This window comes from Streptomyces sp. NBC_01255, assembly GCF_036226445.1.
Classification (GTDB): Bacteria; Actinomycetota; Actinomycetes; order Streptomycetales; family Streptomycetaceae; genus Streptomyces.
On the sequence record NZ_CP108474.1, the window covers coordinates 5464855 to 5521547 of the forward strand.

The 56693-nt window shown below is 71.7% G+C and carries 50 protein-coding genes, 3 tRNA genes and 1 pseudogene (2 of these 54 only partly in view); 37 read left to right on the forward strand and 17 right to left on the reverse strand.

Features of this window, described 5'->3' with window-relative positions:
* The 3 genes in view from OG357_RS24780 to OG357_RS24790 are tightly spaced (at most 21 nt apart) and all read left to right on the forward strand, a layout consistent with a single transcriptional unit that may run on beyond the window.
* Positions 1 to 212, forward strand: partial view of an ABC transporter permease gene (locus tag OG357_RS24780; protein WP_329625687.1) — the end only. 565 nt of this gene lie to the left of the window's left edge; only the last 212 of its 777 coding nucleotides appear in the window; its start codon lies off the left edge, out of view; its stop codon occupies positions 210 to 212.
* A gap of 9 nt (positions 213 to 221) precedes the next feature.
* On the forward strand, positions 222 to 1211 hold the full coding sequence (locus OG357_RS24785) for an ABC transporter ATP-binding protein (RefSeq protein WP_329623239.1): 990 nt from the start codon (positions 222 to 224) through the stop codon (positions 1209 to 1211).
* Positions 1212 to 1232: 21 nt separating this feature from the next.
* Complete coding sequence (locus tag OG357_RS24790; protein ID WP_329623240.1) at positions 1233 to 2501, forward strand: DUF445 domain-containing protein; 1269 nt, start codon at positions 1233 to 1235, stop codon at positions 2499 to 2501.
* A 5-nt stretch (positions 2502 to 2506) separates the two neighbouring features.
* Here the strand turns inward: OG357_RS24790 and OG357_RS24795 are convergent, their stop codons facing one another.
* Entirely contained in the window at positions 2507 to 2809 is a 303-nt protein-coding gene (locus tag OG357_RS24795; protein WP_329623241.1) for a hypothetical protein, read from the reverse strand.
* 110 nt (positions 2810 to 2919) lie between these two features.
* Complete coding sequence (locus tag OG357_RS24800) at positions 2920 to 3150, reverse strand: hypothetical protein (protein ID WP_329623242.1); 231 nt, start codon at positions 3148 to 3150, stop codon at positions 2920 to 2922.
* A 785-nt stretch (positions 3151 to 3935) separates the two neighbouring features.
* Between OG357_RS24800 and OG357_RS24805 the strand changes: the two genes are divergently transcribed.
* From OG357_RS24805 to OG357_RS24820, 4 genes are all read left to right on the forward strand, one after another.
* Positions 3936 to 4625, forward strand: coding sequence for a hypothetical protein (locus OG357_RS24805; RefSeq protein WP_329623243.1), 690 nt, complete (start codon positions 3936 to 3938; stop codon positions 4623 to 4625).
* Positions 4626 to 4649: 24 nt separating this feature from the next.
* Positions 4650 to 6077 carry a hypothetical protein gene (locus OG357_RS24810; RefSeq protein ID WP_329623244.1) on the forward strand — a complete coding sequence of 476 codons (1428 nt, stop codon included), beginning with the start codon at positions 4650 to 4652 and terminating at the stop codon, positions 6075 to 6077.
* The gene (locus OG357_RS24815; RefSeq protein ID WP_329623245.1) at positions 6074 to 7900 is read left to right on the forward strand and encodes a DEAD/DEAH box helicase; all 1827 of its coding nucleotides are present in this window, start codon (positions 6074 to 6076) and stop codon (positions 7898 to 7900) included. Before OG357_RS24810 ends, OG357_RS24815 begins: the two co-directional genes overlap by 4 nt.
* 253 nt (positions 7901 to 8153) lie before the next feature.
* Complete coding sequence (locus tag OG357_RS24820; RefSeq protein WP_329623246.1) at positions 8154 to 9317, forward strand: DNA cytosine methyltransferase; 1164 nt, start codon at positions 8154 to 8156, stop codon at positions 9315 to 9317.
* On the opposite strand, the gene OG357_RS24825 is transcribed toward OG357_RS24820, so the two are convergent.
* Genes OG357_RS24825 through OG357_RS24835 form a run of 3 tightly spaced genes read right to left on the reverse strand, consistent with a single transcriptional unit; the run spans position 9314 to position 11730 of the window.
* Complete coding sequence (locus OG357_RS24825) at positions 9314 to 9766, reverse strand: very short patch repair endonuclease (protein ID WP_329623247.1); 453 nt, start codon at positions 9764 to 9766, stop codon at positions 9314 to 9316. The genes OG357_RS24820 and OG357_RS24825 overlap by 4 nt on opposite strands.
* Positions 9759 to 10679: a NaeI family type II restriction endonuclease gene (locus OG357_RS24830; protein ID WP_329623248.1), complete on the reverse strand. Its 921-nt coding sequence runs from the start codon at positions 10677 to 10679 to the stop codon at positions 9759 to 9761. The genes OG357_RS24825 and OG357_RS24830 overlap by 8 nt, the downstream gene beginning before the upstream one ends.
* A gap of 43 nt (positions 10680 to 10722) precedes the next feature.
* The gene (locus OG357_RS24835) at positions 10723 to 11730 is read right to left on the reverse strand and encodes an SEC-C metal-binding domain-containing protein (protein ID WP_329623249.1); all 1008 of its coding nucleotides are present in this window, start codon (positions 11728 to 11730) and stop codon (positions 10723 to 10725) included.
* 74 nt (positions 11731 to 11804) lie between these two features.
* Between OG357_RS24835 and OG357_RS24840 the strand changes: the two genes are divergently transcribed.
* Positions 11805 to 12653 (forward strand): class E sortase, encoded by an 849-nt coding sequence (locus OG357_RS24840; protein ID WP_329625688.1) that lies wholly within the window; start codon positions 11805 to 11807, stop codon positions 12651 to 12653.
* Positions 12654 to 12873: 220 nt separating this feature from the next.
* Positions 12874 to 14364 carry a sodium:solute symporter family protein gene (locus OG357_RS24845; protein WP_329625689.1) on the forward strand — a complete coding sequence of 497 codons (1491 nt, stop codon included), beginning with the start codon at positions 12874 to 12876 and terminating at the stop codon, positions 14362 to 14364.
* Here the strand turns inward: OG357_RS24845 and OG357_RS24850 are convergent.
* Entirely contained in the window at positions 14321 to 15700 is a 1380-nt protein-coding gene (locus OG357_RS24850; RefSeq protein WP_329623250.1) for an MFS transporter, read from the reverse strand. The genes OG357_RS24845 and OG357_RS24850 overlap by 44 nt on opposite strands.
* 122 nt (positions 15701 to 15822) lie before the next feature.
* Between OG357_RS24850 and OG357_RS24855 the strand changes: the two genes are divergently transcribed.
* From OG357_RS24855 to OG357_RS24875, 5 genes are all read left to right on the forward strand, one after another.
* Positions 15823 to 16371 (forward strand): winged helix-turn-helix transcriptional regulator, encoded by a 549-nt coding sequence (locus tag OG357_RS24855; protein ID WP_329623251.1) that lies wholly within the window; start codon positions 15823 to 15825, stop codon positions 16369 to 16371.
* An 88-nt stretch (positions 16372 to 16459) separates the two neighbouring features.
* Complete coding sequence (locus OG357_RS24860; protein ID WP_329623252.1) at positions 16460 to 16753, forward strand: DUF6412 domain-containing protein; 294 nt, start codon at positions 16460 to 16462, stop codon at positions 16751 to 16753.
* A 118-nt stretch (positions 16754 to 16871) separates the two neighbouring features.
* Positions 16872 to 17600 (forward strand): YidC/Oxa1 family membrane protein insertase, encoded by a 729-nt coding sequence (locus OG357_RS24865; protein WP_329623253.1) that lies wholly within the window; start codon positions 16872 to 16874, stop codon positions 17598 to 17600.
* A gap of 138 nt (positions 17601 to 17738) precedes the next feature.
* Complete coding sequence (locus OG357_RS24870) at positions 17739 to 18596, forward strand: fumarylacetoacetate hydrolase family protein (protein WP_329623254.1); 858 nt, start codon at positions 17739 to 17741, stop codon at positions 18594 to 18596.
* Positions 18597 to 18704: 108 nt separating this feature from the next.
* Entirely contained in the window at positions 18705 to 20228 is a 1524-nt protein-coding gene (locus OG357_RS24875) for a choice-of-anchor A family protein (RefSeq protein ID WP_329623255.1), read from the forward strand.
* Here OG357_RS24875 and OG357_RS24880 read toward each other — a convergent pair.
* Together OG357_RS24880 and OG357_RS24885 are read right to left on the reverse strand one after the other, a co-directional pair.
* Positions 20200 to 20676, reverse strand: coding sequence for a heme-degrading domain-containing protein (locus tag OG357_RS24880; RefSeq protein ID WP_329623256.1), 477 nt, complete (start codon positions 20674 to 20676; stop codon positions 20200 to 20202). The genes OG357_RS24875 and OG357_RS24880 overlap by 29 nt on opposite strands.
* Complete coding sequence (locus tag OG357_RS24885) at positions 20673 to 21773, reverse strand: Gfo/Idh/MocA family oxidoreductase (protein WP_329623257.1); 1101 nt, start codon at positions 21771 to 21773, stop codon at positions 20673 to 20675. Before OG357_RS24885 ends, OG357_RS24880 begins: the two co-directional genes overlap by 4 nt.
* Positions 21774 to 21829: 56 nt before the next feature.
* Here OG357_RS24885 and OG357_RS24890 point away from each other — a divergent pair, with 56 nt between their 5' ends.
* The 14 genes and pseudogenes from OG357_RS24890 to OG357_RS24955 all read left to right on the forward strand — a co-directional run.
* Complete coding sequence (locus tag OG357_RS24890) at positions 21830 to 22984, forward strand: ROK family transcriptional regulator (protein WP_329623258.1); 1155 nt, start codon at positions 21830 to 21832, stop codon at positions 22982 to 22984.
* 125 nt (positions 22985 to 23109) lie between these two features.
* On the forward strand, positions 23110 to 24285 hold the full coding sequence (locus OG357_RS24895; RefSeq protein WP_329623259.1) for a hypothetical protein: 1176 nt from the start codon (positions 23110 to 23112) through the stop codon (positions 24283 to 24285).
* 50 nt (positions 24286 to 24335) lie between these two features.
* Positions 24336 to 25103, forward strand: coding sequence for a GntR family transcriptional regulator (locus tag OG357_RS24900; protein WP_329623260.1), 768 nt, complete (start codon positions 24336 to 24338; stop codon positions 25101 to 25103).
* A 134-nt stretch (positions 25104 to 25237) separates the two neighbouring features.
* Entirely contained in the window at positions 25238 to 26359 is a 1122-nt protein-coding gene (locus tag OG357_RS24905; RefSeq protein WP_329623261.1) for a TIGR03364 family FAD-dependent oxidoreductase, read from the forward strand.
* Positions 26360 to 26364: 5 nt separating this feature from the next.
* Complete coding sequence (locus OG357_RS24910) at positions 26365 to 27051, forward strand: phosphonatase-like hydrolase (protein WP_329623262.1); 687 nt, start codon at positions 26365 to 26367, stop codon at positions 27049 to 27051.
* Entirely contained in the window at positions 27048 to 28100 is a 1053-nt protein-coding gene (locus tag OG357_RS24915; RefSeq protein ID WP_329623263.1) for an ABC transporter ATP-binding protein, read from the forward strand. The genes OG357_RS24910 and OG357_RS24915 overlap by 4 nt, the downstream gene beginning before the upstream one ends.
* On the forward strand, positions 28093 to 28965 hold the full coding sequence (locus OG357_RS24920; protein WP_329623264.1) for a 2-aminoethylphosphonate ABC transporter permease subunit: 873 nt from the start codon (positions 28093 to 28095) through the stop codon (positions 28963 to 28965). Before OG357_RS24915 ends, OG357_RS24920 begins: the two co-directional genes overlap by 8 nt.
* A complete protein-coding gene (locus tag OG357_RS24925) occupies positions 28952 to 29749 on the forward strand; it encodes an ABC transporter permease (protein ID WP_317595641.1) in 798 nt (265 codons plus the stop codon). Before OG357_RS24920 ends, OG357_RS24925 begins: the two co-directional genes overlap by 14 nt.
* 44 nt (positions 29750 to 29793) lie before the next feature.
* Positions 29794 to 30852 carry a 2-aminoethylphosphonate ABC transporter substrate-binding protein gene (locus tag OG357_RS24930; protein ID WP_329623265.1) on the forward strand — a complete coding sequence of 353 codons (1059 nt, stop codon included), beginning with the start codon at positions 29794 to 29796 and terminating at the stop codon, positions 30850 to 30852.
* Between the two features lie 165 nt (positions 30853 to 31017).
* The gene (locus OG357_RS24935) at positions 31018 to 32562 is read left to right on the forward strand and encodes an alkaline phosphatase family protein (protein WP_329623266.1); all 1545 of its coding nucleotides are present in this window, start codon (positions 31018 to 31020) and stop codon (positions 32560 to 32562) included.
* Positions 32563 to 32687: 125 nt separating this feature from the next.
* Complete coding sequence (locus OG357_RS24940) at positions 32688 to 33467, forward strand: HAD-IIA family hydrolase (protein ID WP_317595635.1); 780 nt, start codon at positions 32688 to 32690, stop codon at positions 33465 to 33467.
* Between the two features lie 74 nt (positions 33468 to 33541).
* Positions 33542 to 34198, forward strand: a complete 657-nt coding sequence (locus OG357_RS24945; protein WP_329623267.1) for a hypothetical protein — start codon at positions 33542 to 33544, stop codon at positions 34196 to 34198.
* A gap of 2 nt (positions 34199 to 34200) precedes the next feature.
* Positions 34201 to 34869: a class F sortase gene (locus tag OG357_RS24950; RefSeq protein ID WP_329623268.1), complete on the forward strand. Its 669-nt coding sequence runs from the start codon at positions 34201 to 34203 to the stop codon at positions 34867 to 34869.
* Between the two features lie 396 nt (positions 34870 to 35265).
* A pseudogene (locus OG357_RS24955) lies at positions 35266 to 36150 on the forward strand (glycoside hydrolase family 6 protein); the annotation flags it as partial.
* Between the two features lie 80 nt (positions 36151 to 36230).
* On the opposite strand, the gene OG357_RS24960 reads toward OG357_RS24955, so the two are convergent.
* Positions 36231 to 36304: transfer RNA gene (locus OG357_RS24960), tRNA-Lys, on the reverse strand.
* Between the two features lie 183 nt (positions 36305 to 36487).
* Between OG357_RS24960 and OG357_RS24965 the strand changes: the two genes are divergently transcribed.
* The 6 genes from OG357_RS24965 (at position 36488) to OG357_RS24990 (ending at position 44474) form a co-directional block, all read left to right on the forward strand.
* Positions 36488 to 38023, forward strand: coding sequence for a peptidoglycan-binding protein (locus tag OG357_RS24965; protein WP_329623269.1), 1536 nt, complete (start codon positions 36488 to 36490; stop codon positions 38021 to 38023).
* A 25-nt stretch (positions 38024 to 38048) separates the two neighbouring features.
* A complete protein-coding gene (locus OG357_RS24970; RefSeq protein ID WP_329623270.1) occupies positions 38049 to 40016 on the forward strand; it encodes an SPFH domain-containing protein in 1968 nt (655 codons plus the stop codon).
* Positions 40017 to 40177: 161 nt separating this feature from the next.
* The gene (locus OG357_RS24975; RefSeq protein WP_329625690.1) at positions 40178 to 40771 is read left to right on the forward strand and encodes a lytic polysaccharide monooxygenase auxiliary activity family 9 protein; all 594 of its coding nucleotides are present in this window, start codon (positions 40178 to 40180) and stop codon (positions 40769 to 40771) included.
* A 40-nt stretch (positions 40772 to 40811) separates the two neighbouring features.
* A complete protein-coding gene (locus OG357_RS24980) occupies positions 40812 to 42494 on the forward strand; it encodes an AMP-binding protein (protein WP_329623271.1) in 1683 nt (560 codons plus the stop codon).
* A 73-nt stretch (positions 42495 to 42567) separates the two neighbouring features.
* Complete coding sequence (locus OG357_RS24985; RefSeq protein WP_329623272.1) at positions 42568 to 43881, forward strand: sensor histidine kinase; 1314 nt, start codon at positions 42568 to 42570, stop codon at positions 43879 to 43881.
* Positions 43803 to 44474 (forward strand): response regulator transcription factor, encoded by a 672-nt coding sequence (locus tag OG357_RS24990; RefSeq protein ID WP_329623273.1) that lies wholly within the window; start codon positions 43803 to 43805, stop codon positions 44472 to 44474. The genes OG357_RS24985 and OG357_RS24990 overlap by 79 nt, the downstream gene beginning before the upstream one ends.
* Positions 44475 to 44564: 90 nt before the next feature.
* On the opposite strand, the gene OG357_RS24995 is transcribed toward OG357_RS24990, so the two are convergent.
* A tRNA-Lys gene (locus OG357_RS24995) sits at positions 44565 to 44638 on the reverse strand.
* 94 nt (positions 44639 to 44732) lie between these two features.
* Positions 44733 to 45491, reverse strand: coding sequence for an IclR family transcriptional regulator (locus tag OG357_RS25000; protein WP_024758909.1), 759 nt, complete (start codon positions 45489 to 45491; stop codon positions 44733 to 44735).
* Between the two features lie 359 nt (positions 45492 to 45850).
* Between OG357_RS25000 and OG357_RS25005 the strand changes: the two genes are divergently transcribed.
* Together OG357_RS25005 and OG357_RS25010 are read left to right on the forward strand one after the other, a co-directional pair.
* On the forward strand, positions 45851 to 46969 hold the full coding sequence (locus OG357_RS25005; protein ID WP_329623274.1) for an LLM class flavin-dependent oxidoreductase: 1119 nt from the start codon (positions 45851 to 45853) through the stop codon (positions 46967 to 46969).
* Between the two features lie 259 nt (positions 46970 to 47228).
* Complete coding sequence (locus tag OG357_RS25010) at positions 47229 to 48938, forward strand: glycosyl hydrolase family 18 protein (protein WP_329623275.1); 1710 nt, start codon at positions 47229 to 47231, stop codon at positions 48936 to 48938.
* Positions 48939 to 49046: 108 nt separating this feature from the next.
* Here OG357_RS25010 and OG357_RS25015 read toward each other — a convergent pair whose 3' ends face one another.
* Positions 49047 to 50966: a putative bifunctional diguanylate cyclase/phosphodiesterase gene (locus OG357_RS25015; RefSeq protein ID WP_329623276.1), complete on the reverse strand. Its 1920-nt coding sequence runs from the start codon at positions 50964 to 50966 to the stop codon at positions 49047 to 49049.
* Positions 50967 to 51321: 355 nt separating this feature from the next.
* Between OG357_RS25015 and OG357_RS25020 the strand changes: the two genes are divergently transcribed.
* The gene (locus tag OG357_RS25020) at positions 51322 to 52572 is read left to right on the forward strand and encodes a M6 family metalloprotease domain-containing protein (RefSeq protein WP_329623277.1); all 1251 of its coding nucleotides are present in this window, start codon (positions 51322 to 51324) and stop codon (positions 52570 to 52572) included.
* A 60-nt stretch (positions 52573 to 52632) separates the two neighbouring features.
* Here the strand turns inward: OG357_RS25020 and OG357_RS25025 are convergent.
* The 5 genes from OG357_RS25025 to OG357_RS25045 all read right to left on the reverse strand — a co-directional run.
* A tRNA-Lys gene (locus OG357_RS25025) sits at positions 52633 to 52706 on the reverse strand.
* Positions 52697 to 53326 carry a hypothetical protein gene (locus OG357_RS25030; protein WP_329623278.1) on the reverse strand — a complete coding sequence of 210 codons (630 nt, stop codon included), beginning with the start codon at positions 53324 to 53326 and terminating at the stop codon, positions 52697 to 52699. The genes OG357_RS25025 and OG357_RS25030 overlap by 10 nt, the downstream gene beginning before the upstream one ends.
* A 131-nt stretch (positions 53327 to 53457) precedes the next feature.
* Complete coding sequence (locus OG357_RS25035) at positions 53458 to 53814, reverse strand: hypothetical protein (protein ID WP_329623279.1); 357 nt, start codon at positions 53812 to 53814, stop codon at positions 53458 to 53460.
* A 119-nt stretch (positions 53815 to 53933) separates the two neighbouring features.
* On the reverse strand, positions 53934 to 55286 hold the full coding sequence (locus tag OG357_RS25040) for an AAA family ATPase (protein WP_329623280.1): 1353 nt from the start codon (positions 55284 to 55286) through the stop codon (positions 53934 to 53936).
* Positions 55283 to 56693: the 3' portion of a hypothetical protein gene (locus OG357_RS25045; protein ID WP_329623281.1), read on the reverse strand. Its footprint extends 182 nt past the window's final position; only the last 1411 of its 1593 coding nucleotides appear in the window; its start codon lies off the right edge, out of view; it ends in the stop codon at positions 55283 to 55285. Before OG357_RS25045 ends, OG357_RS25040 begins: the two co-directional genes overlap by 4 nt.

Genomic DNA, 56693 nt, shown 5'->3' on the forward strand with positions numbered 1-56693 from the left:
TCGCGCAGGAGCTGGTGCGGGGGGTCGTGTACGTCGTACCGCTGGCGTTCGTGAACTGGCTGCCCGCGCTGTACGTCCTCGGCCGGCCGGCCCCGGAGGGCGTGCCGGACTGGGCGGTGTTCGCGTCGCCGCTGGTGGCGGCGGTCTGCTGCGGGGTGGCGGGGCTCGCGTGGCGGGCGGGAATCCGTTCGTACCGATCGACAGGAAGCTGAGGCTCGTACATGTCCGAGGTCAAGCCGTTCATCGAACTCGACTCCCTGGAGAAGACCTTCACGGTCCGCCGCAAGGAGGGGTTGCTGCGGCGGTCGAAGCGCGAGGTCCGGGCGGTCGACGGCATCAGCTTCGGCGTCGACCGCGGGGAGATGGTCGGCTACATCGGCCCGAACGGGGCCGGGAAGTCGACCACGATCAAGATGCTCACCGGCATCCTGACCCCCAGCGGGGGCCGGCTGCGGGTCGCGGGCATCGACCCGTCGCGCGAGCGCACCCGCCTGGCGCAACGGATAGGAGTGGTATTCGGCCAGCGGACGACGCTCTGGTGGGACCTGCCGCTGAAGGACTCGTACCGGCTGATGCACCGCATGTACCGGATCCCGGACGCCCGCTTCCGGGAGAACCTCGACCGCTGCGTGGAGCTCCTGGAGCTGGGTGACCTCCTCGACGTACCCGTCCGCCAGCTCTCCCTCGGCCAGCGGATGCGCGGCGACATCGCGGCGGCTCTGCTCCACGACCCGGAGGTGCTGTATCTGGACGAGCCGACGATCGGCCTGGATGTGGTGTCGAAGGCGAGGGTGAGGGAGTTCCTGAAGGAACTCAACACGACGCAGGGCACGACGGTCCTGCTCACCACCCACGACCTGACCGACATCGAGCAGCTGTGCTCGCGGGTGATGGTGATCGACCACGGGAAGCTGATGTACGACGGGGAACTGGCCGGGCTGCACGCGGTCGGCGAGAGCGAGCGGCTCCTGGTGGTGGACCTGGAGCGGGAACTGCCCCCGATCGAGGTGCCGGGAGCCCGCTTCGTACGGAGGGAGGGCCCCCGCCAGTGGCTGGCCTTCCCGGCCTCGTCCTCGGCGGCGCCGCTGGTGGCGGAGGTGGCGGCGAGGTACCCCCTTCTCGACCTCTCGGTGCGGGAGCCCGACATCGAGGCGGTGATCGCGAAGATGTACGGGGGAACTCGCGAGGAGCGCCGGGAGTCCCTGATGTAGGGATGGAGGAGGTGCAGTCCATTGGTGAGTTTCTCGTACACAGCGGCTGACGAGGAGAAGAGCAGAGGCGTCCGGCGGATGAAAACGCTGGCGACGTCGCTGCTGGTGGCGGTGGCGGTGATCTACGCGCTGGCTACGTGGGCGCGGAGCTCGGGGGCAGGACCCTGGGCGGGTTACGTGGCCGCGGCGGCGGAGGCGGGCATGGTCGGCGCGCTGGCCGACTGGTTCGCGGTGACGGCCCTCTTCAAGCGCCCGCTGGGTCTGCCGATCCCGCACACGGCGATCATCCCGACGAAGAAGGACCAGCTGGGCGCCTCGCTGGGCTCGTTCGTAGGCGAGAACTTCCTCTCCGCGGACGTCGTACGGGGCAGGCTCCAGGCCTTCGGCATCGGACGGCGGCTGGGGACGTGGCTGGCGGACCCGGCGCACGCGGACCGGGTGACGGCGGAGGCGTCGACGGCGCTGCGGGGCGCGCTGACGGTGCTCCGCGACTCGGACGTGCAGGCGGTCGTGGGCGAGGCGATCACGCGCCGGGCGGAGGCTGCGGAGATCGCCCCAGGCCTGGGAAAGACCCTCGAAAAGATCGTCGCGGACGGCGCACACCACCGCGCGGTGGACCTGATCTGCACGCGCGCGCACGACTGGCTGGTGACACACGGCGACTCGGTCATGGACGCGGTGCAGGGCGGCGCGCCGGGCTGGACGCCCCGCTTCGTCGACAAGCGCATCGGCGAACGCGTCTACAAGGAACTGCTCCGCTTCGTGACGGAGATGCGGGACATGCCGGCCCACCCGGCGCGCGGGGCGATCGACCGCTTCCTGACGGACTTCGCGGCCGACCTCCAGGCGGACACGGACACGAGGGCCCGCGTGGAACGCCTGAAGGCGGACCTCCTGGCCCGCCCGGAGATCCAGGACATCATCGCCTCGGCCTGGTCCTCGATCCGTACGCTCATCATCGCGGCGGCCGAGGACGACCGAAGTCAACTCCGCCTGCGCGCCCGCGCCTCGCTGATGTCCCTGGGCAGCCGCCTGGCGACGGACGCCCGCCTCCAGGCGAAGGTCGAGGGCTGGGCGGAGGACGCGGCGGCGTACGTGGTCACGACGTACCGGTACGAGATCACGTCCCTGATCACGGACACGGTCGCCGGCTGGGACGCCACCCAGACCTCGAAGAAGATCGAGGCCAACATCGGCCGCGACCTCCAGTTCATCCGCATCAACGGCACGGTGGTGGGCGCGCTGGCAGGCCTCGTGATCTACACCTTCAGCCACGCACTGGGCGGCTGAGGGTCTCAGCCCTTGTCACGGGTGACGGCCCAGGAGGCAGCGGCCATACCTCCGGCCACGGAGAACACCGCAGGCCAGGCCCCGATCTTCTTCGCGAGCGGATGGGACCCGGCGAACGCGGCCACGTAGGCACCGGTCAGCCCGACGGCCGCCCTGGCCCCACCCACCTGCTGCCACTCCCGAGCGGCAAGAGCCCCGGCCCCGGCGAGCACGACCCCACCGAGCGGCCGCTTCTTGGTCCACCGGGCAACGGCATAACCCCCGACGAGCCCGGCGGCGGCTATGGCGGGGGAGGGGATACGGGGCATGGCGGGGCCTTTCGGGATCTGGTGCTTACGGGTTTGAACCTAACAAGGGGCCGAACCGTCCCGGCGCCGCAGTCGGGTGTCATCTGGCTTTTCCGATGTCCCGTTCTTTGTCAGGTCTGCGCCGGCGTCCGGGCAAGAGCGGCCCGGAGGATCGCGCCGGCATCATCCGGCAACCCCAGCGCGTGCAGCTCGACCGCGATGCGCATGACGTCCTCTTCGGCACGGCTCCGGCCGTTGATGCCGATGGCGGTTTCCGCGAGGTCATCCTGTCCTTCGCGCAGCAGCGCGATGGACGCGGCGCTCTCCAGAGGGGTCAGTGACGTCGAAGCGTCCTGAATCAAGGCGACCGCGTATCCGATTTGCCCCCTTCTGTGGAGGCTGGTGGCGCTGGTGGCGAGTTGCTGAGCCGCAGCCACATCGCGAGCTCTGCGCTGCCGGTCCCCCGCTGGAAGGGGGACCGGCAGCGGACCATGCGGTGCGGATCCGGCCGGATTGCGTCCACCAGCGCTAGCAGGTTGCGGGGATCTCGGAGTGGCCTGGTGGTCAAGAAGCCGGCTGTTCTCGCTGCGAAGGCGCTCGTTTTCGCTCCGCAGAGGGCTGCAGTTCCGGCAGAGGGTTGCCTCAGCAGCTGCATGGAGATCACGGAGTTCTGCCGTGGAGATCACAACTGTGTTGGGCGCCGCCCGCTTGACGGCGAGTCGGTGGAGCAGAAGAACGAACTCGATGGGCGGCTTCCTGCGCCCACTGCGGTAGCGGGAGATCTCGCTCGGATCCTTCTGCCATCCATCCGCCGCCAGGAGTTCTGACGCTTGGGCCAGTGTCTCTACGGCCAGGTGCCGGTAGAGAACGGCTACCGCCTGAGCGAGTGCCCTCCTGCCCGGCGGCAGATCTGTTCTCGCCGCGCCTGCCACGCTTCTTTCCGCCATCGCCACCCCCTGCGAGTGAATGCATTCCATTGTGCAGCAAGGGTTTTGACTACCTTGCGCGCAAAGCCAGCCGGGAGTAGACGGCACCTCCGTGCGCAGTACTGAATGGGTGGGTCAGCCGAAGCGCGGCAGGGCATTCCCACGAGGTGTGCGCTGTCAGGCGAAGGCTCTCCAAGGTGTTCGTTGAGCGGAGGTTGCAAGTGGCTGTGCCGTCGTGGCTCGACAAGGCGTTCGGAAGCAAGGTGCGTGCCGGCCTGTGGCTGGTGTCGGAGGTAGGGGAAGGCAACATCTTCACCAAGGGCCAGCTGAGGGCCGCGTTCCCTGAGGTGGCGCAGATCGACCGGCGGGTGCGCGACTTGCGGGATCACGACTGGCAGATCGACACCAGGCGGGAGGACGAGACCCTCCATCTCGACGAGCAGCGCTTCGTGAAGAAGGGCGCTGATGTCTGGCTTCCTGGGCAGTCCAAGTCGCCGAAGGAGAAGTCGGGACTGACGTCGGCTCAGAGGACCAAGGTCCTGGCCGCTGACAGTTTCCTCTGCCGGTCCTGCGGCATCGGTGCGGGTGAATCGTTCAGCGATGGCGGCCAGGGCGCTCAGCTGGACGTGGCGCGCCGCCAGGTTCAGCTTCCGGACGGGACGAGTGAGACCCAGCTCGTCACCGAGTGCAACAGGTGCCGTGTGGGTGGCCGTCAGCGTCAGGCCGATCTGCCTGGCATCCTGGGCCGCTTGGAGCGCCTTACTCCGCTGGAGCGGGACGTTTTCATCAGCTGGCTGAACGCCGACCGCCGTGACCCCAGCCCGCTGGAGCGGCTCTGGGGGGAGTACCGCACCCTGCCTGAGGCAGCGCGTGACGCTGTGCGGGACGCTGTGCACGGCATGGGTAAGTAGTAGACGAGGGGATGCAGTAAGCAGATGAAGCAGGAATTTCCGACGCCGCCGCGCGCTGCCGAGTTCAGCGACCAGGTCACGAAGCGGCTTCAGGACGTGAAGAGCGCCGGCGGAACCCGCGAGACGGTCACGGTGGACTGGAACGGCCAGGCGCTTCACTGCGAGGTGATCGACTGCACCATCAGCTCTGTCTTCCACAACCCCGGAACCCACCGCATCCGCGCGCAGCGCAGCCATGACCCCTCCAAGGACGCGGTCTTGGCCGCAGACCCTTGGACGGGAGGCAGCCAGGATTACCTGCAGTTTCTTCTCCAGGCTGACCCGGCTGATCCCAACCGCAGGGATCCGGACTTCGACAAGCTGAAGGAAAGCCTCGACCAGTTCGGTCAGAACGACCCCGGCCTCATCACGCACCACGGCATCCTCGTCAACGGCAACACGCGTATGGCGGCACTCCGCGAGCTGGGTCAGCAGTCGATGCGAGTGGGCGTTCTGCCGGAGTGGTTCACCTGGGACGACATCAACTCCGTTGAGCTGGCGCTCCAGCTTCGCCGGGATCACCGGCGGGACTACTCGTACATCAACCGCCTGCTCGCCATGGAGGAGCAGGCCGGCCTCGGCAGGACGCCTGACGCGATCGCGAAGGACTTCCGCATCCGGCCGTCCACCTACCACCAGGAGCGCTGGATCCTGGCCACGATCCGCGAGCAGATCTCCCGCAGCGCGAACGGCGACGTGGCTGGGCTGCGGCTCGTGGACTTCGAGGACCACCAGGAGAAGCTCAAGGAACTGCACCGCGCGTACGAGAAGCTGTTCGCGGCCGACCCAGACCGTGCGGACGTGCTGAAGGAGCTCCGCATGGCGGCCATCGTCATGGGCTTCGCCAAGACAGACGTACGGCACATCGATGAGGGCTTCCGGGACCGGTACCTGTCCCGGACGATGCCCGCGGGCTTCAGTGAGCCGGCGGGCGAGCAGGCGGCCGTGGCCGTACCGGGTCTGAGCGGTGTGACGCTTCCGGGCGCTTCCTCCGCAGTATCGGCGGCCCGCGCTCTGAACGACAAGGTGCTTCGTGCGAAGGCGATGGCCGGCGCCTCCAGCGGCATGGCCTCGGACCAGGACAGGAGGCGGGCTCAGGACGTCTTCCAGGAGGCGCGCGAAGCCTTCGACCAGGCGATTGACGCGGCGGGCCGTGACGCCAGGCTCAAGAAGAGGAAGCAGATGGCACCCGCCCGTATCGCGGACGCCTGTGCCGACATCGACCAGAGCGTCGTGGAGCTCGTGCAGGCGCGGGCGTCACGCAGCCTCGACGAGGAAGCGCTCGACGAGGCTGTACTGAAGCTGCGCGAGAGCCTGCGCAAGCTCGCTCAGCAGGCTGGGCGGGGCTCCTCGACTCCCGGTGACGGTGTGGCCTGGCTCATCGAGGCCGTGGCCCTGGAAACATCGGGATGAGCGAGCTCACCGCAGGCATGTCACTCCGTCTCGACTTCGATGAGACGCGCACGAAGGTCGTTTTCCGGACGACGCATGAGTACCGGGACGAACTCGTACAGCTGGCCGCCCAGTTCCGCTCGGGCGGCCAGCTCGGTCCCGTAGCCGCCGTAGTGGAGCTCAACGACCTGCTGGGAGGCCTGGGAGCACTCTCGACCTGGTCGGACACCTCAGGTGTCGAGTGGGCTCCAGAGCTTCAGGAACTGGTCGTCGGTGTCCTTCAGGACGCCCAGGCGGTCAAGCAGCGTCTGGACGCGCCGGACCACGCGGGAGAGGTCCAGCCCGACGAGGTTCCCTTTCTGCTGGGAGAGGAGTGGAAGGCGGACCTCAGTGACTTCCAGCGCCGCGATGTCGCCAAACTGCTCACGCTTCAGCATGGAGCCAACTTCAGCGTTCCCGGCGCAGGCAAGACGCGTGTGGGCCTGGCTGTCTACGCCAGCCAGAAGGCGCAGGGGAAGGTCAGCCGACTGCTCATCGTCTGCCCCAAGTCCGCTTACGAGGCATGGCAGTACGAGAGTGCGGTCTGCTTCCGTCATGCACTGCGGACCAACATCCTCGGGCAATCCCATGACCAGTGGGCGGAGGTGCTGATCGTGAACTACGAGCGGCTGGACCGCTCGCTCACGGCGTTGGCCGCATGGCTGAAGGCAGCCCCCTCGATGATCATTCTCGACGAGGCGCACCGGATGAAGCTTGGCGCGCGGGGCACGTATGGCGCCGCGTGTATGGCTCTCGGGCCGCTCGCCCGGCGCAGGCTGATTCTCACCGGTACGCCGGCGCCCAACGGAGCGAAGGACCTGGAGAATCTGCTCGGCTTCGTCTGGCCTGGGCATGGCCAGCGCACGGTTTCGCAGGCGGTCGCCGGCGGGGACCTGGCGTATGCGAGCACTGTCCTGCGGCCCCTGTTCACCCGCACGACCAAGCAGGAACTCGGGCTCCCGCCGATGTCTCTCCAGATGCGATACGTGGACATGCCGCCGCTGCATGAGGAGATCTACGCGTCCCTGGTCGGGGGAGAGGCGAGCGGTGCGGCGCGCGAAGATCTCAGTGTACTGGGGAAGACGGCCCTGCGGCTGCTGATGGCGGCGGTGTGCCCTGCGCTCCTTACCGAGGGAACGAACCGGTACGACCCGCTTGCCTATCAGCTTCCGCCGCTGGAAGTCCCGCAGGGAAGCTCCCTGTACGCCTTGATGCAGAACCTTCCTGATCACGAGATGTCGCCCAAGTACCAGGAAGCGGCACTTATTGTGGCGGAGAACGCGGAAAAGGGGCGTAAAACTCTGGTCTGGACGACATTTGTCCGGAGCCTCGCCACGCTTGAGAAGCTTCTCGGGAAGTTCGGTCCCGCAGTTGTATACGGTGGAACTCCCGACAGGGAGGAGCAGCTGCGGCGCTTCCGTGAAGATCCGGACTGCATGGTGCTGATCTCCAATCCGGCCACTCTGGGTGAAGGGATCAGCCTGCATCAGGTGTGCCATGATGCGGTCTACGTGGACCGCGACTTTATGGCCGGTCGTTTCCTTCAGAGCATGGACCGGATTCACCGTCTTGGACTCTCTCCGGATACCGAAACGAACGCCACGGTGCTTGTCGCCCGGAATACCGTCGATGAAGTGGTGATGACGAGGCTTGAGCAGAAGCTGGTTTTCATGGGCAGGATCCTTGATGATCCGTCGGTGCAGCAGCTCGCGGACCTCGAGGAGGAGCCCGCGGTGGCAGCGGGGCTGGCGCCGAGCGACATGGCCGCCCTGCTGAGTCACATGGGGGTTCCTGCCGTCAGGTGACGGGGCGGTGCGCGGTGGGTGCGGCGGTCACGTGCCTGCTCCTCGCTCTCTGGGCGTGCGGGAGGATCCCTGTGACCAGGGGGCGGGCGCATCGCCGCCACCGTCCCTGAGTGGTGTTTCGTGCGGGCGTGGAACCAGGGCGGGGCGTGGCACGCCGGGGCCGGCTGGCCTGGGAGACTGTAGCGACGCCGGGGGATGTCACTGGCGGATGCGACACTTGCGTGTCTGCAGTCAGTCACACCAGGAGGCTCCGATGAGTTCCAGCGGTCAGCCGCTGACGTCGATTGAGATCTGTGCGGGGGCGGGAGGCCAAGCGGTCGGTCTTCACAGGGCCGGGTTCCGGCACCTCGCGCTTGTTGAGATCGATACACACGCAGCGAAGACGCTGGAACTCAACGTCATCAAGGGTGAGCGCTGGGGTGCCGACGTTGCGGCAGAGTGCGACGTACTTGAAATGGATGTGACAAAGTTCCAGCCTGCCAGGGATCTTGAGAAGTTCAACGCGCGTATGGGGCGCTCTATCGAGAAGAGAGAACTCGGGCTTCTTGCCGGAGGCGTCCCTTGCCCTCCCTTTTCTGTCGCGGGAAAGCAGCTGGGCAGGGATGACGAGAGGGATCTCTTTCCGACGATGCTCGATCTTGTCGAGGAGCTGGAGCCCCGCGCGGTGATGATCGAGAATGTCGCGGGACTGGTCAAGCCCCGAGACAAGTTCTTTGAGTATCGCGAGGAGATCAAGCAGCGTCTTCGCAAGGCCGGATACGTCGTGTGCGGCTGGAGGCTTCTTGAGGCCGCCGACTACGGAGTACCGCAGCTACGGCCCCGGGCCATCCTCGTCGCCATTCGAGCGGATCAGTACAGGGGATTTGACTGGCCCGTGCCCAGGAGGCAGCGGGTCACGGTTGCCGCAGTCCTCGAGGATTCCATGAAGCGTCGCTTCGTTGAGGCCGGCCGCCTTGAGGGTTTTGACAAGTGGCTCGATGACGCCAGCAGCGGGGGCGTGGCTCCCACGCTCGTAGGCGGATCCAAGAAGCATGGCGGCGCCGACCTTGGCCCTACCCGGGCCAAGAGGGCTTGGGCCGCGCTCGGCGTGAACGGTATGGGTGTCGCCAACGACGAGCATGAAGTGAACCTGGACAGGGATCTCGGAAACCTGCAGAAGGGGATCGGCCCCATGCTGACCGTAGAGCAGGCGGCGATGATCCAGGGCTTTCCCGAGAAGGCCGAGTGGGAGTTCGCCGGCCGGAAGACCGCGCGGTACCGCCAGGTGGGCAATGCCTTCCCGCCGCTGGTGGCCGAGGCTGTGGGCCGTGCGATCAAGGAGGCCCTGGAGCGTGAGGGTGCCGTGCTCGTCCCCCCCACTGGAGACCTGGAACCCGACGGCACGACGTGGGAGTCGGCTCAGAGCACCCTTGTCTAAGGCGCGGGTCGCCTTCTGGCCACGGTTCGGGTGATCTCAGCCGCGCATTCCTCTGCGGCCGCGTGCTCCCAGAAGCGCAGCACCAGCCACCCCGCAGCTGTGAGCCGCTGGTCGGTATCGCGATCCCGGGCTACGTTCCCTTCGACCTTCTTCGACCAGTAGCCGGGGTTGGTTTTGGGGGGAACGTAGTGCTCGGGGCAGCCGTGCCAGTAGCAGCCGTCGATGAACACGGCTACTTTCGCGGGCCGGAACACCATGTCCGCAGTTCGGCGAAGATCTGGCAGCGGTTTGGCGGCCACGCGGTAGCGGAGCCCCTGAGCGTGGACAAGCCGACGGATGGCCTGTTCTGGCTTGGTGTCGCGGCTGCGGATGGCCTGCATGTTCCTGCGTCTGGCGGCGGAAGAGGCCCAGGACCCCTCGGGCGGGGTCCATCCCGCGTTCTCAGGCACTGAATCCGCTTCCTTGCCCGGTGAGGCTGTCACCTGGTGCTGGTGGCGCGTCCCCAGTGGCACCGTCCCGTATGGCTATCCACTCCCCAGCCTGAAGGGAGATTCCCCGGGCCGCCCCCGCATCACGTCCGCAGAGCAGCGTCAGCCCCTCTGCGGCGGCGGCTTGCTTCACGTCCCTGGCTCGGCGCATGGGGTCGTGGCTCCGTGCCACCGTAAGGAGTGTGTTGCGCGGGATGACGCGCCCTTCAAGTGCCCGGAACATGATCAGCAGCCGTTCCACCTGCCCAGGCTTGTCTGCAAGGACCTGAAGGGCCACGTCCTCGGGCAGGTACTGGAGGGGATTGACGGGCAATGGTGCCCAGTCATACAGAGGTATGCTCCAGCGTTCACGAGCCTCGGCGGCCAGGCCCCGCTTGCCGTCGTTGTTTCCTTTTCCACGGTAGAGCCAAGAGCGGTGTGTCCGCACGAGCCAGGTTTTGTGCCGGTTGTTCTTCAGTTGTATCTGGGTACAGAGGCAGAGCTGGCAGTGGGCCTCTGCAGGGATAGCCCAGTTGCTTCCCACGGTTGCTTTGATGTCTACAGGTACGCCCGCGATGTGCGTGTCCAGGGGCCTTGTCTTGGGCAGAGAGAAGCTTCGGAGGACTTCGTACTCAAGCTTCGCGCCCACGGACGCTCGCTCGCCGGGGTGTACCTCTGGCGAACGGAGGTCGAACCTACCGGTCCTGCCACCGTCGAGAACGTAGTCGATCGAATTCCTTACCGACTCCGTATAGATGTGGGCAACGGGCCATTCCCTGAGCCAGCTGAGGACGGACTGTGCCTCTGCATCGTCGGCAGGGTCCAGCAGAACGTGGTCGCCTACATCTCTGTTTGCACAGAGATCTCCAGGTTCCTGGAGGACAAGCCTAGCCATCCCAGGTATCCGTCCTTGTTGCGCGGGTTTGGAGCTGAGCCTCTCATGGCTGCTCCGTCCCGTGGCATTCCCCGTACGTCGCCTCCGAGCCGCACCAGCACGCCGCGTCGGAGGTCGGGGGCCAGGCTGTGGCGCGGCCGCGGGCCGCCAGGGTGGTGGCGTATTGGGGGAGGAGGTCCGCGTTTGACGGGCGGGTGGATTCCGAGGCTGCGAAGGCTTCGTAGGAGGGGACCGTCGCTCGGACGATGCCCAGGTTCGGGGTGCCCGCCTGGGAGAGTTCTCGGAGGGAGGCCTCGATGTCCGTCAGGTGCGCTCTGTACGTGGGGTACTCGGCTTCCAGTTCCGGGTACGCCGCCAGGAGTTCGTCGAGTTCCGCTTCTGGCCAGTGCAGGACCGCCACCGGGAAGGGGCGGGACAGGGCCGTGCGGTAGGTGCCCAGTTCCGAGCGGAGGCGGGTGATCTCGGCCTGGAGTTCCGCCGGGTCCGAGGAGCCCAGCGACCAGAGGCGCTTCGGGTCGTGGAGCTCGTCCAGGGGGACCGCCGCCGTGTGCAGTCGGTCCGCCAGGGTGTCCCAGTCGTCGTGCGGCAGCGCCAGCATCCTGCGGATCCTGTGCCGGGTGATCAGGAGGGACTGGGTGGGGTGGGGGAGCCCCTCCGGCACACCGGGGATGAGGAGTGTCGCTCCTTCCGTGAGCGTGGCCTCCGCCGCCTCCAGTTCGTCGTGGGCCTCCAGCGTCTCTGCCGTGATCTCCCACGGGGCCGCGTCCGCCGGCCTGGCGCGCCGGACGCCGTCGATGATCGCCCGCGCCTCCGCCTCGTGGCCGTACTCCCAGAGGTTCGCCGCCTTCAGCGCCCTGATCAGGAGCGGGTTCGCCGGCTCACTGGAGAGGAGCTCGTCGTAGAGGGCCGTCGCCCCCGGGCGGTCGCCCGCCAGTTCCCGGTGGGCCGCGGCCTGGAGGTACAGCGGTTCCCGGTCTCCCGGGTACTGCGCTGCCGTACGCAGCAGGCGCTCGGCTTCGGTGGTGTGGGCGGCAGGAGTGTCGGGGCGCATGCCTTCACCGTACTGCTGTACGGGCCTGGAGAGTTGGCGCCTCAGCGCTTATCGTGCCCCGCGTGCGGGACACGATGCGGGGCGGAGTGCGGGAGCGAGTGCCGGTCGTCGTCCAGGCGAGCGGGCGGCGACGTACGAGCGCCCGCGTGCTGTGGGTGTGTGCCGAGACCGTCGTCACCTGCGGCGTTCTCGTACTGCTTCTCGTCGTGCACCAGCTCTGGTGGACCAACCAACAGGCCCGCGCCGAGGCCCGCGAGCAGGTGAGCGTCCTTGAGCGGGAGTGGGAGATCTCTCCCCCCGTGGACGGCGTGGACGGCGTGGACGGGGCGGATGGTGTGGCCGATGTGAACGATGCAGCTGATGCGACGGCTGAGCCTGGGGATCTTGCCGGGGAGTCCGGGGAGCCTGAGCATGATGCCGGGGAGGACGGTGGCGCTTCGCCCTCCGCCCCCGCCTCCTCACCCCGTACCCCGCCCGCCCCCGACTCCCGCGCCTTCGCCATCCTCCGTATCCCCCGCCTCGGCGTCACCGCTCCCGTCGCCCGCGGCATCTCCAAGCGTTCCGTCCTCGACAAGGGGTACGTCGGGCACTACCCCGGCAACGCCGGGCCCGGGCTTCCCGGGAACTTCGCCCTCGCCGGGCATCGCAACACCCACGGCGAGCCCTTCCGGTACATCAATCGGCTCCGCGAGGGCGATCGCATCAGCGTCCGGACTCGGGAGCGGACCTATACCTATCGCGTCGACCAGGTTCTCCCGCAGACCGCTCCCCGTGACGTCGGGGTCATCCGGGCCGTTCCGCGGTCTCTCGTCAAGCCGTCCTACGGGTATTCCACCGCCGGGGCCTATCTCACCCTCACCACCTGCACCCCCGAGTTCAGCAGCGCCTATCGGCTCGTCGTCTGGGCGAAGCTGGTCTCCTAGCTAGGGTCGACCGGGTGATCAGACGTAGGCCCCAGTTGCTCTGGCTTCTCTTCCCGTACGTGTTGTTCGTCGCCGCGCTGCCGCTGGTGAACTCCGTTCCCTTGTTCGTCCTGTGGCTGTTCGGGGCCACGGTTCTCACGCCTTGTGCTGTCGGTCTGGCCCGAAGGGGGGACCGGTCGTGAGTTCCGCCGCCGTCGCCGTGTCCGTCTTCGGTGTGTTCATGGTGCTCACCGTTCTTCTCGGCCTTCTCGCCGTGAGGAGGGAAGCCAGTGGCGGGCTCGACGGGTGGTCCGTCGGCGGGCGGTCGCTCGGGCCGGTGTTCATCTGGGTGCTGATGGCGGGGGAGGGGTACACCAGCTTCAGTTATCTCGGTGCCGCCGGCTGGGGCTACAACTACGGCGCCCCCGTGCTGTACGTCGTCGCCTACATGTCCTGTGGGTACGCGGTGGGGTATGTCGTCGGGCCCATGCTCTGGGGGTACGCCCGCAAGCACGGGCTCGTCTCCCTCAGCGACATCACCGCCCACCGCTACCGCAGCCCCTGGCTCGGCGCGGCCGTCGCCGTCCTCGCGACCGCCTTCCTCCTGCCGTACATCCAGCTCCAGATCACCGGCATGGGCGTGGTCGTGTCCACGATCTCGTACGGCACGATCGGCCTCGGCCCCGCCTACTTCCTCGCCTTCGCCGTCACCACCGGCTTCGTCGTGGTCAGCGGGCTCCGCGGCAGCGCCTGGGTCTCCGTCCTCAAGGACGCGCTCGTGATTCTCACGCTGGGGTTTCTCGTCGTGTACGTGCCGCTGCACTACTTCGGCGGCTTCGGGGAGTTCTTCGGGCGGCTCGTCGACGAGAAGAGCGAGTGGCTCTCCCTTCCCGGGCACGGCGGCGAGCAGAGCGGGTACGGCGTCGGCTGGTTCGCCTCCACCACCGTCCTCAACTCCCTCACCGTGGTGATCTTCCCGACCACCGTCGCCGGGTATCTCGGGGCCCGTGACGCCGACACCCTCCGGCGCAACGCCGTCTGGCTCCCCGCCTACAACGTCCTTCTGTTCGTTCCCATGCTCCTCGGCACCGCCGCCCTCTTCGTCGTCCCCGGGCTCGTCGGCGCCGAGTCGAACCTCGCCCTCTTCAAGCTCGTCACCGACTCGCTCCCCGCCTGGGCCGTCGGCCTCGTCGGCGTGGCTGCCGCGCTCTCCTCGATCGTGCCCATGGCCGTGTTCATGCTCGTCATCGGCACCATGTGGGGGCGGAGCGTGCTCTCGCTCGCGCCCCGCCTGCGCCACCGCGAGAAGGGCGCCGCCCAGCTCGTGGTCGTCGTCACGGGGACCCTCGCCCTCGTCATGACGTACACCGCGCCCAACACCCTCGTCCGCCTCTCCCTCATCTCCTACGAAGGCATGGCCCAGCTCCTGCCACTGGTGCTGCTGGGGCTCGTGTGGCGGCGGATGACTCTGCGGGGCGGGGAGTGCGGGCTCGGGGTCGGCGTCGCGGTCGTCTGCGCGCTCGTCTTCTCCGGGAACGATCCGCTGTGGGGCGTCAACGCCGGGCTGCTCGCCCTCGTCGTCAATCTCGCCGTGGCCGTCTCCGTCAGCCTCCTCGGGCCGCCCGAGGTCGGTGACGACCGGGGCGACGAGGACGTCCTCGCCCTGGAGGAGTTCACCGACGCGGCCGTCAGCCCCGCCGCCTCCCCGGCCGCTTCCCCAGTACGAGGGTGATCGCGGCGCCGGTCAGGGCCAGGCCCGCCGAGACCAGGAGCGCCGTGTCCGGGCCGGCCGTCGTCAGTGCGAGCGTCAGGGCCACGCCCGCCGCGGAACCGATGTAGCGGGCGGTGTTGTTGGCCCCCGAGCCCATCGCCGCTCGCTCCGGCGGTACGGAGTCGACGGCGAGCCGGGGCAGCGCCGCGTTCAGGAGGCCGCTGCCCGCGCCCGCCACGAGGAGGCCGGGGAGGAGGCGCGGCCACGGGCCTTCCAGGCCTCCGAGGAGGGCCAGGACTCCTGCCGCCGACAAGACGAAACCCAGGGTCAGTTGGTACGCGGCGGACAGCCGGCCCGCCAGGCGGCGCGCCTGGAGGGCCGCCACGAACGCGGTGCCCGACCAGAGGACGAACAGCCAGGCCGCCCCCAGCGGCGACATCCCCGCCCCGCTCTGGAGCAGCGCGGGCACCACGCTGAACAGGCCGATCACCGCCAGACCCGTGAACAGCGCCCCCAGCGTCGACGCCAGGAACGCCGGCCGGCGCAGGAGCGCCAGGTCGAGCATGGGCGTACGGCTCCGGTGCTCGACCGCCGCGAAGATCGCGGTCAGCGCGACGGCCGTCAGGAAGAGGAGGCCTACCGGGGCCCGTAGCCAGCCGTCCCTGCCCAGCGTGAGCGCGGTGAGCAGTGCCGCCAGGGCCAGGCCGAGTGCGACCGCGCCCGGGATGTCGGGGCGGGTTCGTACCGGCCGCTGCGTGGTGTCCCGTGGGAGTCCGTAGGTCCCCGCCGCCGCGATCACCAGCGCCCCGAGGCCCAGCACCGCGTACGCCAGGCGCCAGTCCACCAGGCTCAGCGCGCCCGCGAGCAGCGGGCCGAGCGCGATGCCGCCGCTCACCGACGCCCCCCATATGGCGGTCGCCCTGATTCGGTCGCGGCCCGAGGGGTACGCGTCGGCCAGCAGGCCCAGGCTGCCCGCGAGGACCGCCGCGCTCGCCGCGCCCTGCGCGATCCGCGCCAGGGTGAAGGCGAGGGTGGAGCCCGCGAAGGCGCCGAGGCCGGTGGTGACGCCGAGGGCGAGGGTGCCGAGGAGGAAGACCCGGCGCCGTCCGTGCGCGTCGGCGAGGCTGCCCGCCACCAGGAGGAGGACGGCGAGGCCGAGCGGCGTGCCGTTGAGCAGCCAGGCGCGGGCCGATTCCGGGGTCCCGAAGGCGGCGGCCGTGTCGGGGAGCGTGAGCATCGGGGCCGTGTAGTTCATCAGCGCGACGGCCGTGGCGGCGCCGGTGACGGCGAGCGTGGCGGAGGGGCGGGCCGGTCGTGTGTGCGTATGAGCTCCGGAGGTGGTGGCTGGCTGGGGCATGGCAGGGGCCTCCACCCGTCAGTCGATCATTCGGCAGGTGATGTGACATCATCGGTTCGGTGAATGAACCTAAGCTAGCAGCTCGGTTCGTTCACTGAACCTTGAATGGGTACGATGGCGTCATGGCTCTCGGCAAGGACTACGCCCACCAGCAGTGCTCCATCGCCCGCGCCCTCGAGGTCGTCGGCGAGCGCTGGACCCTCCTCGTCGTCCGCGACGCCTTCTACGGCGTCCGCCGCTACAACGACTTCCTCGTTCACCTCGGCGTCCCCCGCGCCGTCCTCGCCGCCCGCCTGCAGACCCTCGTCGAGGCCGGCGTCCTCGACCGGCGGCGCTACCAGGAATCGCCCCCGCGCGACGAGTACGTGCTCACCGAGCGCGGCCTCGCCCTCTGGCCCGTCCTGCGCGCCCTCGGCGCCTGGGGGCGTGCCGAGGTCCCCGGAGCCGTACCGGTGCGCCACTTCCACCACGCCGCCTGCGGCACCGAGCTCGGCCCGTACGGCGAATGCCCCGCCTGCCGCGTCCCCGTGCCGCCCGCCGACGTCGAGATGCGGCCCGGCGCCGGGCTCGACCCGGACCCCGGCGACCCGGTCGGCCGTGCCCTGCTCCGGCCCCGCCGGCTGCTCCTTCCCCTTGCCCCTCTCGATTCCTCCGGGCGCGGGAACTCCTGATCGAGCCCGTGCGTCTTCTGGGTGGGAAAGATCGAGAGACGTGAACCATCGAGAGATGTGCGAGAGACGTGCGAGAGGGGGTGGCGAGATGACTGTCAGGAGCCTGCTCCTGCGCGTGCTCGCGCCGCTGTTCTCCCTCCTCGCCCTCGCCGGCCTCCTCCTCTCCGACGGCGCGGGCCTCGCCGCCGTCGTCCTCGCCGCGACCTCCGTCGTCTGCGCCCTGATCGGCGCCCCCACGGCTCCCGCCGTCCCGGCGACCCGCGTGCGTACGGCGATACGTGACCGCGAGCGGCGTACCGCCTTCCTGCCCCAGCGCGATCCTGACGCCGCCGGCCGCCGCAGACCCCGAGCTCCCGGCCGTCCCCTCCCGACGGCCGCGTAGGGAGCCACGCCGGAGCCCCGCACGAGGGGGCGCCCGCACACCGGAAGGTCCTCACGCGGATCCGTCATGCCGAGACCCGAATCTCTCCCGGCACGACGAGACCCCACGGAGGGCTCCCTTGTCCGTTTTCGCTTCCCTGGTCGAGCGGCTCGCCGACCTGCTCCAGCCGCTCTTCGCCACCACCGCCACGGCCGCCGCGATCATCCTCTTCACGATGCTCGTACGCCTCGCGGTCCACCCGCTGTCCCGGGCTGCGGCCCGCGGTCAGAAGGCCCGCACCCGGATAGCCCCGCAGCTCGCCGCCCTCCGCAAGAAGCACGCCAAGAGCCCCGAGCGCCTCAAGAAGGCGATGCTGGAGCTGCACGCCAAGGAGAAGGTCTCGCCCTTCGCCGGGATCCTGCCCAGCCTCCTCCAGGCGCCCGCGTTCCTCCTGATGTACCACCTGTTCTCCGGTGACCGGATGGCCGGGCACACGCTCTTCGCCGCCCCGCTGGGCGACCACTGGGCCGACGCGCTCTCCCACGGCGGCGTGTTCGGCCCGGCGGGGCGGGTCTACCTCGTCCTCTTCGCGGTCGTCACCGCCGTGGCCGTCTTCAGCTACCGCCGTACGAAGCGGCAGCTCGCCGCCCAGCCCCTCGACCTGGGACAGCCCACGCCCGGCGCGGGCGCGATCGCCAAGGTGATGCCGCTGCTCTCCTTCGCCACCCTGATCACCGTCGCCGTCGTCCCCCTCGCCGCCGCCCTCTACGTCGTCACCAGCACCACCTGGAGCGCCGTCGAGCGGGCCTTCCTCTTCCGGGAGGAGAGCGGAAGGAAGCCCTCCGGCGCCGTTGCTACTCGTGCGTAAGGGTCCAGTGCGTGAACGGGGTCTTGCAGAGTGACCCGATGTCTTGGAGGATCGACCAATCCTCCGATGGCCGCACTCCATCGGCCGGGGCACCCTCAGGGCCCTTCCCGGGCCCACCTCGACCACCGGGAGAAGACCATGAAGCTGCTGCGTGTAGGCCCGCCGGGAGCCGAGCGTCCCGCCCTGCTCGACGAGGACGGCACCCTTCGTGACCTGTCCGCGCTTGTCGACGACATCGACGGCAATCTGCTCGCCGACGCCTCCACGCTCGACCGGATCCGGGGCGCGGCCGGGGCCGGTGTGCTGCCCGAGCTCGACGCGACCGGGCTGCGCGTCGGCCCGCCGGTCGGCCGGATCGGCAAGGTCGTGTGCATCGGGCTGAACTACCACGGCCACGCCGCCGAGACCGGCCAGGCCACCCCGGCCGAGCCCGTCGTCTTCCTCAAAGCCGCCGACACCGTCGTCGGCCCGGACGACACCGTGCTCGTGCCGCGCGGCTCGGTCAAGACGGACTGGGAGGTGGAGCTCGCGATCGTCATCGGCCGCACCGCCCGCTACCTGGAGACCGACGAGGAGGCCCTCGCGCACGTCGCCGGCTACGCGGTCGCCCACGACGTCTCCGAGCGCGAGTGGCAGATCGAGCGCGGCGGCACCTGGGACAAGGGCAAGAACGCCGAGACGTTCAACCCGCTCGGTCCCTGGCTCGTCACCGCCGACGAGGTGCCCGACCCGCAGGCCCTCTCCCTCCGCCTCTGGGTCAACGGCGAGCTCAAGCAGGACGGTCACACCTCCGACCAGATCTTCCCGGTCGCGGAGGTCGTCCGGTACGTCAGCCGGTTCATGACCCTCTACCCGGGCGACATCATCAACACCGGCACGCCCGCCGGCGTCGCCATGGGGCAGCCGGAGCCCAAGCCGTACCTGCGCGCCGGTGACGTCGTCGAGCTGGAGGTCGAGGGGCTCGGCCGGCAGCGCCAGGAGCTCAAGAGCGCCTGAGGGCGGAGTACGGGCCGCCTGAGGGTGGCTTGAATCCTCTGGCGTGAAAACGGCGGCGTCCCGCGTGGGGCGTCGCCATTTTCGTGTGCTTTTTGCATATTGCCCGGTATGGAACAAGACACGCACGATCGGCGGCCCGCCCGGCGCCGCCTCGCCGTCATCGCCGCGGCCACGGTCGGGGCCACCGCCCTGGTCGGTGCACTGGCCGTCAACGGCTTCGCCGATCCGCTCCCCGGCGGCCTCGGCCCCTGCCTGCCGGGCAACTGCCCGCCCGACGGCTACCCGCCCATCAACAGCGGCGGCGTCGTCTTCCGCGACAACAACATCAACATCTTCGTGGGGGGCGACTTCCTCGTCCGCGAGGCCGCGGCCGAGGCCGAGGGCAAGGTCGTCGTCCTCGGCGGCTTCGACCAGAACAAGCGCGCCGGCGTATCGAGCGTGTACAACGTCGGCATCGTCGGAGCCGGCTCGCGCATCCCGCCCGACGACGGCACCGACTTCCTCACCGTCGGCAAGGACCTGACGGTGGCCTCCGGCCAGTCCCTCCTCGCCGAGGAGGCCGACGTCAAGGGCGTCGTGCGGTACGGGGGCGTGCTCTCCGGGACGGTGAACCCCGCCCCGGTCCACGACGCCGCGGCCGCAGACCAGTACACCGCCCTCCGGGGGCAGCTCACCGACGCCAGCCAGTGCTACGCGTACGTGAACGGCGGCTCCCGCACCGCCACCGGAACCGCCGTCAACAACGACACCGAGACCCTCTTCACGGGTGACGGCAGCTCGGATCTCCAGGTCTTCAACGCCGACTTCGACCTGGAGTCGGCGAGCGGCGGGCAACAGGGCATCCGCTTCGAGAACATCCCCGCCGACGCGACCGTCCTCGTCAACGTCCTCGGCGCCGACCGCACCGTCGACACGTTCATCGCCGGGCTCCCGGACGGACTGCGTGACCGCGTCCTGTGGAACTTCCCGGACGCGACGAAGGTCAAGTTCGAGGGCACGGCCCAGTTCGCGGGCAGCGTGCTCATCGGCAACCAGGCCAGCACGGCGACGGTCACGATGCCGGGCACGAACGGCCGCTTCTTCACCACCGGGAACCTGACGCACGCCTCGGAGACCGACGGCGGCGGTGGCCAGGAGATGCACGCCTACCCGTTCAACGGTGACCTCCCGTCCTGCACGGACTCCACGCCCACCCCGACGCCGACCGACCCCACGCCGACCCCGACGGACCCGACGCCGACCCCGACGGATCCCACGCCGACTCCGACGGACCCGACGCCCACCCCCACGGACCCGACCCCCACGCCGACGGACCCGACGCCGACCCCGACGGATCCCACGCCCACGCCGACGGACCCGACGCCGACTCCGACGGATCCCACGCCGACCCCGACCGATCCCACGCCGACGCCCACCGATCCCACGACCGGCGGCGGTGACTCCGGCGGTTACGGCGACGACTCCGGCGGTTACGGCGACTCCGGCGGCAACCACGGCCCGCACGGCGGCGGCCAACTGCCCGAGACCGGCGCCGGCACCGGGAAGATCGTCATGGGCGCCACCGCAGCGGGCCTCGCCCTCGGCGGCGGAATCCTCGTGACCGTCAGCCGTCGCCGGAGGCGTACGAACTGAGCAGTCGCTCCAGTGCCTCGACGACCAGCGCGTGGTCCTCGGCCTGCGGCAGACCCGAGACCGTGACCGAACCGATCACCCCCGCGCCCTCGACCGCGACCGGGAACGCACCGCCATGGGCGGCGTACAGGTCGGGGTCGAGGCGCGAGGACGCCTCGAAGGTCGTTCCCTTGGCGCGGAACCGGGCGCCGACCAGGAACGAACTCGCGCCGTACCGCTCGACGACGCGCCGCTTCCGGTCGATCCAGGCGTCGTTGTCCGCGCTGGACCCCGGCAGCGCGCAGTGGAACAACTGCTGCGCGCCCCGCCGGATGTCGATCGCGACGGGTGCCCGCCGTTCCCGGGCCAGGCCGACGAGGAGGGTGCCGAGCGTCCAGGCGTCCTCGTACGTGAATCGAGGGAGGACCAGACGGGCCTCCTGCGCCTCCAGTTCGGGGATCTCGCTCACAGGGCCACCGTGATTCCCTCGTGGGCCGACCGCTTCGCCGCCTCCAGGACGTCGAGCGCGGCGGCGGCCTCGTGCGCGGTGACCGGGTTCTCGCCGGTGCCGCGGAGGGCGGCGGCGACGGCCGCGTAGTACGCCGGGTAGGCGCCGGGCAGTGACGGGACCGGGGTGCCGCCGCCGGTCAGCGGGGACTCCCCGGAGCCGAGCCGGCCCCACAGCTCCTCCGGCTCCACGCCCCAGACCGTGCCCGGCACGGGCCGCAGGCCCTCGCGCAGGGCGGCCTCCTGCGGGTCGAGCCCGTACTTCACGAAGCCCGCGCGCTGCCCGAGCACCCGGAAACGGGGGCCGAGCTGGGCGGTGGTGGCGCTCACGTACAGATGGGAGCGGACACCGTTGGCGTGCGTGACCGCGAGGAAGGTGTCGTCGTCGGCGGCGGCGCCCGGCCGGCGTACGTCCGACTCGGCGTACACCGAGACCGCCGGGCCGAAGAGCACGAGGGCCTGGTCGACGACGTGGCTGCCCAGGTCGTACAGCAGCCCGCCGATCTCCTCGGGCGCGCCCGACTCCCGCCAGCCGCCCTTGGGCTGCGGGCGCCAGCGCTCGAACCGGGACTCGAAGCGCTGGACCTCGCCGAGCGCGTCCTCGTCGAGGAGGCGGCGGAGGGTCAGGAAGTCGTTGTCCCAGCGGCGGTTCTGGAAGACCGACAGCAGCAGGCCCCGCGCCTCGGCGAGGGCGGCGAGGCCGCGCGCCTCGGCGGCGGTCCCGGCGAGCGGCTTGTCGACGACGACCGGGATGCCGGCCTCCAGTGCGGCGGTCGCGACGGCGACGTGCGTCTTGTTGGGGGAGGCGACGACGACCAGGTCGAGCTCGTCCGCAGCCCCCCGCTCCCACAGCTCCTCCGGGGAGCCCGCGACCCGTACGCCGGGGTGCGCGGCGCGGGCCTCGGCGGCCCGCTCCGGATTGCCCGTGGTGACGGCGGCGAGGACGAGGTCCTCGGAGGCGGCGATCAGCGGGGCGTGGAAGACGGAGCCCGCGAGGCCGTAGCCGACGAGTCCGACGCGGAGTGGGGTGCGCGGGGTACGGGGGTCGGTGCCAGTCATGCCAGCCACTTAAGCAACGCTGTTGCCAAAGTGCAAGCGACCGCGACAATGGGGGCGTGAAGAGGGAGCAGAGGGACCAGGGCGGCGTGAACGTACCGGCGCTGCGCAGCCACAACGCCGCGCTCGTGCTCGACCTCCTGCGCACGGCGGGGGAGACGGGGATCAGCCGCCTGGAACTGGCCGAGAGGACCGGCCTCACCCCGCAGGCCGTCAGCAAGATCACCGCCAGGCTCCGGGCCGAGGGCCTCGCGGCGGAGGCGGGCCACCGCGCCTCGACGGGCGGCAAACCCCGCACGGTCCTGCGCCTGGCGCCCTCCGCCGGGTACGCGGTCGGCGTCCACCTCGACCGCGACGAGCTGACGACCCTCCTGGCGGACCTCGCGGGCACGGTCGTGTCCCTGCGCCGCCGCCCGGTCGACCTGGGGGAGGGGGCGGGTCCGGTCCTGGACGCGGTGACGGGGGAGGTGCGGGCGCTGCTCACGGAGGGCGCCGGTGAGCCCACCGGGGCAGGGGAGTCCGTCGGGGAGGGGGAGTCCGTCGGGGAGGGGGAGTCCGCCGGGGCGGGGGAGTCCGCCGGTCCCGTCCTCGGGGTCGGCGTCGCCATGCCCGGGCCCCTGGACCATCGCGCCGGGGTGCCCGGCCGCGTGACCGGATTCCCCGCCTGGGACGGGTATCCGGTACGGGACGAACTGGCCCGGCTCCTCGGGCTGCCCGTCGTCCTCGACAAGGACACGAACGCCGCCGCCCTCGGCCTCGCCCTGCGGCCCGCCGCCCCCGGCTCCTTCGCCTACGTCCACCTCGGTACGGGGCTGGGCGCCGGCCTCGTCCTCGGCGGTGTGCCGCTGCGCGGGGACAGGACAGGGGCGGGCGAGCTCGGGCACCAGACCGTCCAGCTCGACGGGCCCCCGTGCGACTGCGGCGGGCGCGGGTGCCTGGAGGTCCTCTGTCTCGCGGCGGTCGCGCGCGGCGAACTCGCCGAGGCCGCGCGGATCCTCGGCGCGGGCGCGGCCAACCTCGTACGGCTCCTCGACATCGATCAGGTCCTGCTGGGCGGGCGGGTGGTGCTCGGCGCGCCGGAGGTGTTCGCCGACGGGGTCCGGGAGGTCCTCGCCGGGCTCGGGCTCCCGACGTCGGTCGCCGTGGCCGCGGCCCCGCAGGCGGTGGCGGTGGGCGCGGCGTGGCTCGTCCTCGCTCCGATCTTCGGACAATAGGCTGATCGGGCGGATTGCTCGGGCCGTCCGGGGGCGCGAGCGGTGTCGCTGCCCGACCCGCCCGCCCGGGCGTGGCAGCGTCGCGGCCGACCCGTACGCCCGCCAGCAGCAAAGGCAGCCACCCCATGGCAACCGCCCCTCTGCGCCAGCGCACCGCCCTCGCCGTGACCGCGACCCTGGCCGCGTCGGCGAGAGCGACCGCGAAGACGGCGGCCGTCTCGGCGGCTGTTTCGGCGGTCACTGCGACCGCTGCCCTCGCCCTCACGGCCCCTGCCCTCGCGACCCCGGCCCCGACGACGCTCGCCGCAGCGCCCCCGGCGCTCAACGCTCCGGCCCGCAACGCCCCGGCGCTCAACGTCCCGCCCCTCGGCCCAGCCGCCCCAGCCGCCCCCGGAGCCCCCGCCCCCAGCGCCTCCGCGCCCCCCGCCCTCAACGCCCCCGCGCCCGACGCCCCGGCCCCCGTCGTGCCCGCGCCCGACCCGCCCGCCCCCTCCTGCGGCACGGCGGCCGACGGCGGGTTCCCGCTTGCGACCCGGATCCACGGCGGCCCGGCCGACTACGCCGCCGGCGGCCCCCTCCAGGCCTGGAAGCTCGACCTCACGAACACCACCGACGCGTCCTGCACCGGCGTCCACCCCGTCCTCGTCCTCGCGGACAGCGACCGGGGCCGCGCCCTCCGGCCCGCCCAGATCCGCTTCGAGTTCTACGACGCGGGGTCTGCCCGCTGGTGGCCCGTGGTCTTCGAGACGACCGAGGAGGCCGAGAACGTGGGCGTGTTCGCCGACTTCGGCGGCTTCGCGGTCCCCGCGGGCCGGACCCTCACCGTCCCCGTACGGCTCGCGTTCCGCGAGGACACCGCTCCCGACGAGGTCGTCGTGAGCGCGGCGGTCGTCCAGCGCCGGGGCGCCGACGGCGACTGGGTCGGCGCGTCCGGCGACTACCGCCTGACCGTCGGCCCAGTCGTACCCGACGCATCCGGTACGCCCGAGCCGACCGCCGAAGCGGCCGAGCCGCCGGGCCGGACCCCCGCGGAGCCGAAGGTCCCGAAGGACGCGGACGCCACCGCCCCGAGACCTGAACTCGCCCGCACCGGACGGGAGTCCGGCGAGGACGCCCTCGTCCTCGCCCCGTTCGCCGCCGCGCTCGTCCTGCTCGGCGCCGGCCTCGTCCGCACCGCCCAACGCACGGTCCGGCGGACGGCCCGCAGCGCCGCCCGCGGCACCGCCCGCAGCGCCGCCGGCGGGGCCGTCCCCCGTACCGCCCGGGCCCCCCACCACCCCCGCCACCCCCGGCACCCCTGAGCCACGTTCCGTACACCTCCCCGTTCATCACCGTCTGCGACGATCCTTCCGTGAACTACCAGACCGCCCCCGCCGACCCCGGCGCCCCCGTCCGTTCCGGCGTCCCCGAGCACGGCAGGGTCCCCAAGTACTACGCCGTGAAGGCGAAACTCTCCCTGCTCGTCGAAGAGTTGGGGGAGGGTGGGCTACTGCCCACCGAGCGTGACCTCGCCGTCCGATACGAGGTGTCCCGCGAGACCGTCCGGCAGGCGCTGCGCGAACTGCTCCTGGAGGGCCGGGTGCGCCGCCAGGGCCGCGGCACGGTCGTCGCGGGCCCCAAGCTCGAACAGCCCCTCTCGCTCGCCAGCTACACGGAGGGCGTCCGCCGGCAGGGCCGCCGCCCGGGCCGCAGCCTGATCTCCCTCGACCGCTTCCCCTGCCCGGAGGCGCTCGCGCCGGAGATCGGCGCCGAACGCGGCGAGCCCGTCTGGCACATGGAGCGCGTGCTGCTCGCCGACGACGAGCGGGTCGGCCTGGAGAGCACGTATGTCACCGAGGCCCGCGCCCCGCGCCTGGACGTCGACTTCGACCCGGACTCCTCCTTCTACGCCTACCTCCACGACCACCTCGGTGTGACCTTCGGCGACGCCGACGAGCGGATCGAGACCGTGCTCGCGACCCCGCGCGAGGCCCTGCTCATCGGCACCCCGCCCGCGCTGCCGATGCTGCTGCTCCACCGCGTCTCCCGGGACACCTCGGGGCGCCCCCTGGAGCGGGTCCGCACCCTCTACCGCGGCGACCGGTTCAGCTTCACGGCGCACCTGGGCCGCCAGGACTGACCCCGACCGCAGGTGCCCACGGCCCCTGAATATCACAGAACGATAACGGGTCTGGTCCAAGCTTGTCGGGCCGTTCACCGTCCCGTTGCCCACCGGATCCGTCCGGGCCACCCGCCGCCACGACCGTTTCGGCCATGAAGGTGATCGTCGTAGGAGCCGGCGTGGTGGGAACCATGCACGCCTGGCACGCAGTGGAACGCGGCCATGAGGTCGTACACATCGAGCGCGAGGCGGAGGCGCGCGGAGCATCCCTCCGCAACTTCGGCCAGATCTGGGTGAGCGGACGCGCGGGCGGGGAGGAGCTCGACACCGCCCTGCGCGCCCGCGACCTGTGGGAGGGCATCGGGGCCCGCGTCCCCGGGCTCGGCTTCCGGGCCATCGGCTCCCTCACCCCCGTACGCAACGACCTGGAACTGGCCGTCGCCGAGGCCGCCCTCGCGCGGCCCGACGCCGCCGCCCGCGGCTACAAGCTGCTGACGGCGGACGAGGCCCGCGCGGTCAACCCCGCCCTGCGCGGCGCATTCGAGGCCGCCCTCTGGTGCGAGCGGGACGCGGCGGTCGAGCCGCGCCTGGCCCAACTCGCCCTCCGTGAGGCGCTGCTGGCCACCGGGAAGTACACCTTCCTGCCGAACCGTGAGGTCCGGGACGTCGTCGGCAGGGGCGCCGTCCGCGACGACCGGGGCGAGACGCACACCGGCGACGCCGTCGTCCTGTGCACCGGCGCCTGGCTCTCCGGCCTCGTCCGCGAGGTCGCCGGCGAGATACCCGTCCGCCGGGTCCGGCTCCAGATGATGCAGACCGAGCCCCTCGGCGAGGCGCTCACCACCTCCGTCGCCGACGCCGACTCCTTCCGCTACTACCCGGCGTACGCCTCCGAGGCCCTCGACGCCCTCAACTCCGGTCAGCCGCAGGACCCGACCGCCGCCGCCCACAAGATGCAGCTCCTCATGGTGCAGCGGCTCGACGGCGGACTGACCATCGGCGACACCCACGAGTACGAGCACCCCTTCGCCTTCGACACCCTCGAAGACCCCTACGAGCACCTCACCCGCGTCGTCGAGTCGTTCCTCGGCCGCCCGCTGCCGAAGATCAAGCGCCGCTGGGCCGGGGTGTACGCGCAGTGCGTCGACACCAGCCGGGTCGTGCACCGCCAGCAGGTCGGCGACGGGGTGTGGCTGGTGACCGGGCCCGGCGGGCGTGGCATGACCTGCTCGCCCGCCATCGCCGAGACGACCGCGAACGAACTGGGCTGGTGACACCGATGACCAAGAACGACCCGATGAACCTCGTCGTCCTCGACATGGCCGGCACGACCGTCGCCGACGGCGGCCTCGTCGAGCGGGCCTTCTCCGCCGCCGCCGAGCGCCTCGGCGAGGACCCCGCCACGATGATCGACTACGTCCGCGCCACCATGGGCGAGTCCAAGATCTCCGTCTTCCGCCACCTCTTCGGCGGCGACGAGAACCGCGCCGAGCAGGCCAACCTCGCCTTCGAGGAGGCCTACGGAGAGCTCGTCTCCGGCGGCCTGATCGCGCCGATCCCCGGCGCGGCCGAGGCCGTCGCCACGCTGAAGGAGCAGGGCAGGACCGTCGTCCTCACCACCGGCTTCGCCCGGGTCACCCAGGACGCGATCCTCGACGCTCTCGGCTGGCGCGACCTCGTCGAGCTGACCCTCTGCCCGGCCGACGCCGGCGGCCGGGGCCGCCCCTACCCGGACATGGTCCTCGCGGCCCTCCTCCGTACGGGCGCGGTCGATGACGTCCGGCGGATCGCGGTCGCGGGCGACACCTCGTACGACATGCTCAGCGGCTCCCGCGCGGGCGCCGGGATCGTGGCGGGCGTCCTCACCGGCGCCCACGGCGAAACCGCGCTCGAAGAGCACGGCGCCACCCACGTCCTCGCCTCGATCGCCGAACTCCCCGCACTCCTCCGGGAGCTGGAGGCATGAACAGCGGTATCCGCTTCGAGGGCGTCTCCGTCGCGTACGGCGGCACCACCGTCCTGGACAGCCTCGACCTGACCGTCGAACCCGGCGAGGTCATGGCCCTCCTCGGGCCCTCGGGATCCGGCAAGACGACCGCGCTGCGGGCCGTCGCCGGGTTCGTGCGGCCGGCCTCCGGGCGGGTGTTCATCGGCGGCCAGGACGTCACCGCCCTCCCGCCGTACAAGCGGGGCATCGGCATGGTCGTCCAGCAGTACGCCCTCTTCCCGCACCTGCGCGTCGACGCCAACGTCGCCTTCGGCCTCAAGGCCCAGAAGGCGCCCAAGGCCGAGATCCCCGCCCGGGTCGCCGAGGCCCTGGAGATGACGGGCATGGCGGCGTACGCGCGCCGCTACCCCCGCGAGCTCTCCGGCGGGCAGCAGCAGCGTGTCGCCATCGCCCGCGCCCTCGCGATCCGGCCGCGCGTCCTCCTCCTCGACGAACCGCTCTCCGCCCTCGACGCCCAGCTCCGCTCCGGCATGCTCGCCGAACTGGCCCGACTGCACCGCGAGTTGCCCGACGTGTCGATCCTGTACGTCACCCACGACCAGGTCGAGGCGCTCACCCTCGCCGACCGGATCGCCGTCATGGACAAGGCCCGGCTCCAGGACTGCGGCACCCCGCAGGACCTGTACCGCCGCCCGCGTACGGAGTTCACGGCGTCGTTCGTCGGCAATGCCAACCTGCTGCCGGTGACGGTCGGTTCGGACGGCGTCGCCTTCGCCGGCACCGAGCTGAAGCTCCCCACCGACGGGGTGGCCGCCGGCGCGAGCGCCACCCTCTGCGTCCGCCCGCACCTGGTCGGCCTCGGCGAAGGACCGAACGCGCTCCGGGGCCGCGTCACCGAGGTCCAGTGGCGCGGCTCCACCCACCGGCTGTACGTCGAGGTCGGCGGCCACCGCGTGAAGGCGGACGTGCGCGAACTCCGCGAGACCCCGGCGCTCGGCACCGAGGTCACGCTCCACTTCGCCCCGCACGACGCGGTGCTGCTCGGCGCGGGGGTGACCGATGGCTAGCGCCGTGCGGATCGCCGCCCCGGCGGCGGCGGATCAGGGGCCCGGCCGGTCCACGAGGACGCCCCGCTCCCTCCCCGCCTGGGTCTGGGCACTGCCCCCCGTCGCCGTCCTCGCGCTCGTCTTCCTCTACCCCCTCGCGCTGGTCGTCCAGGAGTCCCTGGCGCCCGGCGCGTACGCCGACGTCTTCGCCTCCGAGTCCTTCCGCGACGCCCTCGTCACCACCGTGTGGCTCGCCGTCGCCTCCACGGTCGGCTGCCTCGTCCTCGGCTTCGCGCTCGCGCTCGTGATCGCCTTCGTGCCCTTCCCCGGCGGGAAGGCGGTGGCGAAGTTCATCGACGTCTTCCTCTCCTTCCCGTCGTTCCTGATCACGCTCGCCCTGCTGTTCCTCTACGGCACGGTCGGCATGGCCAACGGCGTCTGGACGGACGTCACGGGCGACACGACCGGCCCGTTCCAGTTCCTCACGACCCCCTGGGGCGTCCTCCTCGCCGAGATCACGTACTTCACGCCCTTCGTGATGCGCCCGCTCCTCGCCGCGTTCTCGCAGCTGGAGACCGCCCAGCTGGAGGTGGCGTCCTCCCTCGGCGCGAGGCCGCTCCGCATCATCCGGCAGGTGATCCTGCCCGAGGCGCTGCCCGCGCTCGCCGCCGGCGGCAGCCTCGTCCTCGTCATGTGCCTCAACGAGTTCGGGATCGTCCTCTTCACCGGCGCCAAGGGCGTCACGACCCTCCCGATGCTCGTCTACAGCAAGGCGATCCTCGAATCCGACTACGCCGCCGCCTGCGTCGTCGCCGTCGTCAACGTCGCGCTCTCCGTCGGCCTCTACGTCCTCTACCGGGGGGTGAGCCGCCGTGCTGGTGCATAGCCGGACGGGCAAGTGGACGGCCTGGGCGCTGTTCGCGGTCCTCTTCGTCCCCCTCTTCGCCCTGCCCCTGCTCGTCATCGTCGCCGCCTCGTTCTCCACGCACTGGTCTGGCGCCTTCCCCTCCGGCCCCACCACCGCCCACTACACGGCGGCCGTGCGCGGAGAATCCCTCCAGGCGCTCACCACCAGCCTGGTCACCGCCGTCACCGCGAGCCTGATCGCCCTGACCGTCGGCACCTGGGCGGCGCTCGCGTCCGCCGCGATGGGCAAGCGGGGCCGCAGGATCCTCGACGCGCTCTTCATGCTGCCGGTCGCCGTGCCGTCCGTCGTCGTCGGACTCGCCGTCCTCGTGGCGTTCTCGCAGCCGCCGGTGCTCCTCAACGGCACGCGCTGGATCGTGATCCTCGCGCACACCGTGCTCGTCACGGCCTTCGCCCACCAGTCGGTCTCGGCGGCCATCCGCCGTCTCGACCCGATGTACGAGCAGGCGGCGGCCAGCCTCGGCGCCCGCCCCTCGTACGTCCTGCTCCGCGTGCGGCTCCCGCTCCTGCTGCCGTCCCTGAACGCGGCGGCCGGGCTCTGCTTCGCCCTGTCCATGGGCGAGCTGAGCGCCACGATGATGCTCTACCCGCCGGACTGGCTGCCGCTTCCGGTCCTCATCTTCACGGCCACCGACCGGGGTTCGCTCTTCACCGGTTCGGCCCTCGCCGTGGTCCTCATGGCCGCGACCCTGCTGGCCCTGCTCGCCGTCTCCCGCATCCGTACCAGAGCTTCCTTCCGCTAGTCCGCAGCCCGCCAGTCCGCATTCCGCTAGGAGAAAACGACGTTATGCGTACGTACGCCAAGCCGATCGCCGCCGTCACCGGCGCACTCGCCCTCGCCTCCACGCTCACCGCCTGCGGCGGCTCCTCCGCCGCCTCCGACGAGAAGATCGTCACCGTCTACAGCGCCGACGGCCTCAAGGGCGAGGCGGGCGACGGCTGGTACGACAAGGTCTTCAAGGACTTCGAGAAGCAGACCGGCATCACGGTCAAGTACGTCGAGGGCGGCTCCGGCGAGATGGTGCAGCGCGCCCTCCGCGAGAAGAGCAACACCCAGGCCGACGTCATCGTGACCCTGCCGCCCTTCATCCAGCAGGCCGACTCCAAGGGCCTGCTCCAGGCGTACGAACCCAAGGGCGCCGACCAGGTCGGCGGCGGCGACAAGTCCGGCGACGGCAAGTGGACCTCGGTCGTCAACAACTACTTCGGCTTCATCCACAACAAGAAGGAGCTGCCGGCCGCGCCCAAGAGCTGGGAGGAGCTGCTCGACGCGAAGTACAAGAACAAGCTCCAGTACTCGACCCCCGGCGTCGCGGGCGACGGCACCGCCGTCCTCATCAAGGCCATGCACGACTTCGGCGGCCAGGAGCCGGCCATGGAGTACCTGAAGAAGCTCCAGGCCAACAACGTCGGCCCGTCCTCCTCCACCTCCAAGCTCGCCCCGAAGGTCGACAAGGGCGAGCTCCTCGTCGCCAACGGCGACGTCCAGATGAACTTCGCCCAGGCCCGGTCCATGCCGAACCTCGGCATCTGGTTCCCGGCGAAGGGCGCCGGCAAGCCGACCACCTTCGCCCTGCCGTACGCGGCGGGCCTGGTCGACAAGGCCCCGCACGCCGACAACGGCAAGAAGCTCCTCGACTTCATGCTGAGCGAGCAGGCCCAGCGCGAGGTCAGCGCGATCGGCGGCGGCTTCCCGGCCCGCAAGGACGTCAAGCCCACCGACGCCAACGCGATCGAACTCGCCAAGCTCCTCGAAGGCGTCGAGATCTTCGAGCCGGACTGGGCCGACATCGACAAGAACCTGAAGACGTACGTCGACGGGTGGAAGTCCGCGACCGGCAGCTGACCGGCAGCCGACCGGCAGTCGATCGGTAGCCAAGAGTTCACCGCACGCCCCTGGAAAGCCTCCGTACATCGCGGAAAGATAACGGGTACGAACCAACGCCTCTGAGAAATCAGGGGCGTTGGCGCGCGTTCGCCCCCCTATCGACCTCTGACGGAGGACTCCGACATGCCGATCACCGGCATCTCCCGCCGCACCGTGCTCGCCGCCGCAGGCGCCACCGCGGCCGTCGCCGCCACCGGCGCGCTCACCGCCCCCGCCGCCCACGCGGCCACCACCGCCGCCCCCACGCTCCCCAACGGCACCAGCAAGGACAAGGTCCTCGTCGTCGGCATGGACGGCCTGCGGTACGACAGGATCGACGCCGCCAAGGCCCCCCACCTCAAGTCCCTGATGACGAACGGCACGTTCGGCCGCTCCCTGCTCTACGCGAACCCGATGGCCGCGACCTCCTCCGGCCCCGGCTGGTCCACCATCTCCACGGGCGTCTGGCCCGACAAGCACGGCGTGAAGGACAACACCTTCACCGGCAAGAACTACGGCCAGTACCCCGGTTTCCTGGCCCGGCTGCACCAGATCCGCCCCGAGCTCTCCCTCTTCGCCGCCGTCGACTGGCCCGAGCTGGACACCCACGGCACCGTCACCCCGGGCGCCGACGCCAAGCTCGTCTACAACAACAACTACGTGGTCAACGACCTGGTGATCACCGACGCGACGGAGGACATCCTCCGCAACCAGAACCCCGACGTCCTCTTCGTCTACTTCGGCGAGACCGACGAGATCGGTCACAACTACGGCGCCGCGCACAGCAAGTACCTCGACGCCATCGACGTCCAGGACGCCTACCTCGGCCGCCTCCTCACCGCGATCAAGGCCCGCCCCGCGTACGCCACGGAACGCTGGACGGTCATCGTCACCACCGACCACGGCCACACCGACGGCGGCGGCCACGGCGGCTCCGCCATCGAGGAGCGCCGCACCTTCGTCCTCGCCCAGGGCCCCGGCATCGCCGCCGGCGCCCGCCCGATCGACACCCGCCTCGTCGACGTCGCCGCCACCGTCTTCCACCAGCTCGGCATCGTCCCCGCCGCGTCCTGGGGCCTCGACGGCAAGCCGATCCAGCAGCGCTCGACCGACCCCTTCGACAGCCTGTACGGCTCGCTCACCGGCCGCGTCGACGAGACCGGCATCCCCGCCGGGATCCTCGGCTTCACCCACACCGCGCCCAGCGGCTGGTCCGTCGTCAACAACGCCATGGGCACCGGCGGCATGACCGAGTGGCGCGGCTGGTCCTTCGCCACCGACGAGTTCTGGTCCCGCGCCCAGCGCGACCAGTCCCGCGAGCTCAACGTCCGCGCCCGGGGCGTCTTCGCCGTCGCCGATTCCGACGAGTGGGCCGACAAGTCCTTCTCGGGTCCGTACGACTCGACCCTCGTGACCCCCGCGTACAGCGTCGCGGGCGCGACCCGGGCCACCCTCGACTTCACGACCTTCTACCGCCAGGAGGGCAGCCAGACCGCCCAGGTCCTGGCGAGCTTCAACGGCGGCACCCCGACCGTCGTCAAGAGCTACACCTCCGACGTGATCTCCCAGCCCCAGTCGCTCACCGTGAACGTCCCCGCCGGGACGTCCAGCGTGAGCTTCCGCTTCCGCTACACCGGCGCCAACAACTGGTACTGGACGATCGACGGCGTCAAGGTCACGGCTTCCTGATCAAGGCTTCCTGATCACCGACGGGGTCAGGACCAGCCCATCCTGACTACCCTGGGGGCGTCGCCACAGCGCTGTCGCGGCGCCCCCAGCACACCGCACGTCTGTACGGCAGGAGTCCCGCACCCATGGCAGAGCGCAAGCCGATCGAATCCTGGCTGACCGACATGGACGGCGTCCTCATCCACGAGGGCGTCCCGATCCCCGGCGCCGACGCGTTCATCAAGAAGCTGCGGGAGACCGGGAAGCCCTTCCTGGTCCTCACGAACAACTCGATCTACACGGCCCGCGACCTGCACGCCCGCCTCGCCCGCATGGGCCTCGAAGTCCCCGTCGAGAACATCTGGACCTCGGCCCTCGCCACCGCCAAGTTCCTCGACGACCAGCGCCCCGGCGGCACCGCGTACGTCATCGGCGAGGCCGGCCTCACCACCGCGCTGCACGACATCGGCTACGTCCTCACCGACCACGACCCGGACTACGTGGTCCTCGGCGAGACCCGGACGTACTCCTTCGAGGCGATGACCAAGGCCGTACGGCTCATCAACGCAGGCGCCCGCTTCATCTGCACCAACCCCGACGAGACCGGCCCCTCCCTGGAGGGCCCGCTCCCGGCCACCGGCTCCGTCGCCGCGCTCATCACGAAGGCCACCGGCAAGGAGCCGTACTTCGCGGGCAAGCCGAACCCGCTCATGATGCGCACCGGCCTCAACGCCATCGGCGCCCACTCCGAGTCCAGCGCGATGATCGGCGACCGGATGGACACCGACATCCTGGCCGGTCTGGAGGCGGGCATGCAGACCTTCCTGGTCCTGACCGGCCTGACCAGCCAGGCCGAGATCGACCGCTTCCCGTTCCGCCCGTCCAAGATCGTGAACTCGATCGCGGACATCGTCGACCGCGTGTAGCGGACGCCCCGCCCGCCCCCTGCGGATGCGAAGAGCGCCGATCCGGGTGACCCTGCCAGTACCAGGAGGTCACGATGCGTTCAGGTCCCATTGCTCTCCGTGCCGCGGGGGCGGCCGTCGTACTTGTACTGGCACCCACGGCCGGTAGTGCGTACGCCCACGACGGGGTGAAGGCCACCGTCACCCCGTCCACCGCCTTGCCCGGCGCCGACGTCGACGTCCACGTCAAGGGCTGCAAGGGCACGACCGGTGCCGCGAAGTCCCAGGCGTTCGTCGCCGACGTGGAGCTCACCGGCCGGGACGGCGGGGACCACCCGCTGTTCGGGGACACCACGATCAAGTCCGGACTCGAGGACGGTACGTACAAGGTCACCGTGACCTGTGACGGCCACGACCACCGGGACGTCGGCACGGTGCAGGTCAAGCACCACAAGCCGACCGAGAAGCCGACGCACAAGCCGACCGAGAAGCCGACCCACGAGCCGACCCACCACGCGAGCCCGGTCGCCCCGGTCCGCGCGGGCGGCGGCGGCACCGCCGCCTTCGCCGCCCCGGCCGCCCCCGGAGTCGCCCAGACCACGACCGAGAGCGGCCTCGGCACCCCGTACACCCTGCTCGGCCTCGGCATGGCCGCGATCGCGGCCGTGGCGGTCGCCTTCCGCACCTCCCGCCGCCGCACCGCCGGCCCCGGCTCCGGCACGGATTCGGGCTCGGGTCCGGGCTCGGACTGAGGATGCCGTCCGGAACCCGCCCGGCGGGCACCGGGCGGCTCGTCACCGGTGTCGCCTGGGCGCTGCTGCTCCTCGGGCTCTGGCTCTGGGGCCGTGAGGTCACCGAGGGCCCCGGGGGCAGCTCCGCGCCCACCCACGGCGACATCGCCGCCGTCGGCCGGCCGCTCGGCGTGGCACTGCCCCCGGCCCACGAGCCGCTCGCCCCCGCCGCACCCCGGCGGGTGGAGGTCCCGTCCCTCGGCATCGCCGCGCCCGTCGTGGCGCGCGGCCTGGACGGTACGGGCGCGATCGACCCGCCGCCCTTCGCGATGCCGCACGCGGTGGGCTGGTTCGGCGCCGGCACCCCTCCGGGTGCGGCCGGGGCCGCCCTCCTCGTCGGCCACGTCGACACCGACACCCGCCCGGCGGTCTTCTACGGCCTGAGCGCGGCCCGCCCCGGCGCGAAGGTCCGGGTCACCCGGACGGACGGCACGGTCGCCGAGTTCACGGTCGACGACGTCCAGGTCTTCCCGCGCGAGCACTTCGACGCGACCAAGGTCTACGGCCGGCGCGAACCCGGCCGCGCCGAACTCCGCCTGATCACCTGCGGCGGCACCTTCGACCGCACGGCCGGCACGTACTCGGCGAACGTGGTCGTCTCGGCGTACCTCACGGGGGCGGCGGCGTCCTGAGGACCCGGCGACCGGGCCCGGCCGGTGGGCCGCGTCCCGCAAGCGCCACCGGCCGGTCCAGTCCTCGACCGCGGGGCTCACGGGCGGCGGGAGGGAGCCCGGTGCCGGCCGCGGGAGGTCGGGGTTCCGGAAACTGTAAAGGCCCTGCCTCGCCCGGCCCAGAGGGCTGTCGTGTCACGATGACGGCGACCGCTCCGTACGTGCCGAGGGGCCCCGAATGTCCGTATCTCCCTGCGCGCGTCGCGCGGGACTCACCCTCCCGGCTCTGGCGCTCGCGTTCCTCCTCACCGCCGGCTGTACGAGCCCGGCCACTCCGCGCGCCACGAGCGCCCCGCCCGCCGCCGACGCCGCCCCCGCTCCCACCCGGCCCGCGGCCGGGGCCGCCCCCGCTCCCACCCCGTCCGCCCCACCCCCTACTGGGTGAACCCCGACGGCAAGGCCGCCCGGCAGATGGCCGCGCACCTCGCCGCGGGCCGCACCGCCGAGGCCGGGCTGCTGCGGCGGATCGCCTCCCGGCCGGTGGCCGAGTGGATCGGCTCCGACCGGCCCGAGGACGAGACCCGCGCCGTCACCGAGGCCGCCACCCGCGCCGGGCGCGAGGCGCTCCTCGTCCTCTACGACATCCCGCACCGCGACTGCGGCCAGCACTCGGCGGGCGGCGCGGCGGACCCCGCCGCCTACCGCGCCTGGGTGGACGCCGTCGCCCGCGGCATCGGCGCGCGGCGCGCGACCGTCGTCCTGGAACCGGACGCCGTGATGCACGTCGTCGACGGCTGCACCGAGGAGCGGCACCACGGGGAGCGGTACGAGCTGCTCAAGGCGGCCGTCCTGCGGCTGAAGCAGCAGCCGGCCACCACCGTCTACCTGGACGCGGGCAACGCGGGCTGGGTCGCTCCGGCGCAGCTGCGCGGCCCGCTCCAGGAGGCGGGGATCGCCGAGGCCGACGGCTTCGCGGTCAACGTCTCGAACTTCCAGACGACCGCGGCGAGCACCACCTACGGCCGGCAGCTGTCGGCGCTGCTCGGCGACAAGCCCTTCGTGATCGACACCAGCAGGAACGGGAACGGCCCCTACGCCGAGGGCGACCCGGCCCAGAGCTGGTGCAACCCGCCGGGCCGCGCGCTCGGCGCGCCGCCGACCCGGAGCACCGGGGACCCGCTGGTCGCGGCGTACCTGTGGATCAAGCGGCCGGGCGAGTCGGACGGGGAGTGCCGGGGCGGCCCGAGGGCGGGGGAGTGGTTCGACGCGTACGCGCTGGAACTGGCCCGCAACGCCCGGTAGTTCGGGGCGGGGGAGGAGCCCCGCGCCCTCGGGAACGACCAAGGCTCCCTCACCGATGGTGAGGGAGCCTTGACTCTGCGTGCGCCGCCAGGGACTCGAACCCCGGACCCGCTGATTAAGAGTCAGCTGCTCTAACCAACTGAGCTAGCGGCGCCTGCTGACAGAGAGAACTCTACCGGACCTGGAGGCGTGCTCCTGACCAATATCGGTCGCGTCCGGCCTGTTGGATGGTCGTACTGGGCCTTCGATCCGTCAAAATGCGATTTGTCCAGACAGTTGAGACACTGGCGCCCGAACCGAGGGTCAAAAGATCTTGACGAGTGTGGAGGGGAATCGCATGAGCGTGCCGGTCTTCGAGGAGTTCGAACCCGCGGCCGACTGCGGCTGCCCGGGCTGTGCCCAGCAGCGCCGTGGCCTCGCGCTTGGCCTGCCCGTGCGGGCCGGCGGCCACCCGGCGGCACACGGCGCGCGCCGCGCGCTGGTCCTGGTGACGGCGGCGGGAGTGGTCCTCGGCGGGGGAGGGGCGGGAGTGGCGACGGCCCTCTCCCGCCCGGCGGAGCCGGTCGGCCCGATGGGCCCGTTCACCCCGGCGGACGTGGATGCGGGCCCGGGCCCGAGTGCGGGCACGGGCACGGGTACGGGTACGGGTACGGAGATGGACACGGCGGTCCTGCGGGAGCGGTCGGCCGCGGGCGCCGCCGACCACGTGAGTCCCTGGCCTGGGCCGGACACCCCGCAGGGCGGGCGGGAGCCGCTGCACGGAGCGCCGGGCCCCAACCCCCAGCCCTCCCCGACGCCGACCCCGCCCCCCGGTACGGGTACGGGGACGGCCACCACCCCGGCGACCAGCCAGATCTCGACGGGCACGCTGCGGCAGACGACCCGGGCCGAGATCATCAACCGCGCCAAGCTGTGGGTGACCGCACAGGTCCCGTACTCCATGGAGAAGTACTGGTCGGACGGGTATCGCCAGGATTGCTCCGGCTACATCTCCATGGCCTGGAACCTGCGCAGCAACGAGTGGACCGGGAGCCTCGACCGCTTCGCCGAGCGGATCGACCGCACCGAGCTCCAGCCCGGCGACATCCTGCTGTTCCACAACCCGGCCAACCCGACGCGCGGCTCGCACGTCACGATCTTCGGCGGCTGGACCGACTACACCCACACCTCGTACATCGCGTACGAGCAGACCAAGCCGCGCACGCGGAAGCAGGCGACGCCCATGGCGTACTGGGAGAACTCCGGCCGGTACGTGGCCTACCGCTACAAGGGCGTGGTGAGCGGCGGCAGCGGGGGCGGCACGACCGGCGGCGGGTCGAAGCCGACGACGCCGACCACGCCGGCGACCCCGTACCCGGGCGCGGGCAAGTTCGGCCCGGGCGCGAACAACTCCCACGTCACCCAGCTCGGCAAGCTCCTCGTCGAGCGCGGCGGCAAGAAGTACTACAGCAAGGGACCGGGTCCGAAGTGGGGCGAGGCGGACCGGCGTGCGACCCAGGCGTTCCAGCTCGCGCAGGGCTGGAAGGGCAAGGAAGCGGACGGCCTGCCCGGGCCGGACACGTGGAAGCTCCTCGTCGCCGGCAAGGGTAAGGACATCGGCGGATCGGGTGGTTCGGGCGGTTCGAGCGCGAATGCGACGGGGTTCCCCGGGCGTGGCTACTTCCGTCCGGGCCAATCCCACGCATATGTGGAGAAGCTGGGCAAACAACTGGTGAAGCGGGGCTTCGGCAAGCACTACCTGTCGGGACCCGGTCCGCGCTGGACGGAGGCGGACCGCCGCAACGTCGAGGCGTTCCAGCGGGCTCAGGGCTGGCGCGGCGGAGCGGCCGACGGCTACCCGGGCCCGGAGACCTGGCGGCGCTTGTTCCGATGACCCCGAGAGCATGAGGTGGACCCGAATGACCGCATCGACCCCGACCCCCGCGGACTCCGGCGCGGCGGCCTCGCGTGACGCGGCCCGCACGGCCAGACGCCTGACGGACGGCACCCTTCCCCGCACGTCACCACAGCCGGGCGGGGAACCGGTACCGCCCGCCACGGCCACCGGGCCGAACCGTCCCCCGACACCACTCGAACCGACACCACTCGCCCCGACACCACTCGCCCCGGCGGACCCCGCGGCAGCCGGCCCGCCGCCGACCGCACCCGCCCCGGCGGGCCCGGTGGCCGACAAGCCGACGGGCGACCCGGCGGCCCCGGTCCTTGTACCTGCACCTGTACCTGCACCTGACGAGGGCACGAAGCCGCCCGCCCCGCCGACGGACGCACCCACCCACGTGGGCCCGGTGTTCGTCACGCCCACGCCCACGCCCACGCCCGCGCCCACGCCGACGCCCGCCTCCTCGAATCCAGCCGGGGGCACGAGGACGGGTCCGCTCGGCTCGGTCACGGGCTCGGTCATCGGTACGCCGACGGGTGCGCGTCCACCGGCCTCCAAGGAGGAGGCAACCCCCAAGGGAGAGGCGGCCCCCGCCGAGCCGCTCCCGGACTCCTCCCCGAAGGCACCCGCACCCGCCGTGGTGCCCGTGCCCCCGGTCGCCGCCAAGGTCTCCGTGGTCAAGAAGCGCGTCGACGTGCCCGACTTCGGGCGGATCACCGAGGCGCGGGTCGCCGCGCTCGCCGTGCCCGTCGCCGGTGTCGTACGGGTCGCGCGGCGGAAGAACGTGATCGGGGCCGAGACCACCGGCTCCATCCCCGTGCACCTGCTCTTCCGGGACGAGCCGGAGGGCGGCGCCACCGGCACGGCCCTCGGCGCGCACGGGGACGACGAGGGTCCCGACACCGTCGCGATGGCCGCGACCGCCGACCCGGCGAGGAACGGCAAGGCGGCCATCCCGGCACCCGCGAAGACGCAGACGAAGCCGTCGAACCGGTCAGGCCCCAAGGGCCAACCCCACCCCCAGGCCCAGGCCCGGAAGCAGCAGCAGCCCCGGCCCGAGGCCCGCCCCGCCCCCACCGCCGATCCCGATCTCGTCGAGCGGCCCGGCCCGGTGCTGCCGGGCTGGGTCGGCGTGGTCGGCGGCGCCCTCGCGCTCGCCGGCTGCGCGGCGGTCGTGTGGTGGACCGGGGCCGTGCCGGAGGAGGCGGCGCGGATGCTGCGGCTGCCGGCCCGCCCGTACCACGGCATCCATCTCGGCCAGTGGGCGCTGCTCGCGCTCGGTGTCGTCGCCACTCTCTTCGCGGTCGGCGGTCTCGGCCGCGGCCGGGTCGGTTACGCCTGGGTCCTGACCCTCTTCGGGGACTACCGCGGCACCGTTCGCCGTACGGGTCTGGTCTGGGTCAGCCCGCTCCTGCTCCGCCGTCGTGTCGACGTCCGGCTCCGGCACTGGCGCAGTGAGCCGCTGCCCGCGGTCGACGCGAAGGGCACGGCCCTGGACGTCGTCGTCCTCGTCGTCTGGCGGGTCCGGGACACCGTCCGCGCCGCGCTGGGGGTCGACGGCCACGAGGAGTACCTGCGGGAGCAGGTGGAGGCGGCGATGGCCCGGGTGCTGTCGCAGCTTCCGGCGGACGCCTTCCACGAGGACGCCCCGACGCTCCGGGACTCCGAGGCGGTCGGCGAGGCCCTGACCCGGATGCTGTCGGCGGAGTGCGCCCCGGTCGGGGTCGACGTCTTCTCGGCGCAGCCGACACGCATCGAGTACGCCCCCGAGGTCGCGGCGGCGATGCAGCGGCGCCGGATTGCGGCGATCGACGCGAAGCACCGGGACAGTGTCCTGACGTCGGTGGTGGACGCGGTGGACGACGTGGTCCACCGGCTGACCAGTCGTGGTCTGGTGGAACTGGACGACTACGAGCGCAAGGCGCTGGTCAAGGACCTGACGGTGGCGTTCTACACGGGCAGGACGGCGCCCGCCGAAGGAGCCTGAGGGGATGGACATGTTCAACTTCCGTCCATACCTTGGTACTTGGTCCAGACCAAAATGAGTCACCCGCACCACACCGAGTAAGACCGCAATACCGCAATACCGCACGCGTGCGCACGGCCCAACGGAACTCCCCCACGTTCTCCTGGAGCGACAGCATGCACATGCGCAAGAAATCCATAGGGGCGACGGTGGTGGCGCTCGGCGTCGCCGGCGCCTCCCTCCTCGCCACCGGCAGCGCGGGCAGCCACGGCTACACCGACTCGCCGATCAGCCGTCAGAAGCTCTGCGCCAACGGCACCGTGACCAACTGCGGCAACATCCAGTGGGAGCCGCAGTCGGTCGAGGGCCCCAAGGGCTTCCCCGCCGCCGGTCCCGCCGACGGCACGATCTGCGCCGGCGGGCTCGGGCAGTTCGCCCAGCTCGACGACCCCCGGGGTGGCGCCTGGCCGACGACGAGCCTCACGGCGGGGCAGAGCCACAGCTTCCGCTGGCAGTTCACGGCCCGGCACCGCACCACCGACTTCAAGTACTACATCACCAAGAACGGCTGGAACCCGAGTCAGAAGCTGACCCGGGCCGCGCTCGACCCCCAGCCGTTCCTCACCGTCCCCTACAACAACCAGCAGCCGCCGGCGACTCTCTCGCACTCCGGGACCCTCCCGGCGGGCAAGACGGGCCGTCACCTGATCCTGGCGGTGTGGACGATCGCGGACACCACGAACGCCTTCTACGCCTGCTCGGACGTCAAGTTCTGAGGCATTCAGTTCTGACGGTACGTCAGTTACAGTCCGGTCCATGAGTGGGAGTGGTGCGGACACCGTCGCGGAGCTCGTACGGCGCCAATGGGGCGACCACCGGATCGGCCTGAGGGACGAGCACCACACCCTCAGCCATCACGAGGTCGCCGCGGGCGCCGCCGCGCGGGCCGCACTGCTCGTGGACCTGATGCCACCCCTGCCGGGGCGCGAGCCGCACCTCGGCATCCTGCTCGACAACACGCCGGAGTACCCGCTCTGGCTCAGCGCGGCGGCCCTCGCGGGGGCCGCCGTCGCCGGGATCAACCCGACCCGGCGCGGCGCCGAACTCGCCCGGGACATCCGGCACACCGACTGCCGGATCCTGGTCACCCAGCGCGCCCACCTGCCGCTCCTCGACGGCCTCCCGCTGCCCGGGCTGCGCATCCTCGTCACCGACACCGACGCCTACCGGGAGCTCCTCGCCCCCTACGGGGACGCCCGCCCGGGAGACGCCACCCTCGGACCCGTACGCCCCGACAGCCGCTTCCTGCTCTCCTTCACCTCCGGTTCGACGGGCGCGCCCAAGGCCGCGCTCTGCAGCCAGGGGCGCCTCGCCGCCGCCGGCGCCTCGCTCGTCGCGCACTTCGGCGTACGCCGCGAGGACGTCCACTACGTCTGCATGCCGATGTTCCACGGCAACGCGGTGATCGCGGACTGGGCGCCCGCGCTCTCCGCCGGCGCGGGAGTGGCGCTCCGGGCCCGCTTCTCCGCCTCCGGCTTCCTGCCCGACGTACGCCGCTTCGGCGCCACCTACTTCACGTACGTCGGCCGCGCCGTGCAGTACCTGCTCGCCACCCCGCCCGGCCCGGAAGACCGCGCGCACCCGCTGCGCCTCGGCTTCGGCACGGAGGCCGGGGCGGTGGACGCCGCCCGCTTCCGGGAGCGGTTCGGGGTCCCGCTCGTCGAGGGATACGGCTCCTCCGAGGGCGGCGCGGCGATCCAGCGGACCCCCGACACCCCGACCGGGGCGATCGGTCGGGCCGCGCCGGGCGACGACCTGGCCGTACTGGACGCGGAGACCGGCAAGGAGTGCGCACCGGCCCGCTTCTCGCCCACGGGACGGCTCCTCAACACGGACGAGGCGGTCGGCGAGCTCGTCAACCGGGGCAGAAACCCCTTCGAGGGCTACTGGCGCAACCCCGAGGCGGAGGCGGTCCGGCTGCGCGGCGGCTGGTACTGGACGGGCGACCTCTTCTACCGGGACGAGGCCGGCTTCCTCTACTTCGCGGGCCGCACGGACGACCGGCTGCGGGTCGACAGCGAGAACCTGGCGGCGGCGATGATCGAGAACATCCTCGCCCGCTGGGACCGGGCCGCCGGGGTGGCGGTGTACGCGGTACCGGACCCGGTGGCCGGCGACCAGGTCATGGCGGCGCTGGCCCTGCGCGAGGCGGCCGACTTCGACCCGGCGGAATTCGCGGCCTTCCTCGCCGCGCAGCCGGACCTGGGCACGAAGATGCCGCCGCGCTTCGTCCGCGTGATGCGGGAGCTGCCCCTGACGGCCACCAACAAGATCCACCGCGTGGGCCTGCGCCGCGCGTCCTTCCTCTGCCCGGACCCGGTCTGGTGGCGCCCGACCCCCACCGCCCCGTACGAGCCCCTGACCCCGGAGGCGACCACCGCACTCCAGGCGGAGTACGCCCGCCACGGCCGCACCCCGACCCAGGAGGCCCGGGGGTAGGCCCAGCCCCACCCCCGCCACGCCCCCCAACCCCATGGCCCCGCCCAGGGGCCCGCGCCTACCGTGGGCGCTCATGGAACCCCGTAACCCCTGGCAGGCGCTCACCCGGTCACACTTTCCGCTCGGCTCCTGGCCCTGGCGGGCCGCCGGGTATCTCGCCGGCGGGGGGATCGTCGGGGCACTCGCCTGTCTCGTGCTCATCGTCCTCGGGGTGTTCTCGCTGTTCCTCGTGGGGCTGCCGCTGCTCCTCCTCTCCGGGCTCGCCCTCGGCTCCGTCGAGCGGCTCCGGCTCCGGCTCGTCGACCGTGACCCGGCCCCCGACCCGCACCGCGTCCCCGCCGCACCCGGTCTGACGGCCTGGCTCCGGCTCCGGGCCGGGGAGCAGGCGACCTGGCGGGAGCTCGGGTACGGCCTGCTGCTCGCCACCGTCCTGTGGCCGCTCGACCTCATCGCGCTCGCCGTCGGCGTCGGCCTTCCCCTCGCCCTCCTCAGCACCCCGCTCCAGCTGGCGGCGGACGGCCACGAGGCGAAGGTCGTCAAGGCGTACCTGGTCACCTCCTACCCCGAGGCCTTCGCCGCCGCCCTCATCGGGGCCCTCCTCCTCGTCGCCCTCGCCTACCCCCTGGCCGCCGTCGCAGGAGCCCGCGCCGCCCTCGCCCGGGCCCTGCTCGCCCCGCGCGAGACCGACGCGGGGGACGGCAGGATCGGCGAGGTCATCGCCTCCCGCGCCCGGCTCGTCGACGCCTTCGAGGCCGAGCGCCGCCGCATCGAGCGCGACCTCCACGACGGGGCCCAGCAGCGGCTCGTCGCCCTCACCATGACCCTCGGCCTCGCCCGCCTCGACGCCCCGCCGGGGCCGCTCGCCGACCAGCTGGCCAAGGCGCACGCGGAGGCCGGGCAGGTCCTGACCGAGCTGCGGGAGCTGATCCACGGCATCCACCCGCAGGTCCTGGCCGACTACGGCCTCGGCGCGGCCCTCGCGGACGCCGCCGACCGCTCGGCCGTCCCCGTGGACACCGACATCGACCTGCCCCGGCTGCCCGCCTCCGTCGAGAGCGCCGGCTACTTCGCGGTCTGCGAGGCACTCGCCAACATCGGCAAGCACAGCGGCGCCGCCCAGGCGAGGATCACCGCCCGGTACGCGGACGGCGTCCTGCGGCTCGACGTCGAGGACGACGGGCGGGGCGCCGCCGACCCGGCCCGGGGCACCGGGCTCACCGGACTCGCCGACAGGATCGCCGTCCTCGATGGCACACTGACGATCATGAGCCCGCCCGGCGGGCCGACCGTCCTCCGAGTGGAGATCCCGTGCCAATCGCTCCCCGCGCTCCGAGAAGCCTCCGTGTCGTCCTCGCCGAGGACAGCGTCCTCCTCCGGGAGGGACTGATCGGGTTCCTGACGCGATTCGGCCACGAGGTCGTCGCCGCCGTCGGTGACGCCGACGGCCTGCGCGAGGCGGTCGCCGCCCACGAGCCGGACATCGTCGTCACCGACGTCCGGATGCCGCCCGGCTTCCAGGACGAGGGGCTGCGCGCCGCCGTCGCGCTCCGCGCCGAGCGGCCCGCCCTGCCGGTCCTCGTCCTGAGTCAGTACGTGCAGCGCAGCTACGCCGCCGACCTCCTCGACTCGGGCGACGGCACCGGCGTCGGCTACCTCCTGAAGGACCGGGTGGGGCAGGTCGAGGAGTTCGTCGAGGCCCTCACCCAGGTCGCCGACGGGGGCACGGTCGTCGACCCCGAGGTCGTACGGCAGCTGCTGCGCCGCCACCGGGACCCGCTGGAGGCACTGACCCCGCGCGAGCGGGAGGTCCTCGGCCTGGTCGCGGAGGGGCACTCCAATGGGGAGATCGCCCGCCGTCTGGTGGTGACCGAGGCCGCCGTCGGCAAGCACATCGGGAACATCCTGGCCAAGCTCGATCTGCCGCAGGCCGAGGACACCCACCGGCGCGTCCTCGCCGTCCTCACCTACCTCCGGGCATGAGGGGGAGGAGCGCGGACGAGCGCGGACGAGCGCGGACGAGCGCGGACGACAAGAAAGCCCCCCGCCGAAGCGAGGGGCTTTCCCTGTCTGTGCGCCGCCAGGGACTCGAACCCCGGACCCGCTGATTAAGAGTCAGCTGCTCTAACCAACTGAGCTAGCGGCGCCTGCTGACAGAGAAAATACTACCTGGTGTTCCGGGGTGCTCGTGACAGCCCCGCCGGAGCACCTCCGGCGGGGCTGTCACGGCGCCGACCTTTTCTAGATGGCCAGGGAGAGCACCACCGGCGCGGCCCGCCGGTTGAGCGTGTCCGCCGCGGCGCGCAGCCGGTGGGCGTGCTCGATCGGCAGGGAGAGTGCCAGGCAGCCCACGGCCGAGCCCGCCGTCAGCGGGACGGCGGCGCAGACCGTGCCGACCGCGTACTCCTGGAGGTCGAGTACGGGGACGGTCGCCGGCTGGCTGTCGAGCTTCGAGAAGAGGATCCGCTCGTTGGTGATCGTCCGGGAGGTCAGCCGGGCGATCTTGTGGCGGGCGAGGTGGTCCCGGCGCCCGTTCTGGTCGAGCTGGGTGAGCAGGCACTTGCCGACGGCGCTGGCGTGCGCCGCCGAGCGGAAGTCCACCCATTCGTTGACCTTCGGGGTGCGCGGCCCGTCGGCGAACTGGGTGATCTTCACTTCGCCGTCGATGTACCGACTGATGTAGACGGCCGCGCCGACGGAGTCGCGCAGCTCGGTCAGGGTCTCCTGGAGCTTGGCCTCCAGGGCTTCGCGGCGGGTCAGGCCGGAACCCAGGAGGACGAGGGAGTCCCCGATGACGTACGCGCCGTCGGCGACCTGCTCGACGTACCCCTCGCGGCGGAGCATGAGGAGCAGCGACGAGAGATGAGCGACGGGCAGACCCGTCTCGCGGGCGATCTGGACGTCCGTCACTCCGCCACCGTGCCGTGAGACCGTCTCGAGGACGCGCAAGGCGTATTGCACCGAGTGGAACGGCGCGGTGGGCTCGGGCTTCAGCGCCACGGTTTCCCCCTACCAGGTTGTGACCGCAAGCTTTCGTACCACGATAGCCGCCAAGCACCCTTTCAGGGGCGGCTGTTGGCGAGAATGATGCGGAGGATCCCCGTCGTAACCTGCGGCGCGCCACCCTGGCATATGCCTCTGTCATGACTCCTTCAGAGAGTCTCAGGTCAGGGCCGTGCGGGGCCGGGTTCGCGCGCGCGTTCGGGTGGTGACGTCCGGGAGATTTTTTACGGGGAAGCGGACCCGCTCCGGGCTCCGCAGGTGGCCGAGAACGTACGGAATAAGCGGAGACCCCCTCCTGTTGTGGATCGGAAGCAGTGTCCGCACCATCCGCACGTGTGCCGAGGAGGGTCCTTACGGTGACCGACGCTATTCGAGGAGAGGCGCGGGGAGCCGCGCCCGTACCGCTGTCCGTACTGGACCTGGTGACCGTCGGCAGCGGGCGGACCGCGACGCAGGCGCTGGCCACCAGCGTCGAGCTGAGCCGGCTCGCCGAGAGGCGCGGCTTCCACCGGCACTGGGTCGCCGAGCACCACTCCATGCCCGGGGTCGCCTCCTCCTCCCCGGCGGTGATCCTCGCCCACCTCGCCGCCCACACCCGCCGCATCCGCCTCGGTTCCGGCGGCGTGATGCTGCCCAACCACGCCCCGCTCGTCATCGCCGAGCAGTTCGGCACCCTGGAGGCCTTCGCCCCGGGCCGGATCGACCTCGGCCTCGGCCGCGCGCCCGGCACCGACGGCGCCACGGCCGCCGCCCTGCGGCGGACGGACCGGCTGAACGAGGGGGCCGACGATTTCCCCGAGCAGCTCGCCGAGCTGACACGCTTCCTGGACGACGACTTCCCCGACGGGCACCCGTACGCCCGGATCCACGCCGTGCCCGGCCCGGTGCAGGGCCCGAAGGGCCGGCCGCCGGTCTGGCTGCTCGGCTCCTCCGGCTTCAGCGCCCGCCTCGCCGGTCTGCTCGGACTGCCCTTCGCCTTCGCCCACCACTTCTCCGCCCGGAACACGATCCCGGCGCTCGACCTCTACCGGGACTCCTTCCGGCCCTCGGGGGTCCTCGACGCCCCGTACGCGATGATCGGCGTCGCGGCGCTCGCCGCCGACGAGGCGGAGCAGGCCCGCCGCCAGGTCCTCACCGGCGCGCTCGCGATGCTCCGGCTGCGCACCGGCCGGCCCGGCCTGGTGCCGACGCCGGAGGAGGCGGAGGCGTACGACTTCAGCCCCGCCGAGCGGGAGTTCGTCGACGGCTGGCTGGCGGACATCGTGTACGGCACCCCGGGCGAGGTCCGCGCGGGCCTCGACGACCTCCGGAAGCGCACGGGCGCGGACGAGCTGATGATCACGGCCAACGCGCACGGCGGGGAGGCCCGGCTCCGGAGCTACGAGCTGATCGCCGACGCGTACGAGCTCCCGCACCTGACGGAGCCGTCGGGCTCCGAGGCGGGGACGGATTCCGGGGAGGGGACGGCCGGGTAAAAACCCGGGTTTCCTTGTCAGGTTGGTTCGTTCCCGAACCACCTCCGCGGCACCCCTAAGTGAACCTTAAACCGCTCGTCACCCATGGTGGCGGGCGGTTCCGTTTTGTGCTGCACCTCTCTGACAAGGGCTTTCCTCGTCAAATTGGTCTAGTCCTCAATCTGGTTCAGACCATTGACGCGCTGTTCATGTGCCGGTTATCACTTCCTCAGCTCCTGTACGGCACCACCCAGTTCACCCCCCCCTTCGGAGGCCGCACGTGCACCCCCGTAAGCCATTGATCGCCGCGCTCCTCAGCTCGGCCCTCGCCGCCGGCGCGCTCGCCGCGACCGTCGGCCTCGGCTCCGCCCAGGCAGCCGACACGTCGACCACTGCCTCTGCGGGCAATGTGCGCATCGCGTACTACGACCAGTGGAGCGTCTACGGCAACGCGTTCTACCCCAAGCACCTCGACACCCGGGGCATCGCGAGCAAGCTGGACGTCATCAACTACTCGTTCGGCAACATCCACCCCACCAACCTCACCTGTTTCATGGCCAACAAGGCCGCGGGTGACGACAACAACCCCAACGCGGGTGACGGTGCGGGCGACTCGTACGCCGACTACCAGAAGTCCTTCAGCGCGGCGGACAGCGTCGACGGCGTCGCCGACAAGTGGGACCAGCCGATCGTGGGCGTCTTCAACCAGTTCAAGGAACTGAAGGCGAAGTACCCCCACCTGAAGATCAACATCTCGCTCGGCGGCTGGACCTACTCCAAGTACTTCCACGACGCGGCGAAGACGGACGCGAGCCGCAAGAAGCTCGTCTCCTCCTGCATCGACCAGTACCTCAAGGGCAACCTGCCCGTCGAGGGCGGCTTCGGCGGCGCGGGCACGGCGGCCGGCATCTTCGACGGCATCGACATCGACTGGGAGTACCCGGGCTCCTCCGGCGGCCACCTGGGCAACCACTACGGCCCCGAGGACAAGCAGAACTTCACCCTCCTCCTCGCCGAGTTCCGCAAGCAGCTCGACGAGTACGGCGCGGCCAACGGCGGTAAGAAGTACCTGCTGACCTCGGCCCTCCCGGCCGGCCAGGACAAGATCAAGTACATCGAGACCGACAAGATCGGCCAGTACTTGGACTACGCCAACATCATGACGTACGACATGCACGGCGCCTGGGACGGCGACGGGCCGACGTACCACCAGTCCCCGCTGTACCCCTCGACGAACGACCCGACCGACGTGATCGCGCCGGGCACCGAGAAGTACAGCATCGACTCCGCCATCGACTCCTGGATCGACGGCAACCCGGCCTACGGCATCGCGGGCGGCTTCCCCGCCAACAAGCTGACCCTGGGCTACGAGTTCTACTACCGCGGCTGGAAGGGTGTGCCGGCCGGCACCACCAACGGCCTCGCGCAGACCGCCACCGGCGGCTCGGGCGCCCGCCCGCTCAGCCAGCAGGCCGGCATCGCGCACTACAAGGAGCTCGGCGGCATCGTCGACAACGCGTCGACGACCTTCTGGGACGACCAGTCGAAGTCCTCGTACTTCTACAAGGACGGCGAGTTCTTCACCGGCCTCAACCAGAAGTCCATCCAGGCCCGGGTGGACTACGGCAAGCAGCGCGGCCTGGCCGGCGCGATGATGTACTCGCTCCTCGGCCTGGACGAGAACGCCACCCTGCTGGGCCAGATCAACACCGCGCTCGGCGCCACCACCGCGCCGCCGACCACGACGCCGCCGACGACCCCGCCGACGACGCCGCCCACCACCCCGCCGACCACGCCCCCGACGACGCCTCCGACGACGCCGCCCACGGGCTGCGGCTCGGTCCCGGCGTACGTGGCCGGCACCGTCTACAACGCGGGCAACGAGGTCTCCCACAACGGCCGCAAGTACAAGGCCCAGTGGTGGACCCAGAACGAGACGCCGGGCACGACCGGCGAGTGGGGCGTCTGGAAGGACCAGGGCGCCTGCTGAGGCCCTGACCCGCTGACACCCCGCACCACCTCATGAACCACTGCCCCCGCCCGGAATGTCCCTCCGGCCGGGGGCAGTTCCATGCCCTGCGTCATACGGAGACGGGGGTCAGACCGGCAGGGGCTCCGTGCCGATCAGTTCGGCGATGCGGTCCGGGGTGACCGCCCGCGAGTACAGCCAGCCCTGCCCCGTGTCGCAGCCGATCCGGCGCAGCCTCGCGGCCTGCCCCGAGGTCTCGACGCACTCGGCGGTGACCGTGAGCCCGAGCCGGTGCGCGAGCTGGACGAGCGCCTCGACGATCAGCTCGTCGGCCGGGTTGGCGTGCTCCTCGTCCTGGAAGCCGCGGACGAAGGAGCCGTCCAGCTTGAGCACGGAGACCGGGAGCCGGCTCAGGTAGGCCAGGTTCGAGTAGCCGGTGCCGAAGTCGTCGATCGCGATCCGCACGCCCATGTCGCTCAGCGCCTGGAGTGCCTGGAGCGGCCGTCCGGCCGAGCCCATCACGGCGGACTCGGTCAGTTCGAGCTGGAGCAGGTGCGGGGCGAGCCCGGTCTCCGCGAGGATCCCGGCGACGTCCGCGACCAGGTCGGAGTCCCAGACCTGCCGGACCGCCACGTTGACGCTGACGAAGATCGGGCGCTCGCGCGGATGGTCCTTCTGCCACTGCCGGGCCTGGCGGCAGGCGGTCCGCAGCACCCACCGCCCGAGCTCGACGATGGAGCCGTCCTCCTCGGCGATGGCGATGAACCGATTCGGCGGGAGCGAGCCGAACTGCGGGTGGTTCCAGCGCACCAGCGCCTCCACCCCGCGCACCGCCCCGTCCGCCAGGTCCACGAGCGGCTGGTACTCCAGGCCGAACTCCCCGCGCTCCACGGCCGGACGGAGCGTGGAGGAGAGCGCCTGCCGGGTCATCCGGTGCGCGTTGCGCTCGGGGTCGAAGAGGGTCCAGCGGGCCTTGCCGTCGGCCTTCGCCCAGTACAGCGTGGTGTCGGCGGCCTGCATGAGGGCGGTCGCCGTCGTCCCGTGCGCGGTGCGCTCGATGACGCCGATCGACGCGGAGACCGCGAGCCGCTGACCGCCCAGGTCGAAGGGGAGCTGGAGCGCGCGCAGCACCGAGCGGGCCAGGTCGGCGAGTTGTTCCGTACCGGTGGAGTCCTCGACGAGGATCGCGAACTCGTCGCCGCCGAGCCGCGCCACGAGGTGGCCGCCGCTGCGGGTGTAGCCGTCGCTGTCCGCGCACTCCGTCAGTCGGGCGGCGACGGCGGCGAGGAGCCGGTCGCCGACCCGGTGGCCGAGGGTGTCGTTGACGGCCTTGAAACCGTCGAGATCGAGGTAGCAGAGACCGATCCGCCCTGTTCTGCCATACCCGTATGACTCATGTGACTCATGTGACTCATAGGACGAGTCGGCCGGTGCGGTCTCCGCCACGGTGTCCTGGGCGGCGGCTTCCAGGGCGGCCGAGAGCCGCTCGAAGAACAGGGCCCGGTTGGGCAGCCGGGTCACCGGGTCGTGCATCTGGAGGTGGCGCAGCCGCGCCTGGAGTTCGCGCCGGTCGCTGATGTCCGCGATCGACAGGAGGACGCGCCGGCTGTCCGGTACGGGGGAGACGGTGACCTCGGCCCAGAGCGAGCGCCCGTCGGGGTGCTTGAGTCGGCGGGTGCAGCGGAAGCGGGAGCGGCGGCCGCGGAGCACCTCGCGGTACGCGTGCCAGGTGCGGCCGTCGGAGGCGAGGTCGACGAGATCGGCGGCGGCCTGCTCGCGGAGCGCCCCGGCCTCGGTGCCGAGGAGGGCACCGAAGGAGTCGTTGGCCGTGACGACGATGCCGTCCTGGTCGACGACGGCCATAGCGAGCTGCGCGGCCCGGAAGGCGGCGCGGTAGTCCCGGAGTTCGGCCGCCCGGCGGTCGGCGTCGCGGGCGAGGTCGGGCTGACGCGTGGCGCAGGGGTCGGCGTGACGCTCCGTGACTGCGAGGTCGGTCGGGGCTGTCTCCGGCGGCTCTGGGTGCACCGGTCCTTCGGGGGTTTCGCTCACCGCTCGCTCCCGTAGTGCAGTCGGGCCGTTCACATGTGGTCGGGATGGTCGGCCGGGGAAAGTGTGCCGATCATAGAGCCAGGTCGGGGGGCCGTTCCAGCTCCGGGACCGCTCCGGGGGCCATCGGCCGCTGTGAGGCTCCCCACCGCCACCCCCGCCCGATCGTTTCTGCACAGGTCTGACACGGGCCGGTGGCGACGTGACCGAATGTGACTTTCCGTGAGCTGTTGCCCGCTCGTGTCGCGTCGACCCGGTGGCGCTCCCTCACTCGACCGGGGCAGCGGAAACGTGCGAAACGCCGCAAATCGTCACAAGGTGGTGGTGGGTGTCCCGTCCTACCGATCCGGAGGTCCACGTGAGGGGTCAGCAGCCACCCGGGGGAGTGGAGCGGTCGAGGCTGCGTGCCGGCGCGGCGGCCTTCACCGCGCTCGCCGCGCTCGCCGCCACCGGGCTCGTCGCGGGTCCGGCCGTCGGCGCGCCCGCGGCGAATCCCTGCGCCCTGCCCCGCACCGCGGCCCATCACTCGCTCGGCCTCGACACCTGGAACGGCTCCTATCCGCGCCCCACCCGCACCCTCGACGCGGTCATGATCTTCCTGTCGTTCCCGGACGCCGCGCCGCTCACCACCCCGGCCGAGCTCGCCGCCGACCACTTCCCGGCCACCAGCGAGTACTTCGACCGCGCCTCCTACGGCAGCTTCGACCTGCGCCCGCACCCCCGGTCCGAGTGGACCCGGATGCCGCAGGCGTCGAGCGCGTACGACATACGGCGCGACTGGGACTCCGGGAAGCGCGCGGCCTACCTGCGCGACGCGGTCGCCGCCGCCGACGCGGACGTCGACTTCTCGCAGTACGACGTCGTCTATCTGGTCGCCGACCCGGACGCGCCCGGCGTGGACTCCGACGCGACGAAGGTCGTCAACCTCGAACGACCGCTGGAGATCGACGGCGCCGAGATCAAGCGGGTCGTCACGGTCTTCGAGCGGCATCCGCCCGACCGGAACGTCCTCGCCCACGAGACCGGCCACGTCTTCGACCTGCCCGACCTGTACCACCGCCCGTCGGACGGCAAGGGCGACTGGGACACCCACGTGGGCGACTGGGACGTCATGGGCAGTCAGTTCGGGCTCGCGCCCGACCTCTTCGGCTGGCACAAGTGGAAGCTCGGCTGGCTCTCCCGATCCCAGGTGACCTGCGTCCAGGGGGTCGGCCCCCAGGTGGTCAGCCTGGAGCCGACCAGCGCCCCGCCCACGGAGAGCGGCGACCTCGGCACCCGGCTCGCCGTCGTCAGGACCGGCCAGGACAGCGTCGTGGCGATCGAGGCCCGGAGCGCCACCGGCAACGACGCCGACACCTGCACCGAGGGCGTCCTCGTCTACCGGGTGCGCAGCGGCGCGGCCTCCGGCGACGGCCCGGTCCAGGTCGTCGACGCCCACCCGCGCACCGAGGCGTGCGGGGACCGCTCGGTCTACCCGCCGCTCGCGGACGCGCCGCTGGAGGAGGGCGAGACCTTCACCGTGCCCGGGACGGGCGTCCGCGTCGAGGTGGCGGACCGTGCCGAGACGGGCGCCTGGACGGTGAAGGTCACCCCGCCCGGCGTGGGCTGACCCGGAGATCACGGGAACACGAAGAAGCCCCCCGCTTCCGCGAGGGGCTTCTTCCGTCTGTGCGCCGCCAGGGACTCGAACCCCGGACCCGCTGATTAAGAGTCAGCTGCTCTAACCAACTGAGCTAGCGGCGCCTGCTGACGTCGTAGACATTAGCATCCGGATCGGCGGGAGGAAAAATCGATACCCGCACGTCGGGCGTGGAAGCCGCCCGCACGGCCCGCACGCAGGCCCAGAGCACCACCTCGGGTCCGGGCAGCCACGGGTTCCGCGTGTCGGGGGCCACCAGCCAGCGGGGTCCGGCGGAGTCGGCCGGGGTGAGCGGGGGCACGGTCACCGCGTCCCCGACGCCGTGACAGAGCGGCCGGGGGACGGCTTCGCCCCACTCCTCCCAGTCGAGCAGCGCCGGTAAACGCTGGGCCGTCCCGGGCGCGGCGAACAGCATCATCCGGCCCCGGTGCACGGCGACCGGCCCGGAACCGGGGCCGTCCGCCCACAGCCGGTCGAGCATCCGGCGCCCGAAGACCGGGTCCACGTTGACGACGTCGAAGACCGTCCCGCAGGGCAGCGCGGCGGGCGAGGCCGGGCTGGCCTCCCAGCGGGTGAGCGCGACCCCGGGGCGGCCCCCGGCGGCCGAGGCGAGCCAGGCCGCACCGTCGGCGGTCACGTGGGCGGTCTGGTGCCGCCCCTCGTCGCCCTCCCGCAGGAAACGGAAGATGTCGTACGGGGTCTCGTCGCGCAACCAGGTCGTCATACGACCAGATCTACCGGCCGTGACGACCCGGTTTCCGAGAGTTGCCGGAATCTCGGACAAGAGGGGTGGCCGAGGAGTATCGTGCGCCCCGCATATGCCACGGGACGCCCCCGTCCGGCCTACTCCGGCGCCTACTCCTCCGGCGGGCGCCCGTTCGCCCGGATCAGATCGCGGCCGAACTCGATCATCTTCAGGGCGTAGTCCTCGGTCCACTCCGCCCGCTCGGCGACGTCCGCCGCCGTCAGCCGGTCGAACCGGCGCGGGTCCGCCAGCTGCGCCGCCGCGATCGCCTGGAACTCCGTCGCGCGGTCCGTCGCCGCGCGGAACGCGAGCGTCAGCTCCGTCGCCCGGGCCAGCAGCTCGCGCGGGTCCTCTATCGACTCCAGGTCGAAGAAGTGCTCCGGATCGGCGGTCGCCTCGGCAGGCTCGAAGACCAACGGTGCCGGCCGAAGCCGTCGCTGTCCGCTCCGCTCCGCGGGTTCCGCCATCGTTCTTCTCCTCCTCGCACAGGCACGGCCCGGGATCCCGGGCCGCTTTCCATTGTCCCGCGCCGCGCAAGAGCGCAAGGCCCCGGCCGCGCGCCCCGACTCCGCTCCAGGACCCTGGTTTAGACGGTGGCGGGGTCCCACACCACCCGGTGTTCCGCCAGGTGGGAGAGGACCGCGTGGTTCGCCTCCCAGCCGTCGGGGAAGGACACCGCCGCGCCGAGCCGTACCGGCTCCGTCGACGGGTGCTCGTCGAGGAGCTCCGTGACGCCCGCGCGGCACACCACGACGCAGGCGTGCCGGTGCCGGGAGGCCAGCACGCACAGGCGGCCCGTCTCCAGGTGGAACGCGGTCGCGTCCGGGCGCCCGGACAGCGGATGGAGGACGACCGTGACGTCGTACTCGCGCCCCTGGAGCCGGTTCGCGGTGTCCACCGTCACGCCCGTCACCCCGAGACCCGCGAGTGCCGCCCGGACCGCCGCCGCCTGGTCGCGGTGGGCGGTGCCGACCGCGACCCGGTCGGGCGTCAGGGGCACGGGGTGTTCGGCCTGCTCCGAGACCGCGGCGCCGCCCCGGTCCAGGAGCCGCCGGACGACGAGGGCGACCGCGCCGACCGCCTCGGGGTCGGTGCGCGGGGTGGTGCGGGCCGGCAGTTCGAGCAGCCCCCAGCCCGACTCCGCCGCCTCGTCGAGGACCCGGTCGGGACCCGAACCGTCCGACGCCACGCCGAAGGAGAGCTTCCGGTCCCCGGGCCCGGTGCCGCTGCGGAACGGCGTGAACGGGTAGAAGGCGTCCGACACCAGCGGCGCCGCCGAGGCGGGCAGCCGCCAGGAGACCGGCAGCCGGTGCTGCGGAAGCTCCGGATTGTGCGCGAGCAGGGTGGAGACGGCCGAGCCGGACGGGTCGTACGAGAGGCCCGCCCACTGCTCCGCGCCCACCACCGAGAACGGGTCGAGCTGCCCGGGGTCGCCCACGAACAGCGCCCGCTCGAAGAGCCCCGCCACGGCGAGCAGCGCGTCGGAGCGCATCTGGTACGCCTCGTCGACGATCGCGTGCGCCCACGGCTCGACGTTCTTCACGTGCGCCCACTTGGCGGAGGTCGAGAGGACGACCGGCAGCCCCGCCAGCTCTCCGGGCTTCGCCGACTTCCGTACGTTGGCCAGGTCGTCGAGCGCCTTGTCGTACGGGTCGCTGTCGTTCGAGTGCAGCCGGCCCACCTCCAGGCCGGGCTCCTTCTCGGCGAGCCGCAGCACCAGGTCGTCCACCTGCGCGTTCGTCTGCGCGACGACCATCAGGGGGCGCCCGGCGGCGGCCAGTTCGAGCGCCGCCCGGACCACCAGGGTCGACTTCCCGGCCCCCGGAGGCGAGTCCACGACGACACCCCGGGAGGTGCCGTGCAGGGTGTCGGCGAGGATGCCGTCCGTCGCCCGCCCGGCCTCGGCGGACGGATCGAAACGAGGTTCAACGGTCGTCACAGCACGTCCTCGGGGGTCACGGCGTCGGGCAGTTCGGGGAGGTCGGCCCGGCGCGGCGGTCCGCCGTGCGTCCAGGGCGTCTCCTCCGGGTCCGGCAGCTTCGGCCCGACCCGCTGCTCGTGCTCGAACAGCGTCCAGGCGATCCGCTCGCCCTTCTCCGGCACCGAGCCCTCCGCCGGCTCCTTCGACCGCCCCATCTTGTCCAGGAGCCGCAGCACCAGCGAGCCGTCCTCCTCGTGCCGCACGAACTCCGCAGCCTGCGGCTTCCCGTCGAGCGAGCGGAACACCTTCGCCTTCTCCGCGAGGTGCGGCCGGTCCTCCGTGCGGACCGTGAGCAGCGGGCGCGGCGCGGGCCGCTTCGACTCCGTCCACGCCATCGTCACCTCGACCACCTCCGCCACGAACGCCTCGCCCGCGAGCCGTCGCCCCGCCAGGACCAGCGGATCGTCGAGCGCCTCGTGCGCCTCCAGCTGACCCTGTGCCTGCTCGCGGGCCGCGAGCTTCGAGGCCGCCCCCACGGCGTCGTCCCGGCGCGGCTGCGGCGGCTCGCCGGCCGCGATCCGGTCCCGGTGGCCGGTGAACGACCAGCGGTCGCGGGTCCAGCGGTCCTCGACCCTGGCGCCCTCCGGCAGCTCCCGCAGCAGGTCCAGCGCCTGCCAGACGAGGTCCCAGGTCGGCTTCAGCTGCGAGGCGACGAGCCGCCGGATCTCCCGCTCGGCCCGGTGCAGCTCGCCGAGGCCCGTGTCGGCCGCCTCGCCGTCCTCGGCCGCGCCGAGCGCCTGCCGGGCCCGGTCGTACCGCTCGATCGCGGGCGCCAGGAGCCGGTTGTCGAAGGCCGGGTCGGTGGCGGGCCCGGCGGGCGGGCACAGCAGCTGCCCCCGCGCGTCCCGGCCGGCCTCGGCCCGCAGCGCCCCCTCGGGCCCCGACTCCCCGTCCCGCGGGTCGATCCAGGCGAGCAGCGCACCCAGGTGCTGGTCCTCCAGGGAGGACTGGCCGGTCGCCCAGTGCCGGTTGAGCAGGTCGGTCGCGGCAAGCAGCAGCGAGGAGCCGGGCACCCGCGCCCGCTCGCCGAAGTGCGTCAGCCACCGCCCGAGCAGCGGTACACGCGGCGGCGCCGGGAACGGCGTCTCCGGGTCCTGCTCGGCCGTCCGCCGGAACCGCGTCGACCGCCCGAGCAGCCGTACGTACTCGATGCCCGCCCGGCTCGGCACGATCAGCTGCGGCGCGTCCGCGCACAGCTCGACCTCGACCTTCACCTTCTTGCCGGTCTCGGGGTCGACCTCGCTCCGCTCCGCCGCTTCGACGACGTCCGTGAACGAGTCGACGTACGGCAGGACCTCCTCCGCCAGATCGGCGAGGAACGCGAAGCGCAGGTCCCGGTCCCGGGGCTGCGCCACCACCAGGAGC

Bases quoted from the DNA above. Each gene is read 5' to 3' on its own strand.
- OG357_RS24785 (WP_329623239.1), top strand. From the start codon at position 222: ATGTCCGAGGTCAAGCCGTTCATCGAACTCGACTCCCTGGAGAAGACC.
- OG357_RS24795 (WP_329623241.1), bottom strand. From the start codon at position 2,809: ATGCCCCGTATCCCCTCCCCCGCCATAGCCGCCGCCGGGCTCGTCGGG.
- OG357_RS24810 (WP_329623244.1), top strand. From the start codon at position 4,650: ATGAAGCAGGAATTTCCGACGCCGCCGCGCGCTGCCGAGTTCAGCGAC.
- OG357_RS24815 (WP_329623245.1), top strand. From the start codon at position 6,074: ATGAGCGAGCTCACCGCAGGCATGTCACTCCGTCTCGACTTCGATGAG.
- OG357_RS24820 (WP_329623246.1), top strand. From the start codon at position 8,154: ATGAGTTCCAGCGGTCAGCCGCTGACGTCGATTGAGATCTGTGCGGGG.
- OG357_RS24830 (WP_329623248.1), bottom strand. From the start codon at position 10,679: ATGGCTAGGCTTGTCCTCCAGGAACCTGGAGATCTCTGTGCAAACAGA.
- OG357_RS24835 (WP_329623249.1), bottom strand. From the start codon at position 11,730: ATGCGCCCCGACACTCCTGCCGCCCACACCACCGAAGCCGAGCGCCTG.
- OG357_RS24840 (WP_329625688.1), top strand. From the start codon at position 11,805: ATGCGGGGCGGAGTGCGGGAGCGAGTGCCGGTCGTCGTCCAGGCGAGC.
- OG357_RS24845 (WP_329625689.1), top strand. From the start codon at position 12,874: ATGGTGCTCACCGTTCTTCTCGGCCTTCTCGCCGTGAGGAGGGAAGCC.
- OG357_RS24850 (WP_329623250.1), bottom strand. From the start codon at position 15,700: ATGCCCCAGCCAGCCACCACCTCCGGAGCTCATACGCACACACGACCG.
- OG357_RS24855 (WP_329623251.1), top strand. From the start codon at position 15,823: ATGGCTCTCGGCAAGGACTACGCCCACCAGCAGTGCTCCATCGCCCGC.
- OG357_RS24860 (WP_329623252.1), top strand. From the start codon at position 16,460: ATGACTGTCAGGAGCCTGCTCCTGCGCGTGCTCGCGCCGCTGTTCTCC.
- OG357_RS24870 (WP_329623254.1), top strand. From the start codon at position 17,739: ATGAAGCTGCTGCGTGTAGGCCCGCCGGGAGCCGAGCGTCCCGCCCTG.
- OG357_RS24875 (WP_329623255.1), top strand. From the start codon at position 18,705: ATGGAACAAGACACGCACGATCGGCGGCCCGCCCGGCGCCGCCTCGCC.
- OG357_RS24885 (WP_329623257.1), bottom strand. From the start codon at position 21,773: ATGACTGGCACCGACCCCCGTACCCCGCGCACCCCACTCCGCGTCGGA.
- OG357_RS24895 (WP_329623259.1), top strand. From the start codon at position 23,110: ATGGCAACCGCCCCTCTGCGCCAGCGCACCGCCCTCGCCGTGACCGCG.
- OG357_RS24905 (WP_329623261.1), top strand. From the start codon at position 25,238: ATGAAGGTGATCGTCGTAGGAGCCGGCGTGGTGGGAACCATGCACGCC.
- OG357_RS24910 (WP_329623262.1), top strand. From the start codon at position 26,365: ATGACCAAGAACGACCCGATGAACCTCGTCGTCCTCGACATGGCCGGC.
- OG357_RS24915 (WP_329623263.1), top strand. From the start codon at position 27,048: ATGAACAGCGGTATCCGCTTCGAGGGCGTCTCCGTCGCGTACGGCGGC.
- OG357_RS24920 (WP_329623264.1), top strand. From the start codon at position 28,093: ATGGCTAGCGCCGTGCGGATCGCCGCCCCGGCGGCGGCGGATCAGGGG.
- OG357_RS24930 (WP_329623265.1), top strand. From the start codon at position 29,794: ATGCGTACGTACGCCAAGCCGATCGCCGCCGTCACCGGCGCACTCGCC.
- OG357_RS24935 (WP_329623266.1), top strand. From the start codon at position 31,018: ATGCCGATCACCGGCATCTCCCGCCGCACCGTGCTCGCCGCCGCAGGC.
- OG357_RS24940 (WP_317595635.1), top strand. From the start codon at position 32,688: ATGGCAGAGCGCAAGCCGATCGAATCCTGGCTGACCGACATGGACGGC.
- OG357_RS24945 (WP_329623267.1), top strand. From the start codon at position 33,542: ATGCGTTCAGGTCCCATTGCTCTCCGTGCCGCGGGGGCGGCCGTCGTA.
- OG357_RS24950 (WP_329623268.1), top strand. From the start codon at position 34,201: ATGCCGTCCGGAACCCGCCCGGCGGGCACCGGGCGGCTCGTCACCGGT.
- OG357_RS24965 (WP_329623269.1), top strand. From the start codon at position 36,488: ATGAGCGTGCCGGTCTTCGAGGAGTTCGAACCCGCGGCCGACTGCGGC.
- OG357_RS24970 (WP_329623270.1), top strand. From the start codon at position 38,049: ATGACCGCATCGACCCCGACCCCCGCGGACTCCGGCGCGGCGGCCTCG.
- OG357_RS24975 (WP_329625690.1), top strand. From the start codon at position 40,178: ATGCGCAAGAAATCCATAGGGGCGACGGTGGTGGCGCTCGGCGTCGCC.
- OG357_RS24980 (WP_329623271.1), top strand. From the start codon at position 40,812: ATGAGTGGGAGTGGTGCGGACACCGTCGCGGAGCTCGTACGGCGCCAA.
- OG357_RS24985 (WP_329623272.1), top strand. From the start codon at position 42,568: ATGGAACCCCGTAACCCCTGGCAGGCGCTCACCCGGTCACACTTTCCG.
- OG357_RS25030 (WP_329623278.1), bottom strand. From the start codon at position 53,326: ATGACGACCTGGTTGCGCGACGAGACCCCGTACGACATCTTCCGTTTC.
- OG357_RS25035 (WP_329623279.1), bottom strand. From the start codon at position 53,814: ATGGCGGAACCCGCGGAGCGGAGCGGACAGCGACGGCTTCGGCCGGCA.